Source organism: Paralimibaculum aggregatum (assembly GCF_030270585.1).
Taxonomy (GTDB): domain Bacteria; phylum Pseudomonadota; class Alphaproteobacteria; order Rhodobacterales; family Rhodobacteraceae; genus Thermohalobaculum; species Thermohalobaculum aggregatum.
In genome coordinates, this window is sequence record NZ_BSYI01000036.1 from 1 (window position 1) to 55,162 (window position 55,162).

A 55,162-nucleotide genomic window follows, 5' to 3' on the forward strand; every position below is an offset into this window, starting at 1 on the left:
AGCACGAATAGCATGAATAGCATGATTGGCACCCTGATCGGAGCCGGTTGGAGGCATTGCACAGGCTCTGCGTGAACGGGTGCAATCGGGGGGGACCGGAACTGGGCTTCTACCGCCGATCCTCGAAGGAACGGTTTCGAACGAGGCAAAGCGCCCTATCCGCGCCGCGAAGCCGAGTGAATCTTTTGCCCTGCCTTGAGGCATGAGCAGCGGCGCATGTTGAAGAATGCTGAGGCCCCGCGCGAACGCCGCTTCACCTGACCGGATCGCCCGGGAGCCCCGCGCGCCGTTCACACTACCGCCGATCCAATACAGTCCGAAAGGATCCATCACGAGCGATGTTTGAATTGTGGAATGAGACGTGGAACAGAATCAATTATTCAATTTTTTTTCAATTTTTTTCAACATGATCGCCAAAATTGATGGCGGAGTGGATGGGATTCGAACCCACGAGACCCTTTTGGGGCCTACTCCCTTAGCAGGGGAGCGCCTTCGACCACTCGGCCACCACTCCGCCGCCGGGGATAGCAATCCCGGGGGCGGGGAACAAGGGCCGCGGCGCAAAAAAGGCCGCCCCGCATGCACTGGCGCGAGGCGGCCCCGGTCGAGCGGCCCGCGGGCCGGCGCCGGTTCACTCGCCGGCGGTGACCGCGCCGCCGGAATTCACCCAGCCGACCATGCTCTCGGGATAGAGCTTGACGCCCTCGACCCCGGCCAGCTCGCTCATCGCGAACCAGCCGGTGGCGGCCCAGTGGCCGGTGTTGCAGAAGCTGACCACCTCGCCCCCGGCCTCGCCGATGCCGGCCGCCCCGGCCAGCGCCGCGACACGCTCGGCGGCGGCGATCTCATGCGCCCCGCCGTCGAACCAGCCGGACTGCGGCAGGTTGCGCGCGCCTTCCAGCGTGCCGGCCTTGGCCGCGGCGGGGTGCTTGCGCTTGGCCTCGAAGAAGGCCGGCGGGCGGGCATCCACCAACACCGCCTGGCGCTCGCCCTTCACCGCCGCCGCCACGTCGGCGCGGTCGGCCATCCAGGCATCCGAGAGCGCGAAGCTGGCGGTGGAGGGCTCGCGCACCACCGGCTCGACGCCGAGGCCGAGGCCCGCGGCGACCCAGCCGCGCACGCCGCCGTTCAGGATCGCGATGCGGGTGAGACCGGCGGATTTCAGCGTCCAGTAGACCCGCGCCGCGGCGCCGAAATCGCTCTGGTCGGTGCCGGCATAGGCCACCGCCACCGGGGTCTCGGCGGTGAGGCCGAGGCCGCGCAGCAGCTCGGTCAGCGCCGCGTCGGTCAGCGGCTTGCCGGGATTGTCCTCCGGCCCGCGCCAGAGCGGATAGGGCGCGTTCACCGCGCCGGGGATATGCGCGGTGAGATATTCCTTGTCGCTGCGGATGTCGATCACCACCAGCTCGTCGATGCGCTCGGCGAGCTCGGCCGGGGCGAGCAGCTTCTTCCAGCCGTCCTCGGCCGCCGCCAGGGCGGGTGCGGCGACGGCCAGCAGCGCGGCGCAGAGTGCCGCGGTTGCGGTGCGCAGGGGCATTGTCGTCCTCCATTCGGCATGTCCGCACGGACCGGAGACCGCCCCCGGGCCGGGGATCGCATTATTCCACGGAAAAGATACGTGCAGCGCGTATAATTGCAACCGGACAATGGAAAACCATGCGGGCGCCCTGCCCCCGCCGCGCCTTCCGGCCCGGCATGGCGCTCGTGCGGCCCGAACTGCCGCATCCGTTTTGCCAGCCCGCCCCGCAAGCGCCTACATCTGGCGGGTGCCGAACCAGGGGAGCCAGCCGAACCATGTCCGACGAGCAGACCGACACCCATCTCGTGATCTTCACGCCCTCCGGCAAACGCGGGCGGGTGGCCAGCGGCACGCCGGTGCTGCAGGCGGCGCGCCAGCTCGGCGTCGATCTCGACAGCGTCTGCGGCGGCCGCGGGATCTGCTCGAAATGCCAGGTGAGCCCGGGCGTCGGGTCGTTCCCCAAGCACGGGGTCACGGTGGCGGCGGATGCGCTCTCGCCCTTCAACAAGGTCGAGGCGCGCTATGACGAGAAGCGCGGGCTCGCCCCCGGCCGGCGCCTCGGCTGCCAGGCGCAGATCCAGGGCGACGTGGTGATCGACGTGCCGCCGGAGAGCCAGGTGCACCGCCAGGTGGTGCGCAAGCGCGCCGAGGCCCGCGACATCGTGCTCGACCCGGCGACGCGGATGCTCTTCGTCGAGGTCGCCGAGCCCGACATGCACAGGCCCGAGGGCGATTTCGAGCGGCTTGCCGCGGCGCTCGCGGCGCAGTGGCAGATCGAGCAGGTCAGCGTCGGCCTGCCGGTGCTGGCCCGGCTGCAGGCCACGCTGCGCGCCGGCAAGTGGCAGGTGACGGTGGCGCTGCAGCGGCGCACCGATGGCTGGAAGGTCGTGGAGATCTGGCCGGGCTATCACGAGACCCGGATCTGCGGGCTGGCGGTGGATATCGGCTCCACCACCATCGCGGCGCATCTCTGCGATCTCTCCACCGGCGAGGTGCTGGCCTCGCAGGGGCTGATGAACCCGCAGATCCGCTTCGGCGAGGACCTGATGAGCCGCGTCTCCTATGCCCAGCTCAACCCGGGCGGGGCCGGCGAGATGACCCATGCGGTGCGCGAGGCGCTCGACAAGCTGATCGGCGCGCTGGCCGAGGAGGCCGGGGTCGCGCGCGAGGACATCTTCGAGGGGGTCTTCGTCGGCAACCCGGTGATGCATCACCTGTTCCTCGGGATCGACCCGGTGGAGCTCGGCTGGGCGCCCTTCGCGCTCGCCACCTCGGGGCCGCAGCGGGTGCCGGCGAGCGAGCTCGGGCTGCACATGCACCCCGAGGCGCGGGCCGCCATCCTGCCCTGCATCGCCGGCCATGTCGGCGCCGATGCCGCGGCGGTGGCGCTCTCCGAGGCGCCCGAGGCGCAGGAAGAGCTGACGCTTATCATCGATGTCGGCACCAATGCGGAGATCTTCCTCGGCAACCGGGACAAGGTGCTGGCCTGCTCCTCGCCCACCGGGCCGGCCTTCGAGGGGGCGCAGGTCTCCAGCGGCCAGCGCGCCGCGCCCGGGGCCATCGAGCGGGTGCGGATCGACCCGGAGACGAGGCGCGCGAAGGTCCGGGTGATCGGCTGCGAGCTCTGGTCCGACGAGCCGGGCTTCGCGGAGGCGGTCGGCGCCGGCGGGGTCACCGGCATCTGCGGCTCCGGCATCATCGAGGCGCTGGCGGAGATGCGCCTCGCCGGGGTGATGGACAAGCGCGGCATCATCGGCTCGGCCGAGGTGCTCGGCGACGTGGTCTTCGCGGAGGGTCGGACCTGGTCCTATCGCCTGCACGTCTCCGGCGAGCGGGTCATCGCGGTGACGCAGAACGACGTGCAGCAGATCCTCTTCGCCAAGGCCGCGCTCTATGCCGGGGCGCGGCTGCTGATGGACCAGCTCGGCGTCGATCACGTCGAGCGGGTGGTGCTGGCCGGGGCCTTCGGCGCCCATATCTCGCCGCTGCACGCCATGGTGCTCGGCATGATCCCGGACTGCCCGCTGGAGAAGGTGAGCTCGGCCGGCAATGCCGCCGGCACCGGCGCGCGGATCGCGCTGCTGAACCTCTCCGAGCGGCGGCGCATCGCCGAGGTGGTGCGCAAGGTCGAGAAGGTGGAGACGGCGGTGGAGCCGCGCTTCCAGGAGCATTTCGTCGACGCCATGCGGGTGCCGCACGAGAACGCGCCCTATCCCAACCTCGCGGCCCATGCGGTGCTGCCGGACATCCGTTTCGAGACGGCAGGCGGCGGCGAGGATGGCGGGCGGCGGCGGCGGCGGCGCGGCTGAGGCCCGCCCCGGCGGCGGCGCACCGCGGCCCGAGGCCCCACCCGCCCGGAGAGGACGGCGCCGGCGGTACCGGCGGGGAAGCCCCCCAGCCTCGGGCCGCGGTGCGCCGCCGCCGGGTGGCCGGGTTATGCGGCTCCGGTAGGTGGGCGGGGGGACAACCGTCGGCAGCATCCGGCTGCGGGCGATCCGGGACCGGAGGGATGCCTGCGCAGGGCATTGCCCGCACAGGCATCGGGAGGCAGTCCGGCGGCCTTGCCTTGCCCTCCTTGCGTCCCGTTTCGGGACACAAGGAGGGGGGCGATACGGCGCCGGCGGTGTCAGGCTGCGGCAGTGCCGGCGGTGGCCTTGGCGAGCGCCTGGTCGAGATCGGCGATCAGGTCCGCCGGGTCCTCGAGCCCGATCGAGAGGCGCACCACCTCCGGCCCGGCGCCGGCGGCCACGCGCTGCTCGTCGGTGAGCTGGCGATGGGTCGTCGAGGCCGAGTGGATGATCAGCGACCGGGCATCGCCGAGATTGGCGAGGTGGCTGAACAGCGTGACGCTGTCCACCATCCGGACGCAGGCGTCATAGCCGCCCTTGACGCCGAAGGTGAAGATCGAGGAGGCGCCTTTCGGGCAGTATTTCGCCTTGCGTGCCGCCCAGGGGCTGCTGGCGAGCCCGGCATAGGTGACATACTCCACCGCCGGATGCGATTCGAGGAACTCTGCTACCTTCAGCGCGTTGGAGCAGTGCCGCTCCATCCGCAGCGACAGCGTCTCGATGCCGAGCAGGGTCTGGAAGGCGTTGACCGGCGCCTGGCACATGCCGAGATCGCGCAGCGTGATGGCGATGGAGTAGAAGGTGTAGGCCATCCCCCCCAGCGCCTCGTGGAAGTTCAGCCCGTGATAGCTCTCGCAGGGCGTGGTGAGCGCCGGGTAGTTGCCGCTGGCCGACCAGTCGAAGCGGCCGGAATCCACCACCATGCCGCCCATCGAGGTGGCGTTGCCGCAGAGATACTTGGTGGTCGAGTGGAGCACGATGTCGGCGCCGTGCTCGAAGGGCCGGCAGAGATAGGGGGTGGCGGTGGTGTTGTCGACGATCAGCGGCACGCCCGCGTCATGGGCGATCGCGGCCAGCGCCTCGATATCGGTGATGTAGCCGCCCGGATTGGCGATCGACTCGCAGAACACGGCGCGGGTGTTGCCGTCGATCGCGGCTTTCACCGCGGCCTCGTCCTCGGTGTCGACGAAGCGGACCTCCCAGCCGAAATGCTTGAAGGCATGGTTGAACTGGTTGACCGAGCCGCCATAGAGCCTGGTCGAGGCGACGAAGTTGTCCCCCGGTTTCATCAGCGGGAACAGCGCCATCACCTGCGCCGCGTGGCCCGAGGCGCAGGCCACCGCGCCGGCGCCGCCCTCGAGCGCGCAGACCCGGTCCTGCAGTACCTGCACGGTGGGGTTGCCGATGCGGGTGTAGATGTAGCCGAGCTCCTGCAGGTTGAAGAGCTTGGCGGCATGGTCGGCATCGCGGAAGACATAGGAGGTGGTCTGGTAGATCGGCGTCTGCCGGGCGCCGGTGGCCGGGTCGGGCTGGCTGCCGGCATGGATCTGCAGGGTGTCGAAGCCGTGCTTGGGCTCGCTGGTCTCGCTCATGGCGTTCCTCATTCCTTGTCGGGGCCGCGTGTGGCGGCGGCTCTCGGGCGTGCGGCCGCCGGTGTCGCGGCTCGCGCCGAGACTATCGCGGTTTTCGGGAATTGACAGGGGGGATGCGCACCCGGATCAGATCAACACGAAATCCACGTAGTCCGTGCTGGTTTCGAAGAACAGCGCCAGTGCCGCCTCGGGGTCTGCCACGCGCCAGCCCTCGGCCGCCGTGCCGACCGGCTCGCCGGCGACCGGGGTGCCGCTGTCCTGCAGCAGCTCCACCGCGGCCCAGACCGGGAGCTGGCCGCCGAGCTCCGCCTCCGCCGCCTCCTGCAGCCGGGCGATGGCGGCGGAGACATAGGGCGCCGAGAAGCTCGTGCCGGAGACATCCGCCACCAGCCCGTTGACGGTGTAGATCGGGATGTCGACGCCCGGGGCCGCGATGTCGGTGAGCGCCGGGTCGCGCTGCGAGAAATCCGCGAAAGCGCCGTCGTCATCGGTGGCCGAGACACCGATCACGTTGGGATCGGCAGCGATCACGCTCACGCCCTCCGGATAGCTGGCGCCATCATTGCCGGCGGCGGCGACCACCGAGACGCCCATCTCCGTGAGCGCCGCGATCTCGTCGGAGATCTGCGTCATCTCGATCACGGTGGTGTTGCCGTAGCCGAGGCTGAGATTGACCGCGGCGACGGCGATCTCCGCCGCGAGGTCGATGGCGGCGGCGAGCGCCTGCTCGATATCGGAGAGATAGGCCGAGCCGCCCTCGTCCGGGAAGACCTTGAAATGCACGATGTCAAGCTCCGGCGCGACGCGCAGCGCGGTCTGCGCCACCCAGGAGCCGTGGCTCTGCAATGTCTCCACCGAGGCATCCGGGTCGTCGGCAAAGCCGTAATAGTCGTATTCGTAGACGGTGGCGTCCTGGTCGAAGAAGGGCGAATAGCCGTCGTCGATCACGATCAGGGTCTGCCCGGCACCGAGATAGTCGTCCGGGTCGCCGGAGGGGGTGGTGGCCGGCTGCGGCTCCATCTGCGGCAGGCGGCCCGTGTCGCCGGGCAGGATCGCGGCGCCCTCCCCGGCACCGGCCTCGAGCCCCGCGACGAGATCGTCGAGCAGCAGGGCAGCGGCGGCGGAAAGGCTCTCGCCGGGGCCGATCTCGGCAGCCGCCTCGGCAGGGGCACCGGCCGCGGAACCGGCCGTGTAACCGGCGGTGCGCTCCAGAAGGGCGTCCAGCGCGTCTGTCATGATCTGGTCTCCCGGCGAGGCTGCCGCGAAGCGTGCACCCTTCGGAGTATAGCCTGCTTCGCTCGGGGTTTCATCCCTGCATGAACGAATGCACGCATCCCCGTGCGGCCCCTTGGTCGCGGGGCGCGCTGACATGGCAATGGCGGGGAGAGGTCAGAAAAAGGGCCGCCGGATCGGGGTGGATCCGGCGGCCGAAGTGGCGCGCATCGCGGGGCGTCGGCAGGGGGCAATCAGGGGTGACCCGCCCGGAGGGGGGAACCGCCCCGCAATGCAGCGCTGGGCAACTGGGACAAGCTGTCGTCGGTGTGGCGGGCGCAGAGGTCCGGCGCGCGCCGAATGGGTCAGGGGCTCAGAGCAGGCCCGGCAGCAGGAAACCGGCGAAGATCAGCAGCGCCGCGGCGCCGAGGCCGAGGGTATCGAGCAGCGCCTCGCGGGGGGCGTGGCTCAGAAAGCTGCGGGCAGTGCGCAATGCGGCCATTGGTGTCTCCTCTGCGGCGGGTCTGATCCGGGTTTGTTCTCTTCTGGGTCTGCGTCTTCCGGTCGTCGTCTGGATCTGCGTTGACGGAAGGGGCGATCTCCGTTCCGGCCCTCCCGATGCCTCATGTACACCATATGTTCTCATAAAAATCAAGAACATTTTGAGGACAAATGAGAACATTCAGCGCGCAGGTCGGGAACGAAGTGGTGACAGACCCGCGGCGAAAGCCGCCTCAGCCGCTCTTCAGCAGCCGCACCGACTGGTCGCGCCCCATGAGATAGAGCAGGATCTTCAAGGCCTTGCCGCGCTCGCCGGCAAGCTCCGGATCGGTGTGGAGCGCCAGCCGCGCCTCGTCGCGCGCCCGCGCCATCAACCCGGCATCGGCCTCGAGATCGGCCACCCGGAACTTCGGCAGGCCGGACTGGGCCAGACCGAGAACATCCCCCGCACCGCGCAGCCGCAGGTCCTCCTCGGCGATTCGGAAGCCGTCCTCGGTCTCGCGCATCACCTGGAGCCGCGCCGTCGCGGTCTCGCCGATACCCGGTGCATAGAGCAGCAGGCAGGAGGATTTCGCCGCGCCGCGCCCGACCCGCCCGCGCAGCTGGTGGAGCTGGGCAAGGCCGAACTGGTCCGCCTGCTCGACCACCATGATGCTCGCCGCCGGCACGTCGACGCCGACCTCGATCACCGTCGTCGCCACCAGCACGCGGGCACGGCCCTCCTGGAAGGCGGCCATGGCGGCGTCCTTTTCTTCCGGGGCCATCTGCCCGTGCACCAGCGCGACGCGCTCGGCCCCGAGCTCGCGGGCCAGCGCCTCGTGCCGGGCCTCGGCGGAGATCAGCGGCACCTCGTCGGAGTCCTCCACCGCCGGGCAGACCCAGAAGGCCTGGGCGCCGCGCTCCAGCGCCGCCGCGAGCCGCGCCACCACCTCGCCATAGCGCTCCTGGGAGACCAGCCGCGTCTCCACCGGCTGGCGCCCCGGGGGCTTCTCGTCGAGCAGCGAGATGTCGAGATCGCCATAGCCGGCGAGCGCCAGGGTGCGCGGGATCGGGGTGGCCGACATGAAGAGCACGTCGCAGCCCGCCGGCGCCTTGTCGGTGAGCTCCATGCGCTGGCGCACGCCGAAACGGTGCTGCTCGTCGATCACCACGAGGCGCAGATCGGCGAAGGCGACATCCGGCTGCAGCAGCGCATGGGTGCCGACGACGATCTGCGCCCGGCCCTGCGCCACCGCCTCGCGCACCTCGCGCCGCTCCGCCGCACGGTCGCGCCCGGTCATCAGGCTGAGATGCACGCCCGCCGCCTCGGCAAGCGGCGCCAGGCCATGGGCATGCTGGCGGGCAAGGATCTCGGTCGGCGCCATCAGCGCGCCCTGCCCGCCGGCCTCCACCGCGCGCAGCAGCGCCATCGCCGCCACCCAGGTCTTGCCGGAGCCGACATCGCCCTGCAGCAGCCGCAGCATGCGCTCGGGCGCGGCCATGTCGGCCAGGATCTCGTCGCGCGCCCGGGCCTGCGCCCCGGTGGGCGGATGGCCGAAGGCGGCCGCGGCACGGGCCAGCAGATGCCCCTCCCCGGTGCTCGCCCGGCCCCGGCCCCGGCGCATGCTGGCGCGGGCAAGCTGCAGCGCGAGCTGGTGCGAGAGCAGCTCGTCATAGGCGAGCCGGGCGCGCGGCGCCTCCGCCGCGCGGGGGCCGCCGGGGGCATGGATGCCGGCCAGCGCGGCGGCGAAATCGGGCCAGCCGCGCTCGGCCAGGAAGGCGGGGTCGAGCCATTCCGGCAGCGCCGGCAGGGCGGCGCGCGCGCCCTCCACCGCCTTCGCCACCATGCGCTGGGTCAGCCCCTGGGTGAGCGGATAGACCGGTTCGAAGGGCGGCAGCCCGGCCGCCTCCTCGGGGCTCAGCACATGCTCGGGATGCGGCATCTGCCAGCGCCCGTCGAAGAGCTCGACCCGGCCGGAGAGCACGAGCTCGGCGCCCTCCGGATAGAGCCGGCGCATCCATTCCGAATTGGTCTTGAAATGGACGATCTCGAGGCCGCCGCCGGGGCACGCCGCCACCACGCGGTAGGGCCGGTTGCGGGCGCGCGCCGGGCGGTGCTCGCCGATCGTCACGGCAATGGTCACCACCTCCTTCGGCTCGGCATCGGCGAGGCTCTCGCGCAGCCGCCGGTCTGTATAGCGCTCCGGCGCCAGCAGCAGCAGGTCGCGCAGCTGGGCCACGCCGATCTTCTCGAGGAGGCGCGCGGTCTTCGGCCCGACGCCGGACAGCGTCTCGACCGAGGCGAACAGCGGGAAGAGGATCTCGGGCCGGCTCATGCCCCCTGATGGCGGCGCGGCGCGGTGCGGTCAACACCGCGCGGCGGCGCAAGGGGGCGAGGATGGCGGCGCGGCCCGAGGCCCCACCCACCCGGCGAGGACGGCACCGGTGTCACCCGAGCGGATGCCCCCCAGCCTCGGGCCGCGCCGCCGGCCCCGATGGCGCGCCGGTGGCCCTGGCGGGGCGCGGCCCGGCGCCGGTGGGGGAGCGTGACCGACCGGCCAGACACTGCGGTTGCCGGGGTGGGTGGGGCGCCGGGCCGCGCCCCGCGTCAGAGCAGCCGTTCCAGATACCGCACAGTCTTGGCGCCGCCGGCGAGCTCGGCCCGGCCGACCTCCGCGAAGCCGAGCGCGGCGTGGAAGGCATCCGAGCCGGGATTGGGCGGCACCCGGTTGACCTCGCAGACCACCCGCTCGAGCCCGGCGTCGCGCGCCGCCTCGAAGACCGCGTCATAGAGCCGCCGCGCGATGCCCTGCCCGCGCGCCGCCGCGCTTACCACGATCCGGTCGACATAGAGGAAGCGCGGGTAGCGCGCGCGGAACCAGAGGAAATTCGGGCTGTCGTAATCCGCCGCCGCATCGACGGCGATCACGAAGCCCGCCTCGCCCAGCGCCAGCGCGACCCGCGCCTCGCGCACCAGATGCGCCCAGTCCGCCGGCGCGAGATGCGAGGTCTCCCTGGCATGGGCGTTGTTGAGCGCGCGCAGCGCCGCCTGCGCCGCCGTGCCGAGCCCCGCGATCGCCGCCGGCTCCGTGGTCTCCGTCATGCCGTGCCTCCCTCGCCGACCAGCGCCAGCCAGTCCTCCTCGGTCAGCGTCTCGACGCCGAGCGCCTCCGCCTTCTTCAGCTTGGAGCCGGCGCCCGGCCCGGCCACCAGGATATCGGTCTTCGCCGAGACGCTGCCGGAGACCTTGGCCCCCAGCGCCTCGGCACGGGCCTTGGCCTCGTCGCGGCTCATGCGTTCGAGCTTGCCGGTGAACACCACCGTCTTGCCCGCCACCGGGCTGGCATCGGCGGCGACCGCCTCGGCCGGCGCCGGCGTCACCTCGGCCAGCAGGTGCTTCAGCGCGCCCCGGTTGTGCCCGTCGGCGAAGAAGTCGATCACCGCCTGTGCCAGCACCTCGCCGACCCCGTCGATGCCGAGCAGTTCGGCCCGCGCCGCCTCGTCCTCGCCGGCGCGCTGCATCGCCGCGGCGAGGCTCTCCCAGTCGCCATAGTGCCGCGCCAGCAGCTTCGCGGTGGTTTCGCCGACATGACGGATGCCGAGCGCGAAGACGAAACGGGCGAGCGGCGGGGTGCGGCTCGCCTCGATGGCGGCGAGCAGGTTCTCGGCCGATTTCGCGCCCCAGCCCGGCAGTGCCGAAAGCCGCTCGATGTTGCGCCCCTGCGGCCCGTAGCGGGGGCCGAGGGTGAAGATCTCCGCCGGTTCGGTGACCCAGCCGAGCTCGTGCAGCAGCTCGACCTGCTTCGCCCCGAGCCCGTCGATGTCCATCGCGTTGCGCGAGACGAAATGTTTCAGCCGCTCGACCACCTGGGCCTCGCAGATCAGCCCGCCGGTGCAGCGGCGCACCGCCTCGCCGGGCGCGCGCGGCGCCGGCGAGCCGCAGACCGGGCAGGTCTCGGGAAAGACGTAGGGCTCCGCCCCGGCCGGGCGCTTGGCGAGATCGACATCGAGCACCTTGGGGATCACGTCGCCGGCGCGGTAGACCGTGACGGTATCGCCGATGCGCAGGTCCCGCCCCTCGCGAATCGGCTCGCCCGAGGCGCCGCGCCCGGCGATGTAGTCCTCGTTGTGCAGCGTCGCGTTGGAGACCACGACGCCGCCCACGGTCACCGGCCGGAGCCGCGCCACCGGCGACAGCGCCCCGGTGCGGCCGACCTGGATGTCGATCCCCTCGAGCACGGTGGTCGCGGTCTGTGCCGGGAACTTGTGCGCGATCGCCCAGCGCGGCGTGGTCGAGCGGAAGCCGAGCCGGCCCTGCCAGTCGAGCCGATCCACCTTGTAGACCACGCCGTCGATGTCGTAGCCGAGGCTCGCCCGGTCGGCCTCGATCCCGCGATAGGCATCGAGCAGCGCCTCGACGCTCTCGCAGTGGACCGCGCGCGGGTTCACCGGCAGCCCCCAGCCCACGAAGGCCGCCATCACGCCGGACTGGGTCTCTGCCGGCAGGCCGGGCGCCTCGCCCCAGCCATAGGCGAAGAAGCGGAGCGGCCGCGCCTTCGTGATCTCGACGTCGAGCTGGCGCATCGAGCCGGCGGCGGCGTTGCGCGGGTTGGCGAAGGTCTTGGCGCCCGCGGCGGCCTGGCGCTCGTTGAGCGCGGCGAAATCGTCATGGTGCATGTAGACCTCGCCGCGGATCTCGATGACCTCGGGCGCCTCGGCCGGCAGGGCCCCGGGGATGTCGGCGATGGTGCGGGCATTGGCGGTGACGTCCTCGCCCTCGGTGCCGTCGCCACGGGTCGCGGCCTCCACCAGCCGGCGGTTCTCGTAGCGCAGGTTGAGCGAGAGCCCGTCGATCTTCGGCTCGGCGAGGAAGGTGAGCGGCTCTTCCGGCCCGAGGCTGAGGAAGCGCCGGATGCGGGCGGCGAACTCGGCCACGTCCTCGTCGTCGAAGGCGTTCTCCAGCGACAGCATGGCCACCCGGTGGCGGATCTTGGCAAAGCCCGCGGCCGGCGCCGCGCCGACCCGCGCCGTGGGGCTGTCGGCCCGCGCGAGATCGGGATGCGCCGCCTCGACCGCCTTCAGCCGCCGCTTCAGCCGATCATACTCGGCATCCGCGATCTCCGGCGCGTCCTGCTGGTGATAGGCGAGATCGGCGCGGGCCACGGCCTCGGAGAGGCGGGCGATCTCGGCCTCGGCCTCGGCGGGCGCGAGCGCTTCCGGAGCCTTCTCGGCGGCCTTCTCGGCGTCCGTTTCGGCGGCCTTCTCGGGGGTGTCGGTCATGCGCTCCTCGGACGGTGGCTGAGCGGGGTTTCGCACGCGGCTCCCACGCCCTAGCCTGTCGCAGGTTCCCCTGCAACGGAGAAGCCGCCATGCAGCCGCCGGCCCCCCTGGTGCTCCGTTTCTCCCGCGACGGCTGGGTGCCGAACAATCCGCGGCTGCCGGCGGTGGTGTTTCCGGGCGCGCTCGCGGGGGCCGGGGCGGCGGATGTCGCGCGGCTCTATCGCGAGAACCGCTGGGGCGGGACATGGCGGTTCACCGTCTTCGACCGCCACCACTACCACTCCAACGCGCATGAGGCGCTGGCCTGCGTGGCGGGCGCGGCGGTGATCCGGCTCGGCGGGCCGGGCGGCGCGGATCTGCGGCTGGCGGCGGGGGATCTCGCGGTGCTGCCGGCGGGCACCGGGCATTGCCGGATGCAGGCGGAGGACGGCTTCTCGGTGGTCGGCGCCTATCCGGCGGGGCAGGAGGACTGCGACCTGCTCTGGGCGACCGAGGCGAACTGGCCGGGCGCGGAGGCCCGCATCGCCGCGGTGGCACTGCCGGAGGCCGATCCGCTGCGCGGGCGATCCGGTCCGCTGATGGCGCTCTGGGGCGATGCCGCGGGCGCCGGCTGAGCTGCGCCTGGCCGGCGATCCGCCGGCGCAGCGGCGGCGCGCGGCGGCATGGTCGCGCGCCGCATCCCGTCACGCTCCCACCGGCCCCACCGCGGGCCCGGCCGCCGCGCGGCGATGATCGCGCAGGCCTGGAGAGTACTTGTTGAAAAACTTATACGGTTTCCACGCTGAACCGATGAGGCCCTGCGGCCGCTCCGGCACGCATAGGCCGGGCGCAGCCGGCCCGGCCCGATGCCTGACAGTCCGGGTCGCCGCGTCCGGGCGCCGCGTCACTCGCAGGTGAAGTCGACCTTGGTGCCGCCCTTGTAGCGGATCTTGTTGGCCTTGCGCATGTCGAACCAGGTGCCGTTGAACTGCACCGAGCTGTCTTCGCCCGCCCAGGTGAACTGCCCGTCGGTGCTCTCGGCATAGATGTAGAGCGAGTGATCGAGCAGATGGCACATCGGATCTTCGCCAACCAGCAGCCGCGAACGCTCGTTGGGCTCGAAGTCATACCACCCGACCGGCTCCCAGTTGCGGTAGCTCGGCGCGTGTTCGATCAAGATTCGCAAGGACTTGTGGCATTTGTTCTCGACGTAGACATGCCGGCAGCTCTGAGCCTGCGCCGATCCCGCGGCAAGAACCGCGAACATCGCTGCAGCTGCAAGAAATCGAGACATGGATACCCCTCCTGTACTTCGGGATTACTTCCTGCTTGGTACAATACTAGCCGCAGGGCAAAAATCGGTCAACCAGATCGGTGCTTTTTGCGATTTTTGTAAGCGACCGATGCCGGGCCGCGGGCGGGCGGCACGGAGGGGTGCTTCGCCGGCCCGTCGGGGCTTCCGGGCCGCGGCTCAGAGCGCGGCGGCGTCGTCCTCGGCGGCGCTCTCGGCGCGGCTCTTGCCGGCGACGTCGAGCGCCAGCGCCGCGGCCATGAACTTGTCGAGCTTGCCGTCGAGCACGCCCTGCGTGTCGGAGGTCTCCTCCTGGGTGCGCAGGTCCTTCACCATCTGATAGGGCTGCAGCACATAGGAGCGGATCTGGTTGCCCCAGCCGATCTCGCCCTTGGCCTCGTGCGCGTCCTGGATCGCCTGGGTGCGCTTCTTCATCTCCAGCTCGTAGAGCTTGGAGCGCAGGGCCTGCATGGCGATGGCACGGTTCTGGTGCTGCGACTTTTCCGAGGAGGTGACGACGATGTTGGTCGGCAGGTGGGTGATGCGCACCGCCGAGTCGGTGGTGTTCACGTGCTGCCCGCCGGCGCCGGAGGAACGGTAGGTGTCGATCCGGATGTCCTTGTCGGGGATGTCGATCTCGATGGTGTCGTCGATCACCGGATAGACCCAGGCGGCAGCGAAGGAGGTCTGCCGCCGGGCCTGGCTGTCGAAGGGCGAGATGCGCACGAGCCGGTGCACGCCGGTCTCGGTCTTGAGCCAGCCATAGGCGTTGGCGCCCCTGATCTGGTAGGTGACCGAGCGGATGCCGGCCTCCTCGCCCGGGCTCTCGTCCTGCAGCTCGACCTTGTAGCCGCGGCTCTCGGCCCAGCGGGTGTACATGCGCGCCAGCATCGCCGCCCAGTCGCAGGCCTCGACGCCGCCGGCGCCGGCATTGATCTCGAGGAAGGCGTCGTTGCCATCGACCTCGCCGGAGAGCAGCGCCTCGATCTCCTTCTCCGCGGCGGTCTCGCGGAGCCGGGCGAGGGCCGCCTCGGCCTCGGCCACCACCTCCTCGTCGCCCTCCTCCTCGCCGAGCTCGATCAGCTCGCGGTTGTCGGAGAGCGCGGTCTCGAGCGCGCGGTAGCCCTCGACGCTGTCGGCAAGACGCTGGCGCTCGCGCATCACCGCCTGGGCCTTGGCCGGGTCGGACCAGAGATCCGGGTCCTCGGCGCGGGCATTCATCTCCTCGAGCCGGTGCTCCGCAGTCTCCCAGCCGATGCGCTGGCGCAGGAGCGCGAGCGACTTCTCGATCTCGGCGACAATGGCGGCGGTCTCGGCCTTCATGGGGTCCTCTCCTTCGGGTATCAGCGCTAGATAGCGACGGCGGCGGGCGAGGTAAAGCCGCCCCCGCGGCGCGGCAGGCCCGGGCCGGGGCCCGCCGCCTCCCCCACCCCTGAGATGTCGCGGCGGCTTCGGCGGCAGCGCGGCCCACCCACGGGAGGCGGCGGGACGGCGCGCGCGGCCGATGTCGGCTAGTAGAGCCCGCCGGTGCCGAGGCCGACATCCGAGGGCGGCTGCGGCCGGGGCGGGCGCGGCGCTCCGCCGGCCTGGCCCTGCGTGCCGGCCCCCTGCCCGACGCCGCCGCCGCCGCCGCGGGCGGCACGGGCGCTCGGCGAGGTCTCGTAGGGCAGCTCGGGATCGGCGCCGATCTCGTAGGGCAGCGGCTCGGCCAGCCCGCCGAACAGCGACTCGTCGTCGACCAGCGCCTGCACCGTGTCGAAGAGCTCGGGCTCGGCGCCGGTGCGGAAGGTCTGGGTGATCACGTTCGGCCCCTCGGCATCGTCGGGCAGCCGCGCGCCGGTCTCGGCATCCAGTTTGACGGTGACGGTTTCGCCGAAATCCGGGCCCTCGAAGCGGCCCGGCGCACGCACCTCCGCCGCCTTGCGCATGAAGGCCTTGAAGACCGGCCCGCAGAGCGTGCCGCCATAGGCCCCGCGCCCCATCGGCCGGGGCTGGTCGTAGCCGATGTAGCAGCCGGCCACGAGATTGGGCGCGAAGCCGATGAACCAGGCATCCTTGGACTCGTTGGTGGTGCCGGTCTTGCCGGCAACAGGGAACCCGAGCCCGCCCACCGTGCGCGAGGCGGTGCCGCGCTCGACCACGCCGCGCATCATCTTGACTAGCTCGCTGGCGGTGTAGGGGTTCATGATCTGGTCGCGGGTGTCGAACAGTATCGGCTCCGCCTCCGGGCGGTAGCGCTCGACGCCGCAGCCCTGGCAGCTGCGCGGGTCGTGGCGGAACAGCGTGCTGCCGTTGCGGTTCTGGATGCGGTCGATCACCGTCGGGCGCACCCGCCGCCCGCCATTGGCGAACATGCCATAGGCCGCCACCATGTCGTAGAGCGTGGTCTCGCCGGCGCCGAGGGCATAGCTGAGATGGTGCGGCATGTCGTTGTAGACGCCGAAGCGCTCGGCATATTCCGCCACCCGGTCCATCCCCACCGACTGCGCGATGCGCACGGTCATCAGGTTGCGCGAATAGACGATGCCGTTGGCCAGCGGCGTCGGGCCGTAGAACCCGCCGGAGGAGTTCTTCGGCCGCCAGGTCCGCCCGCCGAGGCGCACCACCACCGGCGCGTCGAGCACGATGGTGGAGGGCGCGTAGCCGGCATCCAGCGCCGCGGCATAGACGAAGGGCTTGAAGGAGGAGCCCGGCTGCCGCTTGGCCTGGGTGGCCCGGTTGAACCGGCTGTACTCGTAGGAGAAGCCGCCCTGGATCGCCAGCACGCGGCCGGTATGCGGGTCCATCGCCATGAAGGCGCCCTGGATCTCGGGGATCTGGCGCAGCGCCCAGCCGTTCTCCTCGCGCGAGACATAGAGGATGTCGCCCGGTTTCCAGAGCGCATCCGCGCGGTCCGGCCGCGGCGCGCTGCTCTCTGCCCCGCGCGGGCCGACGCGGCGGATCCAGCGGTTGCCGGCCAGGGTGATCCGGCCCTCCACCGCGGTCTCGCCGGCGGCGATGCCGAGCCGGGCGCCCTCCGCATCCGAGGCCAGCACCACCGCGGGATACCAGCCGGGGATGTCGCGTGCCACCTTCGCCCCGGCCAGCGCCGCCGCCCAGCCGTCGGTGGTGCCTTCGGCGACCGCCTCGACGCGGCCATTGGCGCCGCGCCAGACGCCGCGGTCGCGGTCGAACGCCTCCAGCGCCGCGCGCAGTGCCTCGGCGGCAAACTCCTGCAGCGCCGGGTCGATGGTGGCGCGGATCGTCAGCCCGCCCTCGTAGAGCGCGTCGCGGTCCATCTCGCGGATCACCTGCCGGCGCACCTCATGGGTGAAGTAGCTCGGCGCCTCGGGGGCCAGCGGATCGGGCACGTCCTCCTCGAGGATGGTCTCGAGCGGTGCGGCCTTGGCGGCCTCGGCCTCGGCGCGGCTCAGATGCCCGTTCTGCGCCATCTCCTCGAGCACGTAGTCGCGCCGCTCGATGGCGCGCTCGCGATCGCGCACCGGATGCAGCCGCGAGGGCGCCTTGGGCAGCGCCGCGAGATAGGCGACCTCCTCCGGCCGCAGCTCCTCCAGCGTCTTGCCGAAATAGATCCGCGCCGCCGAGGCGACGCCGTAGGCCCGCGCGCCGAAGAAGATCTCGTTGAGATAGAGTTCGAGGATGTGATCCTTGGAGAGCGCCCCGTCGAGCCGCACCGCGAGGATCATCTCCTTGATCTTGCGCTCGATCTCGCGGTCGCTGTCGAGCAGGAAGTTCTTCATCACCTGCTGCGTGATGGTCGAGGCGCCGGCGAGCCGCGCCGGCCGGCCGGCTGCCTTGGCAACGCCATAGCGCACCAGCGCCTTGGCGATGCCGACGGCATCGACGCCGGGATGCTCGTAGTAGTTCTTGTCCTCGGCCGAGATGAAGGCGTTGCGCACCAGCGGCGGGATCTCCTCGATCGGCGCGAAGACCCGGCGCTCGGTGGCATATTCCGCGATCACCGCGCCCTCGCCGTTGTAGACGCGGCTCAGCATCGGCGGCTGGTAGTTCACCAGCTCGTCGTGGCGCGGCAGATCGGCGCCATACATCCGCACCACCGCCGCGGCGGCGACGAGCGCGAAGACCGCGGCAATGGCGGCATTGGAAAACAGGTTGGCGACGAGGCGGATCATGTATGCCTTTCTCCCGGGCGGGGCCTGACAGGGTGGATATAGCGGAGCCCCCGGCGCGAGACCAGCGGCGACGCCCCGTCACCCCCGCCCCCGCCGCAGCAACGTCACCGCGCGGACACGGCGCCCCTGCCCCGCCCGCCGCAGCGCGCCCCGCCCGCCATGCCGGGTGCGCGCAGGGCCCGGGGAGCGCCGGGTGGGCGGGCGGGGGCGCTCCCCGGGCCCTGCGCCCCGCCGCGAGCGCGGGCCAGGCGCGCGCCGCTCAGCCGCGCGGCACCAGAAAGCCCGGCGAGGCGACATCGACCCAGTCCGCGATGCCCTCGGCGATGCCCTCGGCGAGCTGCGCCCGCCAGGCCGGATCGACCAGCCGCGCCCGGTCCACCGGGCTCGAGAGGAAGCCGAGCTCGACCAGCACCGAGGGCAGGTCCGGCGCCTTCAGCACGAAGAAGTTGCCGCGCCGGTGCGGCCGCGTCGGCAGCAGCGCCACCCTGCCCGAGAGCGCGCCGACGATGCTCTCGGCGAGCTTGATCGCCTCGGATTTCGACCCGCGCCGGGCGAGCTCGATCAGCAGCCGGGTGACGTCGTCCTCGCTGCCGGCGAGATTGACCCCGGCGAGCACGTCGGAGCGGTTCTCGCGTTCGGCGAAGGCCGCGGCCGCGCTGTCGGTGCCCTGCGCCGAGAGCGTGTAGATGCTGACCCCGTCGGCCTCGCCCGCCGCGAGGCTGTCGGCATGCAGCGAGACGAAGACATGCGCGCCGGCCTGCCGCGCCAGCTTCACCCGCTGGCGCAGCGGGATGTAGCGGTCGTCGACCCGGGTGAGGAAGGCGCTGAGCCCCGGCCGCCGCGCCACCGCCTGCGCCAGGCTCCGGCCGAAGGCCAGCGCCAGGTCCTTCTCCACCAGATCGCCGTGGGCGGTGCCGGGGTCGATCCCGCCATGGCCCGGATCGATCGCCACCAGCACCTCGCCGCTGCCCTCGATCGGCGTCGGCGCGCCGGCCTGCCAGCGCGCGTTCTCCGGCCATCCGGCGCTCGCCGCGAAGGCCTGCCGCGAGACCGGCGCGAGACCGAGCCGCAGCGCGAAGCCGCCGCGCACCGGCACGAGGCCGGCGCGCCGCACCGCCAGCGGCCGGTCGAGCTCGATCACCACGCGCCCGCTGTCATGCCGGAACAGACCGTGCCGGATCGCCACGATGCCGGGCATAGCGCCGGGCGCCACCGGCGCCGCACGCCAGGCGAAGGGCGGCAGGTCGATCACCACCCGGTAGGGCTCGGTCAGGGTGAAGAGGCTGAACACCGCATCCCCCGAGAGCCCGAGCGTCAGCTCGGTGACGCCGCCGGCGCTTGTCTGCGAAACCGCTGTCACGGCCAGCGCCGGCTCCGCGGTTTCCGCCGCCGCGGCGCTGCCGCCGGCCGCGCCGAGCCACGGCGCCATGCCGAGGAATGCGCCCAGAAATGCTGCCGGAATTGCCCTTGCCCGCATGCTCTCGCCCCGTGATGTCTCGTGCCTGCCTCGGTCTGTCCGGTTGCCGCCTGGGCGGTCCGGAGCTTGTGGCGCGAGCCTATCACGCAGCGCACACGCGAAAAATCGAATTGTGTTCGGCGCGCGTTCTTGCTAGGGCCTGACGGTCGGCCGACGATGGGAGAGGTGCGGATATCTGCGCCGTTGCGCAGCACGCCCGCCATCACCCACCGGATACGGCCGTTCTCGCCCCGGGACAGATCGCGAAGCGGGTCCTCCGGGCGCGGTCTGCCTGCGCGCCCCTGCGGCGCGCCGGGGGCCGGACGACAACCAGCCTGCTGTTCGCCAGCGGCACCGACAGGAACCGACCGATGACCGCCCGCCCCGCGATCACGCGCCTCCCTGCGACAGCGGCCCCTACCCGGCCCTGCGCGATCATGGCCCGTGCGCGCGGACGGACATCCACCGACAGATCGCGGATCCAGGCCACCGGCCCCCTCGCGGGCCGCGCCGATCCGCCACAGGACATCCATGACCAAGAAAATGCTCATCGACGCCACCCATCCCGAGGAGACCCGGGTTGTGGTGGTGGACGGAACCAAGGTCGAAGACTTTGACTTCGAATCGATCAACAAGCGCCAGCTGGCGGGGAACATCTACCTCGCCAAGGTAACCCGGGTCGAGCCGTCGCTGCAGGCGGCCTTCGTCGAATACGGCGGCAACCGGCACGGCTTCCTGGCCTTCGCCGAGATCCATCCGGACTATTACCAGATCCCGGTGGCCGACCGCGAGGCACTGCTCGCCGAGGAGGAGCGCGACGCCCAGGCCGAGGCGGCATCCGAGGATGCCGAGGCCGACAAGGCGCAGAAGCGCGGCCGCAGCCGCCGCCGCACCAAGGACAGCAAGGCGAAGGACGAGGCTGCCGGCGACGAGACCGCCGAGGCCAAGCCGGCACGCCGCAGCCGCCGCAAGGCCGCCGAGCCCGCCGCCGCCGAGGGCGAGGCCGGGGCCGAGGGCGAGACCGGCGAGGCCACGCCCGCCGAGAAGAAGCCGCGCAGCCGCCGGCGCCCGAGCCGCGCGGCGAGCACCGCGGCGAGCGCTGCCGCCACCCCGGCCGCCGGGCTCGAGGTGATCGACCTCGAGGCGGCCGCGACCGAGGCCCCCGCCGAGAGCCCCGCCGCGACCGATGTGCCCAAGGGCCTCGAGATCGCCGATCCCGAGGCGGAGGCCGATCCCGAGAGCGCCTCGGTGATCGCGCACAGCTCCGGCGCCCGGCCGCGCGCCGAGGACCGGAGCGCTTCGGAGGATGCGCAGACGGAAGAAGGGGCCGTGTCGCCGGTCGAGACCGCCGCCGCCCCCGAGGCGGAAGCCGCGGGCGCCGAGACCGCCGGTGCGCCGGACGAGGGCGACCCCGCCCCGCTCGACGCGGTGGTCGGCGGCGATGCCGGGGAGACCGCGGCGCCGGTGCTCGCCGAGGCGCTCGCCGCCGTGCCGGAGGATGCCTCCGACGCCGCCGGCCTGCCCGAGGCCCCGGCCGAGGTTCCCGCCGCCGCCATCGCCGAGCCGGCCGAGCCCGAGGCCATGACCGAAGTCGAGCCGACGCCGCTGCCCGAAGCGGCGGAGCCTGCCGCCCCCGCAGCCGAAGCGGGCGCGGATACGGCCGGCGACGCCCCCGCCGAGGCTGCCGCCGATGGCGAGGATAACGCCGGGAGCGACGAGGGCGACGACACCCCCGCCGGCCCGCGCAGCATCGCCGAGGACAGCGGCCTCGAGGACGAGACCCTGACCGAGGAGATCGCCCCCGCCGAGGCCGAGGGCGAGGGCGCCGCCGAGGCGCCCGCCAAGCCGAAGACCCGCACGCGCAGCACCCGCGGCACCCGCACCCGCAAGTCGAAGACCGCCGACAAGACCGCGGAGAAGACCTCCGAGAAACCCGCCGACAAGGCCGAGCGTGCCGACCGCGCCGAGCGGGACGATGACGGCGACTCCGGCAGCGACCTCGAGATCGAGCAGGCCGGCGCCGAGGACCCGCGCGAGGAGATGATCCGCGAGCGCACCATCAAGCGCCGTCGCTACCGCATCCAGGACGTGATCAAGATGCGCCAGATCATGCTGGTGCAGGTCGTCAAGGAGGAGCGCGGCAACAAGGGCGCGGCGCTGACCACCTATCTCTCGCTCGCGGGCCGCTACTGCGTGCTGATGCCCAACACCGCGCGCGGCGGCGGCATCTCGCGCAAGATCACCAATGCGCCCGACCGCAAGCGCCTGCGCGAGGTGGTCGGCAGTTTCGAGGTGCCGAAGGGCATGGGGCTGATCGTGCGCACCGCCGGCGCCGAGCGCACCAAGCCCGAGATCAAGCGCGACTACGAGTTCCTGCTGCGCCAGTGGGAGCAGATCCGCGAGCTCACGCTGAAGTCGATCGCGCCCTGCCTGATCTACGAGGAGGGCAGCCTGATCAAGCGCTCGATCCGCGACATCTACTCGAAGGAGATCGAGGAGGTGCTCGTCGAGGGCGAGGCCGGCTATCGCGAAGCCAAGGACTACATGAAGATGCTGACGCCTTCGCATGCGAAGAACGTCAAGCAGTATACCGACACGGTGCCGCTGTTCATCCGCTACCAGGTGGAGAGCTATCTCAACGGCATGTTCTCTCCGGTGGTGCAGCTGAAATCCGGCGGTTACATCGTGATCGGCATCACCGAGGCGCTGGTGGCGATCGACGTGAACTCCGGGCGCTCCACCAAGGAGGGCTCGGTGGAAGACACCGCGCTCAAGACCAATCTCGAGGCGGCGGAGGAGGTGGCGCGCCAGCTCCGGCTGCGCGATCTCGCCGGCCTGATCGTGATCGACTTCATCGACATGGACGAGCGGCGCAACAATGCCGCCGTCGAGAAGCGCATGAAGGACCGGCTGAAATCCGACCGCGCGCGCATCCAGATCGGGCGGATCTCGGGCTTCGGCCTGATGGAGATGTCGCGCCAGCGGCTGCGCCCGGGCATGCTCGAGGCCTCGACCCGGCCCTGCCCGGCCTGCCATGGCCAGGGGCTGATCCGCTCCGACGAGAGCCTCAGCCTCGCGATCCTGCGCGAGGTCGAGGAGCAGGGCGTGCGCGACCGCTTCCGCGAGGTGATCGTGACCTGCCCGGTCGACATCGCCAACTTCCTGATCAACACCAAGCGCCAGCACATCGCCCGGATCGAGGAGCGCCACGGGCTCAAGGTCACGGTGCTCGGCGATCCGACGCTGGTGAGCCCCGAATACAAGCTCGACCGGATCAAGGGTGCGGCCCGCGAGCAGGGCGCGCCGAGCGGCGAGGTGATCACCGCCGCCTCGGTGCTCGCGCCCTCCGAGCCGGCCGCGGCCGCGCCGCAGCGGTCGGAGCCTGCACGGGCCCGCGATGGCGGCGAGCGCCGCGACCGCGGCGAACGGGACGATCGGGGCGACCGTGGTGATCGGAGCGACCGCGGCGACCGTGGTGAACGGGCCGACCGTGGTGATCGCGGCGAGCGCAGCGAGGAGCGTGGCGGCGAGGCGGCCGAGCGCGGCCGCGAGACCGATGCCGACGGCAAGCGCCGGCGGCGCGGCAAGCGCGGCGGCCGGCGGCGGCGCGGCCGCGGCGAGGACGGCGCCGAGATGCAGCACGAGGACGTGCAGCGCGGCGAAGCGGAGACCGACAGCGAGTCGCAGGCCGCCGCGGACAGCGGTGCGGGGGACAGCGGTGCGGGGGACAGCATCGCCGGGCAGAGCGATGCCGCGGATGCGCCGGAAGCGGTGACTGCGGCCGAGGCCACGGCTGCGGAGGCCATCTCCGAGGCTGTCGCCGCCGAGGCCCCGGCTGAGGCTGAGGCTGCGGAAGCGACGGAGACCAAGCCGAAATCCCGCTCCACCCGCGGCCAGCGCGGCCGCGGCCGCAAGAAGGCCGCCGAAACCGTCGCGGAGACCGCCGACGAGGCCCCGGCCGAGGCAACCGCTTCCGAGGCGCCGGTGGCGGAGGCAGAGGCTCCCGCGGATGCGGCCGTGGCCGAAGGCGCAGACGAGGCGGAGGACAGCGCGCGGGCAGAGCCGGCGGAGGCTGAAGCCGTTGCCGCGCCAGAGACCCCTGCAGGAGCGGAAGCCGGGGCGACCGAGGTCGCGGCGGAAGCGGCCGAGGCCGGCACCGAGCCGCAGCCCGCGCCGGCCAGCGGCGAGGGCGCTGCCGCGGAGGACGACCGTCCGAAGAAACGCGGCTGGTGGAGCTTCGGCTTCTGATCCGGCAGGCACCCGCCACGCGGCATGAACGAGACAGGGGGCGCGCCTTGCCGGGCGCGCCCCCTGCCCTTTTCGCACCGGCATCGACCGCGGGCCGCTCGGGCCCGGCGGCCGGCGCGGCGAAGCGGGCTCAGACCGGGCAGCCGGCCTCGACATAGGCGCGGATGCGCCGGATCCCCTCGGCGATGCGCTCGGGGCTCTGGGCGAAGGAGAGGCGCAGCGTGCCGGTTCCGCGCACCGGGTCGAAATCGAGCCCCGGCGTCGTCGCCACCCCTTCGTGGCGCAGCAGCCCGGCGCAGAAGACCCGGCTGTCGGCCGAGAGCCCGCCGAGCCCGGCATAGACGTAGAAGCCTCCGTCGCAGGGCGCGATGTCGGAGAAGCCGAGCGCCGGCAGCGCCGCCATCAGCGCCTGGCGGTTGGTCGCGTATTCCTGCATGTGGCTCGCCGCCTCGGCCTCGCCCTCGGGCTCCAGCGCGCCGATGCCGCCGATCTGGCTGGCATGGTTGGCAGAGATGTAGAGGTTCTGCGCAAGACGCTCCATCGGGCGGACCATGCGCTCGGGCACCACCATCCAGCCGATCCGCCAGCCGGTCATGGTAAAGTATTTCGAGAAGCTGTTGATCACCACCGCCTCGTCGGTGAACTCCAGCACCGAGGGCGCCGCCGGGCCATAGGTGAGCCCGTGATAGATCTCGTCGGCGATGATCGTGACGCCGGCGCCGGCGCAATGCTCCACCAGCGCGCCAAGCGCCGCGCGGTCGAGCACCGTTCCGGCCGGGTTGGCCGGGCTCGCGATCAGCAGCCCCTCGAGCGGGCCCGCCTCGGCCAGCAGCGCCGGGGTCGGCTGGTAGCGGCTCTCGAGCTCGGCCTCGATGCGCACGAGCCTGAGCCCGAGCACGCTCAGGATGTTGCGATAGGCCGGATAGCTCGGATCGGCGATGGCGACCCGCTGGCCGGCATCGAAGAGGCTGAGGAAGGCGAGCTGGAACCCGGCCGAGGAGCCGGTGGTGACGATGATCCGCCCCGGATCGATCACGAGCCCGTGGCGGCGCTGGTAGAGCCCCGCGATGGCCTCGCGCAGCGCCGGCAGGCCGAGCCCGGAGGTGTAGCCCAGGGTGCTGTCGCCGGCCAGCGCCTCGGCGATGCGGCGCCGGGCCGAGGCCGGGGCCCCGAAGGCCGGCTCGCCGACCTCCATGTGGATCACGTCGCGCCCCGCCGCCTCGGCCGCGAGCGCCTCCTTGAAGACGTCGAGGGCGTAGAAGGGCGGGATGTCGCTGCGTTTGGAGGGGGTCATCGCGGCCTCGATGCAATTTCCGGACTGTCTGCGCCGGCATAGCAGACCGACCGGGCGGCGGGCCAGAGCCGGCCGCAGCGCAGGGCCGGATCAGTAAGATTTGACCCCGCATCGGGCTCCTCGCTTGGCGAATGGGTTGAAAGCGCGGCAGAATGTTCCCTAATGCGTGGCATGAAACCGAAACGGAGGGGCGCGTGCGCAAGCTGAGCGCAAGACTGGCTGCGATGCTGATCGCGGGTCTCGTCGCCGCCCTGCCAGCCGCGGCCCCCGCGCTGTCGCTGATCCGCGATGCCGAGACCGAGCGAACGCTGCGCCAGATGGCGGCGCCGCTGGTCAAGGCCGCGGGGATGCGCGCCGGCAGCGTCGATCTCTACATCGTGCGCAGCAGCCAGCTGAACGCCTTCGTCGCCGGCGGCGCCAACATGTTCCTCCATACCGGGCTGATCGACGAGCTCGAGGAGCCCGGGCAGCTGATGGGCGTGATGGCGCACGAGATCGGCCATATCGCCGGCGGGCACCAGGTGCGCCGGGCGATCAACATCCGCAACGCGCAGGGCCCGGCGCTGATCGCGATGCTGGCCGGCATCGCCGCCGCCGCCGCCGGCGGCCCGCAGGCCGGGGCGGCTATCTCCGCCGGCGCGACCCAGGCGCTCGAACGCAGCTTCCTGAGCTACAACCGCGGCGAGGAGGCCTCGGCGGACCAGGCCGCGCTGGCCTATCTCGAGCGTGCCGGCATCGACCCGGCGGGCTTTCTCGAGGTGCTCGAGCGGTTCCGCGGCCAGGAGGTCTTCACCGTCGGCAACATCGACCCCTATGCCCTGACCCACCCGCTCTCGACCCAGCGCATGCAGCTGATCGAGCAGAAGGCGGCGGAGGCCAGGGGCCGCAGCTTCAGGGAAGACCCGGAGATCGCCTACTGGTACGGCCGCGCGCGGGCCAAGCTTGAGGGCTTCCTCGACAGCCCGCGCCGGGTGCTCAACCGCTACGAGGAGCGGGACGACGAGCTTGCGCTCTATGCCAAGACGGTGGCGCTGCACCGCCTGCCGGCGCCGCGCGAGGCGGTCGAATCGGCCGACCGGCTGATCGCCATGCGCCCGGGAGACCCGTTCTATCTCGAGCTCAAGGGGCAGATCCTCCACGAATCGGGCCGCGCGCGGGAGGCCGTGCCGCTCTACCGCGCCGCCGTCGCCGCCGCCCCGGAGGAGCCGCTGCTGAAGGCCGGGCTCGGCCGCGCGCTGCTGGCGCTCGAGGAGCCGGCCGCCGATGCCGAGGCGCTGCGCGTGCTCAAGGAGGCGCGCGACCGCGACCGCGGCGACCCGGCGGCGCTGCGCGACCTCGCCGTCGCCTATTCCCGCGCCGGCGACACCGGCATGGCGACGCTGGCCACCGCCGAGCGCTTCGCCCTGTCGGGCCGCAGCAAGGACGCGGTGCTGCATGCCAGGCGCGCCAGCGCGCTCCTGCCCAACGGCTCGCCCGGCTGGCTGCGCGCACAGGACATTCTCGTGCTCGACAAGCGCGACGACTGACGCCATCAGGAGGCGGACGGCCTGCCGCCGCCCAAATGAGAGGGAGACCCCGATGTTCCGTTCGCCCATGGTCCGCATCGCCACGCTGGCAGCCCTGCTGCCGCTGGCGGCCCCCGCGCAGGAGGCCGGCTTCGCGGGCATGTCCGACGACGCCCGCGCCGCCTTCCGCGCCGAGGTCCGCGCCTATCTCATGGACAACCCGGAGGTGATCCTCGAGGCGATCCAGGTGCTCGAGGCGCGCCGCGCCGAGGCCACCGCCGCGGCCGACGACCAGCTCGTCGAGCAGCATGCCGAGGCGCTCTTCAACGACGGCTACTCCTATGTCGGCGGCAACCCCGAGGGCAGCATCACGCTGGTGGAGTTCACCGACTACCGCTGCCCCTACTGCAAGCGCGCGCATCCGATCGTGGCCGAGCTGATGGAGCGCACGCCGGAGCTGCGGCACGTCATCAAGGAATTCCCGATCCTCGGCGCCGATTCGGTGGTGGCGGGCCGCATGGCGATGGCCGCCAACGAGATCGACCCGGAGAGATACGCCGATCTCAACGATGCGCTGATGGGCTTCAAGGGCAATCTCTCGGAGGCCGCCGCCTACCGCATCGCCAACGAGGTCGGCTATGACATCGCCGCGCTGAAGACCCGCGCCGCCAGCCCCGAGATCGAGGCGCGCATCCAGAAGAACTACGAGCTGGCCCGCGCGCTCAACCTCGAGGGCACCCCGAGCTTCGTGATCGGCGGCACCATCGTGCGCGGCTTCAAGCCGCTCGAGGAGATGCTCGCGCTCGTCGAGCAGGAGCAGCAGCGGCCCGCCAACTGACCCGCGCGGCGCGCATGGCGGTTTTTCCCGCCGCGGCGCGCCGCAAGCCGCCCGCCCGCCTTTGACGCAGGCGGCGCATCGCGTATAACCCCGCCACGTCCAACTTCCGGATGTGCCACCGCGCCGGAGCCTCGCGCTCCGCCCCCGAAACGGATCCAGCGCGGTTGAGAGGTGCCATGAGCAAAGACAAAGAGAACGAGAACGCCAAGCTCGTCGAGCGCGACATTGCCTTCGTCCGGGCGCTGGCGGAGGTGCTGAGCGAGCACGATCTCACCGAGATCGAGATCTGCCGCGAATATGGCGATGACGACGAGATCGACATCCGCCTGGTGCGCGCGGCGCCGGAGGCGCCCGTGGTCTATGCGGCGCCGCCGGCTGCCGAGGCGCCGCGCCCCGCGCACGCTCCGGCAGCCCCGGGCCGCGGCGCCCACCGCGCCGAGGCCGAGGCCGACGACGCGCCCGACCTGACCAACGCGCTGACCTCGCCGATGGTCGGCACGGTCTATCTCGCCGGCGAGCCCGATGCGCCGCCCTTCGTCAGCGTCGGCGACAAGGTGGCCGAGGGCCAGACGGTGCTGATCATCGAGGCGATGAAGACCATGAACCAGATCCCGAGCCCCCGCGCCGGCACGGTGCAGAAGGTGCTGGTGGAGAATGCCGAGCCGGTCGAGTACGGCGCCCCCCTCATGATCATCGCCTGAGGGCCGGGGATGTTCTCCAAGATCCTGATCGCCAACCGCGGCGAAATCGCCCTGAGGATTCACCGCGCGGCCAAGGAGATGGGCATCCAGACGGTGGCCGTCCATTCCACCGCCGATGCCTCCGCGATGCATGTGCGCCTGGCCGACGAGAGCGTCTGCGTCGGCCCGCCGCCGGCTTCCCAGAGCTATCTCAACCAGCCGGCCATCGTCTCGGCCTGCGAGATCACCGGCGCCGAGGCGATCCATCCGGGCTATGGCTTCCTGTCGGAGAATGCCGGCTTCGCGCAGATCGTCGAGGAGCACGGCATCACCTTCATCGGGCCGAGCGCCGAGCACATCTCGCTGATGGGCGACAAGATCCGCGCCAAGGAGACCATGCGCGCCCTCGGCGTGCCCTGCGTGCCGGGCTCGGAAGGCGGCGTCGAGACCGACGAGGAGGCGGTGAAGATCGCCGACGAGATCGGCTATCCGGTGCTGGTCAAGGCGGCCTCCGGCGGCGGCGGCCGCGGCATGAAGGTGGCGCCCACGGCCGAGGCCCTGCCGCATGCGCTGCGCGAGGCCCGGGCCGAAGCGCTCGCGGCCTTCGGCGATGCCACGGTCTATCTCGAGAAATATCTCTCCCGCCCGCGCCATATCGAGGTGCAGGTGTTCGGCGACGGCCGCGGCCAGGCGGTGCATCTGGGCGAGCGCGACTGCTCGCTGCAGCGGCGCCACCAGAAGGTGCTGGAGGAGGCCCCCTCCCCGGTGATCGACACCGAGACCCGCGCCCGCATCGGCGGGGTCTGTGCGAAGGCGGTGGCCGAGATGGGCTATCGCGGCGCCGGCACCATCGAGTTCCTCTTCGAGGACGGCGAGTTCTACTTCATCGAGATGAACACCCGCCTGCAGGTCGAGCATCCGGTGACCGAGACGATCTTCTCGATCGATCTCGTGCGCGAGCAGATCCGGGTGGCGGCGGGGCTGCCGATGTCCTTCGCCCAGGCCGAGCTGAGCCCGCGCGGCCATGCCATCGAATGCCGCATCAATGCCGAGCGGCTGCCGGATTTCGCGCCCTCGCCGGGGCGGGTCGCGGCCTATCACCCGCCGGGCGGGCTCGGCGTGCGGATGGACAGCGCGCTCTATGACGGCTACGTGATCCCGCCCTATTACGACAGCCTGATCGGCAAGCTGATCGTCCACGGCGCCGACCGGGAGGACTGCATGATGCGCCTCCACCGGGCGCTGCACGAGCTGATCATCGACGGCGTCGACACCACCCAGGAGCTGTTCTTCCAGCTGCTCGAGAACCCCGAGATCCGCGCCGGGACCTATGACATCCACTGGCTCGAGCGCTGGATCGGAGAGCATTACGGCCAGCTCTGAGCCCTCCGGCCCCGCCGGCGGCGGCGCGGCGCCCGGCCTTCCGGGCGCCCGGCCCCCGGGGCGCGCCCTGGTGCCGCAGGCCGCGACGGTCGAGTCAGTTGTCCGGCGCGCCGGCTTCCACAAAACTGCTATTGTTCCGCCATGAAGGATGCAGAATCAGATCTCGCCCTGACCCCGGGCCTCGTGCTCCGCGCCTATGCGGCGGGGGTCTTTCCGATGGCCGACAGCGCCGATGCGGAAGAGGTCTTCTGGGTCGATCCGCGCCGCCGCGGCATCCTGCCGCTCGACGGCTTCCATCTGTCGCGCTCGCTGCGCAAGCGGCTGCTGCAGGGCGGCTACGAGGTGCGCGTCGACCAGGCCTTCGACGCGGTGATCGACGCCTGCGCCGACCGCGCCGAGACCTGGATCAACGACACCATCCGGGCGCTCTACACCGATCTCTTCCGCCTCGGCCATGCCCATTCCGTCGAGGTCTGGGAGGGCGACCTGCTGATCGGCGGGCTCTATGGCGTGCGGCTGGAGAGCGCCTTCTTCGGCGAGAGCATGTTCTCCCGCGCGCGCGACGGCTCGAAGATCGCCCTCGCGCATCTGGTGGCGCGGCTGCGCCATGGCGGCTTCACCCTGCTCGACACCCAGTTCACCACCGAGCATCTCGAGCGCATGGGCGCGCGCAACATCCCGCGCAGCCGCTACCATGCGCTGCTCGAGCGGGCGCTGCAGCGCTCCGCCGATTTCCACGCGATGCCGGAGGACCTGCCCGCTCAGGACGTGGTGCAGCTGATTACCCAGACATCGAAACGCGGGTGATCGAGGGCCGAGAGCGCCGGGCTGTCGGCGAACATCCAGCCGGAGAAGACCGGCGCGCCGCTCTCCGGGCCGCCGGCGGTCTTGGCGTCGAACACCCGCAGGAAGGCGCGCGTGCCCTCGAGGCTGCCATCCGGCGGCGCCATGCAGGCCTCGACCTGCACGGTGAGCCGGCCGAAGCCGGCCTGCCCGCCGGAGGCGATCTCCACGGTCTCGGTGGAGCCGGTCATCTTGTCGAGCTTGCGCACCACCGCGCCCGGGCGCCATTCGGTCTCGATCCGGCCGACCATCTCGGGGCGGCTGGGGCTCACGGTCTTGAACGGCGCCTTCTTGAAGGTGACGATCGGGTTCTCGACCTGGCGCCGGCCGGTATCGGTCAGCGGCTCGGCGCTCTGTGCGGCCGCGTCGCCCGCCGCGAGGCCCAGCGCCAGGGCAAGCAGGAGCGCCCTCATGCCGCGAGCCGCGCGCTGAGCCGCAGGCGCACGTAATCGGCCCACCAGACTCCCTCGGCGTCGCGGAGCGCCGGTGCCAGCAGCGCCGCCACCTCCTCCGCCGCCGGGCGGCGCTGCTGCGGGTCCAGCCGCGCCAGCACCGGCGCCGCGAGCGTCTCCAGCCAGGCCACGGCACCGGCATCGACCCGCGTCGGCCGCGGGATCAGCGCGATCTCGCCGACCGCGAAGCCCGCCGCCTTGAGCCGCCGGGAATGCTCCGCCACGCTCGGAAAATACCAGATCTCGGACAGGTCGGTCGCCGCGCCCCGCCCGGCCAGAACCGCGATCAGCGCGGTGCGGATTGCCGCCACGTTGCCATGGCCGCCGAACTCCGCCACCAGCCGGCCGCCGGGCCTGAGCGCCCGCGCGCAGCCGGCGAGCACCGCGTCCGGGTCGGTCATCCAGTGCATCGCGGCATTGGAGAAGACGGCGTCGAACTCGCCCTCGAAGCCCGGCGCCGCGGCATCGCCGAGCCGCGCGTCGATGCCACGCGCCCGGGCCGCCTCGACCATGCTGGCGGAGCTGTCGAGGCCCACCACTTCCGCCCCTGCCGCCGCGATCTCCGCGCTCAGCGCGCCGTCGCCGCAGCCGATATCGAGCACCCGCTCGCCCGGCTTCGGGGCCAGCAGCGCCAGCACCGGCGCGCCGAGATCGCTGACGAAACGCGCGCTCGCGGCATAGGCGTCGGCCGACCAGGCATCCCCCGCACCCGCGGGCGCCGCCTCACTCCCCGCTGCCATCGGCCCCGCCGGTGTCGCCTGCCGTCCCGCCCGCGACCGCGCGCGCCGCGAGGTCGAGGATGTTGATCGAATCCTGCGTGTAGAGGATCTGATCGCCAGCCGCGAGCATGTACTCAGAGGCGCCGGGCACCAGCGCCACGAAATTGTCGCCGAGCAGCGAGGTGGCGGCGATCTTCGCCGCGGTGTCCTCGGGCACCTCGATGCCGGTGCGCAGGGTCAGCGTGATCACCGCGCGATAGGTCGCCGGATCGAGCCGCATGTCGGAGACGGTGCCGACCTTGACGCCGGCGATGCGCACATCGCCGCCGGTGCTCAGCCCCTCGGCGCGGCGGAACTCGGCCTTGAGCTCGTAGCCGCCGGTCTCCGCGCCGATCTCGGCGGTGTTGGCGGCATAGACGAGGAAGCCCCCCGCCGCGGCCAGCACCACCGCGCCGATCACCGTTTCAGCTGCGCTTCCGGCCATCTCGGCCTCCTCTCACTCTGAAGGTCTGGCGATGCGCTCGGGCCGGGCCGGATCACTCCGGGCTCCAGGCCTCGTAGTCGCTCGCGTTGCGCGGTCGGCTCGCCGGGGTGTGCACGCTGCCGGGCGGGCGATAGGCGAGATCGGTGCCGGTGAGGTTGGGCAGGTGGTCCTTCTCCCAGGCCTTGCGCGGCAGCGGCGCCTCGGTGGGCGGCGTGTCGAAGGTGCGGTGCAGCCAGCCGTGCCAGTCGGGCGAGACATGGCTCGCCTCGGACTCGCCGGCATAGATCACCCAGCGCCGGCGGTCGTCGGCGGTGCGGTAGAAGCGGTTGCCAGCCGCGTCCTCACCGACCAGCTCGCCATTGCGCGCGGTAAAGAGCCGGGTGCCGATGGTCTGCCCGTTCCACCAGGTGAAGATCTCCGCCAACAAACCCATGCGATTCGCGCTCCTGTGCTGATCGGGGCGAATATGGCCGGTTGCTCGGGGGGCGTCCAGCCTGCGGATCGGTTCAATCCGCCGCGGGAACGGTTTCTGCCGCCGGGAAATTCCCGCCCTGCCGATCAGAGCGGGGCGATGTCGCCCGCGGCCCAGCGCGCCTGCGTCGCCTCGGCGAAGCCGGCAAGCCCGCCCGCGCCGATCGCCCGGCGGATGCCCGCCATCAGCTCCTGGTAGTAGTGCAGGTTGTGCCAGCTCAGCAGCATCGAGGAGACGATCTCCCCGGCCTTGAACACGTGATGCAGATAGGCGCGGGAATAGCCGGCGCAGGCCGGGCAGGTGCAGTCCGCGTCGAGCGGGCGCGGGTCGGCGGCATGGCGGGCGTTCTTGATGTTGACGACGCCGCGGCGGGTGAAGGCCTGCCCGGTGCGCCCGGAGCGGGTCGGCAGCACGCAGTCGAACATGTCGACCCCGCGCGCCACGGCGCCGAGCAGGTCGGCGGGCTTGCCCACCCCCATGAGGTAGCGCGGCCGGTCCTCCGGCAGCATATCGGGGGCGAAATCGAGCACCTCGAACATCACCGCCTGGCCCTCGCCCACCGCGAGCCCGCCGATGGCATAGCCGTCGAAGCCGATCTCGCGGAGCCGGTCGGCGCTCTCCTGGCGCAGCGCGGGATGGGTGCTGCCCTGCTGGATGCCGAACAGCGCCTGGCGCTCCGGCGCGCCGAAGGCTGCCTTCGAGCGCTCGGCCCAGCGCATCGAGAGCCGCATCGAGGCCGCCGCCTGCTCCCGGGTGCAGGGGAAGGGCGTGCATTCGTCGAAGGCCATCACGATGTCGGAGCCGAGCAGGCGCTGGATCTCCATCGAGCGCTCCGGCGTCAGCCAGTGCTCCGAGCCGTCGATATGCGAGCGGAAGCGCACGCCGTCCTCGGTCATCTTGCGCAGGTCGGTCAGCGACATCACCTGGTAGCCGCCGCTGTCGGTGAGGATCGGCCCGCCCCAGTTCATGAACCTGTGCAGCCCGCCGAGCGCGGCGATCTGCTCGGCGCCGGGCCGCAGCATCAGGTGATAGGTGTTGCCGAGGAGGATGTCGGCCCCCGTCGCCGCGACGCTTTCGGGCAGCATCGCCTTCACCGTCGCCGCGGTGCCCACCGGCATGAAGGCCGGCGTGCGGATCTCGCCGCGGGTGGTGGCGAGGCGGCCGCTGCGGGCGCGCCCGTCGCGCGCCTCGAGCGTGAAGCGGAAGGCCGGGTTCATGCCGCGCCCCCGGCCCGGCCGGCGGCGCCGGGCGTTCCGGCGCGACGATGAAGCATGGTTCCCCGCACGGGCATCCTCCCTGGAACACGGGCCCTGAACCCGGCCACGGGTATCCCCGCATCGCGGCGCCGATGCAAGCCGGCCGGCGCCCCTCCGCCCGCACGCATACCCGCCCGCCACTGGACGGAACACCTGAGCTTTTCTATATGGAATGATACCGATGAGGAGTGCAGACATGGATGCCCAGACCGACCCGCGCAGCGAAGGCGAGACCCTGATCGCGCCCTCGAGCACCGACCATCCGCTCTACGAGAGCGTGGTCGAGGCGATCCGCACGGTCTACGACCCCGAGATCCCGGTCAACATCTACGATCTCGGGCTGGTCTACCGCATCGACATCGACGACGAGAGCAACGTCGCCGTGGACATGACGCTGACCGCGCCGGGCTGCCCGGTGGCCGGCGAGATGCCGGGCTGGGTGGCCGATGCCATCGAGCCGCTGGCCGGGGTCAAGACCGTCGATGTCCAGCTCGTCTGGGAGCCGCCCTGGGGGCTCGACAAGCTTTCCGAGGAAGCGCGGCTCGAACTGGGGCTGATGTGACCCGCCGAGACAACCGGAGCTGATGTGATGTTCGCAATTCCCGGCAAGGACCCGGTGACCCTCACCCCCGCCGCCATCGCGCGGATCCGGGCGCTGATGGGCTCGGGCGAGGTGAAGGGGCTGAAGATCGGCGTCAAGAAGGGCGGCTGCGCCGGCATGGAATACACCATGGAGCACGCCACCGAGATCGGCGCCCATGACGCGGTGGTCGAGAAGGACGGCGCGCGGGTGCTGATCGCGCCGATGGCACAGATGTTCCTCTTCGGCACCGAGATCGACTACCGGACCTCGCTGCTCGAGAGCGGCTTCGTGTTCAACAATCCCAACGTGGTGGAAAGCTGCGGCTGCGGCGAGTCGATCAAGTTCGCCGAGCAGGACTAGCGGCGCATGGCCGCGAGCCCGGAGTTCGCCGCCTTCGTGCGGGACCTGCTCTCCGGCCTCGGCGATGTGCGCACGCGGCGGATGTTCGGCGGCGCCGGGGTGTATCTCGGCGATGCCATGCTCGGGCTGATCGCCGACGACACGCTCTATCTGCGCACCGATCCCGACCTGGCCGAGGCGATGGCCGCCGAGGGCGCGCATCCCTTCGTCTATGACGGGCGGGGCAAGGCGGTGGCGATGCCCTATTCCTCCCTGCCCGAGGCGGCGCTCGACGATCCGGAGGAGGCGCTTGCCTGGGCGCGGCGGGCGCTGGTCCCGGCCGAGGCGGCGGCGGCCGACAAGCGCGCCGCCAAGGCCCGCAAGGCAGCCCGGGCCGGCAAGGGCCGGGCCGGTGCGTGAGCTTCTGGTGCCGGCGGGCGAGCGCCGCGAGGTGCTGCGGATCCTCTCCTCCTCGCTCGTGGAGACCGTGCGCTTCTCCGCCGGGGCGCTCGACGGCGCGCCGCCCGAGGGCATCGTCGAGATCCGCCAGACCGGCCTCGCCCTGCCCCGCTCGCAGATCCGCCCGCTCGCCACGGACAACGCCTTCACCAAGCCCGCCGGCGCCATCGACTACCGCATCGCCGTGACCCCCGCCCGCGACACCCGGATCGCCTTCGAGAGCCGCCATTTCCAGGCGCGCCACCTGCTCATGGTGCTCGGCGCGGTGGCGGCGATCGGCCTCGCGAGCGGCCTTGCCGCCTTTCTCGGGGGCGCGTAACCCTGTGCCTCCCGGGCGCGCGCCGGCGCCCTGTCCGAGAGGGAGGATCTCCGATGACCGCCAGCCTGATCGCCGGCAACTGGAAGATGAACGGCCACAAGGCCGATCTCGCCGAGCTCGACGCCCTGATCGAGGGGCTCGGCGGCGCCACGGCGCCGGAGGTGCTGCTCTGCCCGCCGGCCACGCTGGTTGCCGGTTTCGCCGGGCGCGCCGCCGGCAGCCCGGTGGCCATCGGCGGGCAGGACTGTCACTCCGAACCCGCGGGCGCGCACACCGGCGACATCTCCGCCGCTATGCTCGCCGATGCGGGGGCGACGGCGGTGATCCTCGGCCATTCCGAGCGCCGGGCCGATCATGGCGAGACGGATGTGCTGGTGGCCTGGAAGCTGGTCGCCGCCTGGGCGGCCGGGCTGCGCCCGATCCTCTGCGTCGGCGAGACGCTGGAGGATCGCGATGCCGGCCGCGCCGAGGCGGTGGTGGCAAGGCAGCTCGCCGCCTCGATCCCGGATACCGAGGAGACCCCGGCAGCAGACCTCGGCGCCCGTCTCGTGGTCGCCTATGAGCCGGTCTGGGCGATCGGCACCGGCCGCACCGCCGGCACGGCGGACATCGCCGCGATGCACGGCATGATCCGCGCACGGCTCGCGGAGCGGTTCGGCGAGGCCGGCGGCGCGGTGCCGCTGCTCTATGGTGGCTCGGTCAAGCCCGGCAATGCGGCGGAGATCTTCGCGCTCGCGGATGTCGACGGCGCGCTGGTCGGCGGCGCCAGCCTGAAGGCGGCGGATTTTCTCAAGATAATCGCCGCGGCCCGGTGAGCCGCGGCGCATGGTGGTCATGAAGGTCTCGCTGGCCGCCCGGCAGGGCGGCCCGGAGTTCAGCCGATCAGCGACCTGGCCTGGCCGACCCAGTCGTCGCGGAAGCAGCGGCCCTTGAACGAGGTCAGCTGGTCGTCGACCCAGATCAGGTTCTCCTCGGAGAAGCCGGCGATCTGCTCGAAGCGGTAGATGCCCATGGCGTTGAGCTTGCTCTCGAGGCTCGGGCCGACGCCCTTCAGCTGCTTGAGATCGTCCACCACGGCGGGCGCGGCGTCATACAGCGTCTCGGGGCGGATCGCGGCGGAGGGGATCTCCGCGGGCTCCTCGACGGCTTCCGCGGTGTCCTCGACGGCTTCCGCAGCCGCCTCGACCACGGTTTCCACCGTCTCCTCGACCGGGGCGGGCTCGGGGGCCGCCTCGGGTGCCGCCTCGATCGGGGCGAACTCGACGATCTCCGCCATCTCGGTGGCCGCCCCGAGGGTGGTCTCGATGGTGGTCTCGGCAACCTCGGCCGCGGTCTCGACCGTCTCGAGCGCCGCATCGGTCACAGCTGCGCCGGCCTCGACGGCGGCCTCGGTGAACGCGGCCGCCTGCTCGACGCTCTCCTCGGCGGCCTTCACCATGGTTGCCGCAGCGGCCTTCGCCGCCTCGGCCGCCTTCGGCGCATCGGCCTGGCCGGGCTTCATGTCGAAGGCCTGGGTGCCAAAGGCAGGGAAGCTGCCGGCGAAACGCCACTCGACGCCGAATAGCGGCGCGGTGGGAAAGAAGCTGATCCAAAGCTTGAACGCCTCGGAGGCCGGCCCGGCCCAAGGCGCCATCGGATCCGTCTTGATCATGCTCACGGGGTTATCCTCCTGACGCGGTTTCCGCCTATGTAGCCGCTCTTATTGTGCATTGCAACATGAATCCCGCTGCGGCAAGATGAATGGCCCGGAAACCGCGCGCTGGGAGGCGCCGCTGCACACCGAACGTTTCGCACCGAGCCCGACCGGGCGCCTGCATCTCGGCCATGCCTTCTCGGCGCTGACCGCCTTCGCGGCGGCGCGGGCGGCGGGCGGGCGCTTCCTGCTGCGCATCGAGGATCTCGACCGCGGCCGCGCGCGCGAGGCGTTCGTCGCGGGCATCTTCGAGGATCTCGCCTGGCTCGGGATCGACTGGGACGGCCCGGCGCTCCTCCAGTCCGACCGGCTGGAGGCCCATGCGGCGGCGCTGGCGGCGCTGGAGCGGCAGGGGCTCACCTATCGCTGCCGCTGCACCCGCCGCGACATCGCCGAGGCCGCCGCGGCGCCGCAGGAGGGGGCGGCGCCTGCCGCGGGGCCGGACGGGCCGGTCTATCCCGGCACCTGCCGGGGGCTCGGGCTGGCGCCCGGCGAGGGGCTCGCGGTCCGGCTCGACATGGCCCGGGCGCTGGCGGCGCTGGAGGGCAGGCCGCTCGGCTTCGAGGAGACCGGCGCCGGCCCGGCGGGCGAGACCGGGCATATCCCGCTCGATCCGGCGGCTCTGCTCGCCGGCGTCGGCGATGTGGTGCTGGCCCGGCGCGACGGCGCGCCGGCCTATCACCTGGCGGTGGTGGTGGACGACGCCTTCCAGCAGGTCACCCATGTCACCCGCGGCGCCGATCTCTTCCCGGCGACGCCGATCCACCGGCTGCTGCAGGCGCTGCTCGGGCTGCCGGTGCCGGTCTGGCACCATCACCGGCTGATCCGCGACGAGGCCGGCCGGCGCCTCGCCAAGCGCGACGATGCGCGCGCGCTCGCCAGCCTGCGTGCCGAGGGCGCGACCCCGGCCGATATCCGCGCCCGGCTGGGCCTCGCCTGAGAGCGCCGGGGCGCTACTCGGTCGGCCCGAGCTGGTCGAGGAAATCCTGCCGCGGCTTCGCTGCCTTGCGGCTGAACACCCCGCGCAGGATCCCCGGCATCAGCACCGAGAGCGGGTTGACCTCCACCGAGGGATCGTCGAGCGAGCCGAAGACCTGGAAGGTCATCGCCAGGATCCCCTCCCCCTCGCCGCCGCTCAGCAGCGTGCCGAGCACCGGGATCTCGTCGAGCACGCCGGTGAGCGCATAGGCCGGCGAGATCACCCCGTGCAGGTCGAGCCGGCCCTCGGCCTCCTGCACCTCGCCCTCCACCTTGAGCGCCAGCGCCGGCGAGCGCGCGATCGAGGGCTCGAGCGCGATCACCCCGTCGGTATAGCTGAAGGGGATGTTGATGGTGTCGAAGACGAGGCCGCTCTCCACCGCCTCGGCCGCTTCCGCGGCACCGCCCTCCACCAGGATCTCGCCGAAGGTCGCCGCCCGCTGCACGCGCATGTTGCGGATCTCGGCCTCGCCGCGCAGGTCCATGTCCTCGGCCGGCTTGAACACCGCATCGAGGATCAGGCTGCCGCCGCTGCCGCCCTGGAAGAGCCCGAGCGCCGAGAGCAGCCCGCCGGTGTCGTCGCTGGTCATGCGCACGGTGCCGGGCTCGCCGGCGCGGCGGGCATAGCGGGCGTGGAAGCGGCTGCGCCCGGCCGCCTCGCCGGAGAGCTCGAGCACGATGCGCCCCGCCTCGGTCTGGCTCAGCACCACGGCTGCCGGCGCGACATAGAGCGTGGGCGTGAGGTCGAGCCGGCCGATCCGCGCATCGAGGCGCAGCGCCACCTGGCCCGAGCTGTCGGTATCGGCAGGGTCGTCGATGAAGTCGGAGAGATCGAGCCGCGGCCCCTCCACCGTGATGTCGTAGACCCCCTCCGGCGTGCGCGTGACCCGGCCCGCGATGTCGAAGCGCTCGCCCATCGCCAGCCGGTCGATCCGCGCCTCGGCGAGCCGGCCCGCGGGGCCGAGCCGCGCGCTCCCGGCGAGATCGAGCCCCGGCGCGCTCAGCACCACCCGCTCGATATCGGTGGCCGCGCCGAGGCGCCCGGCGATCTCCAGCCGCCCGGGCCGTCCGGCCGGCTTGCTCCAGCGCAGCGGCGCGATGTCGAGCGCCGCCGGGCCGAGATCCAGCGTCGCGGTCAGCCGCATCGCATCGCCGACGCCGCTCAGCACCACCTCGGCCGGCGCGTTGCCGCCGGTGAATCCCGGCACCGAGAGCCCGCGGGCGCGCAGCAGCTTCGGCGTGAGCGCGCCGGCGAGCTGCAGATCGCGGCCCGGTTCGGCACCGTAGCGCTCCGCCCAGGCGATGCGCAGCGGCACGCCGTCGGCGGTCACCTGCCCGGAGAGGTCGAGCCGGCTGTCGGAGGCGGTCAGCTCCAGCGCCTGTGCCGTCACGTCGAGCCCGCCGCCGCCGAGATCGAGCGCCAGCGCGAGGTCGGAGAGCCGCGCCTCGGAGGCCACCTTCACGTCCTCGACCTTCAGCGAGGAGAGCAGCGGCAGGCCGAGCCGCGCGGTCACCTCGGCCCGGCCGTCCGGATCGCCGAGATCGAGCCCTAGCTTGGCGATGAGGCCGAGCGGCGGCTCGTCGATCAGGTCGAGCACCGCCCCCACCGGCCCGTCCGCCACCACCCGGATATCCGCCGGCGGCGCATCTCCGAGGATGTCGGAGAAGGTCAGCTGCGAGCCGGCGATGTCGAGCGCCGCATGGCCCGGCATCCGCACCTCGCCCCGCTCCAGCGCGAGATCGAAGCGCGAGAGGCCGAGATGCCCGGTGCCCCAGGCGTCCTCGATCGGCTGCATCTCGCCGAGATAGCGGCTCGTCACCTCCTCGAAGCGGAAATCGAGCGCGAACTGCGGCGTCTCGCCCAGCATGTCGAACTGCGCCACCAGCTCCGGAACGCGGCCCGAGATGATGTTCTCCATCACCCAGATCCGGGCATTGCCGCCGGTGCCGATGGGCCAGAGGCGCTTGAGATCCGGCACGCTGACATTCTGCCCGGTGGCGCGCATCCGCAGATGCCAGTCCTCGCCCTCGAGCGCGGCGCGCCCGGCGGCCGCGAGGGTCAGGTCGCCATCGGTCAGGTGCAGGTTGGCGAGCTCGATCTGCAGCGGCTCGAGCTGCACCCGCGCCAGCGCCTGCCCGCCGTCGAAGGCGACCGGCTCGGGAAACAGCCCCGGCAGGTCCGCCGCCAGCCGCTCGACATAGATCTGCGCCGCCACCGCCTCGGCCGAGAGCGGGTCCGGCCCCTGCACCAGCACCTCGCCGGTGAGCTTCGCCTGCAGCGCGTCGCCGTCGATCTCGATGCCGGTGAAGGCGAGGGTGCGGAAGCCCTTCTCGGCGCGGAAGCCGATCCGCGCGAGGCGGAAGGGCTGGGCGTGGCGCGGCACGCCGAGCAGCCGGCCGTTGCGCGCCGAGATGCTGCCCTCGGCCGGGCCGAGCGTGCCGTCCGGCTGGATCGAGAGCCGCATGCGCCCGTCGAGCGGCGCCTCGATCAGCCCGGCCCAGCTCAGCGAGCTCGCCTGCACCGCCAAGTGATTGGGCTGGAGCCCGTCGAAGCCGATGGCGAACTCGGTGAGCCCGGTGCCGGCCTTGCGCGTTGCGGTGACCCGCAGGCGGGTCGGCGCGTCGGTGCGTTCGGTGACCGCGGCGCGCATCTTGGCGCGCGCGCCATAGGCGGTCTGGAAGATCTCGAGATCCGAGCCGCTGGTGCGCCAGACCTTGCCGCTGAGCGCATCCTGATAGATCAGGTCCGCCTGCAGCACCGCCACGTAGTTGAGCCGCGACAGGATCGGCACCGGCTCGATATCGCCGACGAAGCCGCGGATGATCCGCGCCACGGCATCGGCGCCCGCGGGCTCGGCGGCCAGCAGCTCCTCGATCGCCGCCTCGGGGCCGGTCTCGGCGGCCGCGCCGGCCACCGCGTCGTCGATCAGCACGCCGGGGCCGCTGCCGAGGCCGAAGCGGATGCGCCCGTCGCGGTCGCGCAGCACCCGGGCCCGGGCGCCCGAGAGCACCATGCGCGTCGGCTGCAGCTTGCCCTGCACCAGATCGGCCAGGTGGAACCCGGCCGCGAGCCGCGGCGCCGAGAGCAGCACCGTGCCGTCCGGCGCATGCACCCGGACGCCGCCGAACTCGATGCCGGAGGGCGCGCCGCGGCTGCCGAGCCGCAGCGAGGCGCCGCCGATCTCGATCCGCGCGGTGTCGATGCTGGCGTTCACATAGGCCGCGGTCAGATGCGCCACCGGGTCGATCGCCAGCGGCCCCTGCATAAGCCGCAGATAGAGCGTGACGGTGGCGATCACCACCAGCGCCGCCAGCCCCGCCACCACCTTGAGGCAGAGCCGCACGCCCCTGCGACAGGCGCCATAGACGCCGCCCGTCCGGGATACAGTCTCTCCGCCAAAGCCCATGCCGTCGTCCCCGCGTACCGGGCGCCGCGACACCGCGCGCCGGCCGGCCCATCTTGCCGCCGCAGAACCCAGCCATAGCTTCTGTTGGCGAAACACCGTAAGCCACCATACGGCAGAGACGGCGTTTCCGTCGACCGCAACGCAAACTGACGAGACCGAACTTCATGGATGCACATTCCCTCCCCCAGGCGGGCCAGCCCGCCCCGGCATTCTCGCTGCCCGGCAATGGCGGCACGACGCACGCCCTCGCCGAGCTCGAGGGCAAGCTGGTGGTGCTGTACTTCTACCCCAAGGCCGACACCTCCGGCTGCACCAAGCAGGCGCTCGGCTTCACCGAGAAGCTCGATGAATTCGCCGCCGTGGGCGCCGTCGTGCTCGGCGTCTCGAAGGACCCGGTGAAGAAGCTCGACAAGTTCGTCGAGAAGCACGAACTCGGCGTGACGCTGCTGTCCGACGATGCCGGCGACCTCTGCGAGCGCTATGGCGTCTGGGTCGAGAAGAGCATGTATGGCCGGAAATACATGGGCATCGAGCGCTCGACCTTCCTGATCGGGCGCGACGGCACGCTGCTGCAGGAATGGCGCAAGGTGAAGGTGCCGGGCCATGTTGAGAAGGTGCTCGAGGCGGTGAAGGCGGCCGGGTGAGCACCGCTCCCGATCCGCTCGCGGGAGGGCTGGCGGCGGCGGCCGCGCGGGTGCTCGGCACCGCCGATCCCTGGGAGAAGACGGCGACGAGCCGGGCGGCCGCGGCCGCCTGGTTCGCCGCCCGCGAGGCCGGGGAGACGCCGGAGATCGGCCGTGCCGCGCCGCCCGATTTCCCCGCCCGCCCGGAGCGCCCCGCGCTGCTCGACCCGCGCGCGGTGCCGCGCCGGCGCACCGGCACCCGCGCCGGCCGCGCCGCGCTGCTGCATGCCATCGCTCATATCGAGCTGAACGCGGTGGACCTGCACTGGGACATCGTCGCGCGGTTCTCCGACACCCGCCTGCCGACCGGCTTCTTCGACGACTGGGTGCGCGCGGCGGACGAGGAGTCCAAGCATTTCGGCCTGCTCTCGGACCGGCTGGAGGCGCATGAGACGCCCTATGGCGCCCTGCCCGCCCATGCCGGCATGTGGCGCTCTGCCGCGGCCACGGCGGCGGACCTGATGGGGCGCCTCGCGGTGGTGCCGATGGTGCTCGAGGCACGCGGCCTCGACGTCACGCCCGACATGATCGCGATGTTCGAGCGGGCCGGCGATGCCGAGAGCGTGGCGGCGCTGAAGGTGATTTATGCCGAGGAGGTCGGCCATGTCGCCTATGGCTCGAAATGGTTCCATTTCCTCTGCGGGCGGCACGATCTCGACCCCAAGGAAACCTTCCACGGGCTGGTGCGGCGCTATTTCGACGGCGCCCTCAGGCCCCCCTTCAACGACGAGAAGCGCGCCGAGGCCGGCCTGCCGCTCGATTTCTACTGGCCCCTCGCCGATGCGCGCTGACCGCGCCAGCCGGGCGCGACGGCCCGCCGCCGCCGGACCATCTCCGGAGAAAATCATTGCCAACCTCGGCAGCCATGTCCTACAACGTTGCGCGAAACACGCACGCCATAAAAAACTAAACTGTTGCGTGGGCGTCACTGTACGAGGGGCTGCTGGGGGTTTTCCGGGATGTCGACTGCGATAGCGCGTGCGCTGAACGCTGCGATCGGACGGGTCCTGCCCGAACGTCAGATCTTTATCCGGACCGAGGCGAACTCGCGGTATCTGCTGCTGACGCCGATGGCGCAGGCCAGCTCGATCCTCGCGATTGCCGTCGGTCTGGCCTGGGGCGGGTTCGCCACCGTCAAGACCTTCGAGACCACCATGGAGGCGGAGCGCACAGCGCTCACCCGCGCCGCGGTGGAGCGGGCATGGGCCGCCCGGCTCGACGCCATCGACGCCGAGCGCGCCGGTCTCGAGCGTGAGATCGCCGCCCTGCGCGCGGACCGCCAGGCCGCCGCCCGGGCGCTCGGCGAGGCCCAGGGCCGGCTCGTCGAGGCAACCGCGGCGCTGCGCGCCGCCGATGTCGAGCGCCGCGCGCTGAAACGCGCCGTCGAGCGCATCCAGCTCGAGCGCAGCGATGCCGCCGAGCGCGTCGCCCAGCTCGAGGCCACGCTGCGCGAGACCCGGCTCTCGATGCTGAAGCAGGCCACCGATCCGCAGCCCGAGGCCGTGCCGGAGGACCTGCTCTCCGGCAGCATGATCACCAGCGCCATGGGCACCGTGATCGCCGAGCGCGACGAGGCGCTGGCCGAGATCGCCTCGCTGGACACCCAGATCGCCGATCTCACCGGCCAGATCGAGCACTGGCGCGACCACCAGGACAGCGTGCTCACCAAGCTCGAGACCGCCGCCCGCACCAGCCTCGAGGGGCTGACCACGGTGCTCGAGCGCGCCGATCTCGACATCGAGCGCATCCTCGCCACCACCCGCAGCGAGTACAGCGGCTCGGGCGGGCCGTTCGAGCCGCTCACCGAGGACGAGGCCGCCCGCCTCGACGGCGGCGAGGAGGACACCCGCATCGCCGCCCTGATGGGCGATCTGGAGCGCGCCAACCTGCTGCGCATCGCGGTCGACCGGCTGCCCTTCGGCCTGCCGGTGCACGGCGCGCGCTTCACCAGCGGCTTCGGCAAGCGGCGCGACCCGTTCCGGCGGCGCTGGTCGATGCACAAGGGGGTCGACTATGCCGCACCGGTCGGCACCCCGATCAACACCACCGCGGCGGGTCTGGTAAGCTTTGCGGGCCGCATGCGCGGCTATGGCAATATCGTGATCATTAAGCATGCCTTCGGCTATGAAACCCGGTATGCTCACCTGAAGCGCGCGCTGGTGAAAGCCGGCGACCGTGTGACACGTGGCGACCGGATCGCGCTCATGGGGAGCACGGGCCGCTCGAGCGGCAGTCATCTCCACTACGAGATCCGGATCGACGAGGATCCGATCAACCCGAAGAAATTTATCGAGGCAACGCGAGATGTTCTCTAAGAACAAGATCAGCGACACCGACACGCCATCCTCCACCACCAAGAGCGCAGCCTCCGGCCCGAAACCGTCCGGCGGGCCGGGCGCCACCGGCTCCATGGTGCCGGGCAGCACGCCGCCGCCGGCCACCACCGGCAGCCCGAGCAGCGCCCCGGCCCCCTCGCTGCCGGCGAAATCGAAGCCCTCGCCCTCGCTGCTGTCGAGCGACCTCACCGTGAAGGGCAATGTCAGCACCTCTGGCGACATCCAGATCGAGGGGACCATCGAGGGCGATGTCCGCGCGCATCTGCTCACCGTCGGGGAGAGCGCGACGATTCGCGGCGAGGTGGTGGCCGACGACGTGGTGGTGAACGGCCGCGTCGTGGGGCGCCTGCGCGGGCTGAAGGTGCGGCTGACCTCGACCTCCAAGGTCGAGGGCGACATCGTGCACAAGTCGATCGCGATCGAGTCCGGCGCGCATTTCGAGGGCTCGGTGCAGCGTTCGGAGGACCCGCTCGGCGACGGCGCCGCGGGCGGCCGTCCGGTGCCGACCACTGCGGCGGAGAGCATCTCGGCCGTGGCCGCCGCCGGCGCCGGCCCGCTGGCCAAGACCGACAACTGAACCGCCATGCCACCGCCGATCCTCGTCGCGCCGGGAGCCTCGCCTCCCGGCGCGCTGCGTTCGGGGGCGGCGCCTCTCCGGGGCAGCCGGGCGCCAGGGGCGCGGCCGGGTTGGCTGTCGTCGCGGTGTTCCTCGGGAGAGCGGGTCCGGATCGCTCGGGGAGCAACCGTGATCCGCGGCTCGGCATCGGCCGGCACGTTTTCAGGAGAGCGGCTTCACCAGCGATGAGCGGGATGACGGGCGGCCCAGGGCGCCGGGAGGCATCTGCGCTGCGTGATGTGCCGCCGGGATGCGCGGACAGGCGCAATGCGGGTCAGGGACGTTCTGTCCTCCGAACGGCGATGTCGGACCTGGCGGCTCGCTGCCGGCTCAGCCGGCCCGGCCGGTCTCCGCCGCCATCGGTGCGGCCACCGGATCGCGCAGCACGTAGCCGCGGCCCCAGACGGTCTCGATGTAGTTCTGCCCGCCGGTGGCGGAGGTGAGCTTCTTGCGCAGCTTGCAGATGAAGACGTCGATGATCTTCACCTCCGGCTCGTCCATGCCGCCATAGAGGTGGTTGAGGAACATCTCCTTGGTCAGCGTCGAGCCCTTGCGCAGCGAGAGCAGCTCGAGCATCTGGTATTCCTTGCCGGTCAGATGCACCGGATGGCCGTCCACCTCCACGGTCTTGGCATCGAGGTTCACCGCCAGCTTGCCGGTATGGATGACCGACTGCGCATGGCCCTTGGAGCGGCGGACGATGGCATGGATCCGCGCGATCAGCTCGTCGCGGTCGAACGGCTTGGTGAGGTAGTCGTCGGCGCCGCAGCCGAATCCCTTGATCTTGTCCTCCGCCGCGTCGTGGCCGGAGAGAATCAGCGTCGGCGTCTCGACCTTGCCCATGCGCAGCCGGCGCAGCACGTCGTATCCGTCGATGTCGGGGAGGCTTAGATCGAGGATGATCAGGTCGTAGTCGTACAGCTTGGCCAGCTCCACCCCCTCCTCGCCGCTATCGGTGACGTAAGGGTTCAGCTCAGCCTTGCGCAGCATCAGCTCGATGCTGTCCGCCATAGACTGATCATCCTCGATCAGCAAAATTCGCATTGTTCGCTCCGCAGCCCCATGAACTCTAACAGACGCACTGAAAGGTTAACACCGAGAAAGTAAACGGGGGGTTACCGCGGGCGGGCAATCGGGGTCATTCTGATCTGGTGCGGCTCCGTCGGAGCTGGGTCACCCGCAGCCCGCGCATCCCGTAGGACGACAGCGCGGACCGCCAGCAGTCGAATTCTTCGTCGCTGATGGAATAGAGCCGGGCAGCTTCTTCCTGCGTGATCAGTCCGCCTTCTACGGCTGCCACCACCTTCGCCTTCCGGCGGGGGACCCATCTTCGGGTCGTCGTTGGCGGCAGATCGGCCCTGGTCATCCGCTCCCCGTCGGGGCCGATGACGAATTGGACATCACACCTGTCTTCCATCACGCTCCTTCTCTGACTATGTCGTGGGCCTGAAGCTAGGCGCGCGACCTTAAGAGCCGATGAAAGCCGCCGCCCGATCGTGGAAAAACAGGACCATGACGCAGACGGAAACCATCGCGAGACCGCAGGCGGCGAACAGCCTCGGCCTGCCGAAACCGCCCGCGCAGACCCGCGTGGTGGTCGCGATGTCCGGCGGCGTGGACAGCTCGGTGGTGGCCGCCGAGCTCGCGGCCGAGGGCTATGACGTCGTCGGCATCACCCTGCAGCTCTACGACCACGGCGCCGCGCTCGCGAAGAAGGGCGCCTGCTGCGCCGGCCGCGACATCCACGATGCGCGCCGGGTCGCCGAGACCATGGGCTTCCCGCACTACGTGCTGGACTATGAAAGCCGGTTCCGCGAATCGGTGATCGAGGATTTCGCCGAGAGCTATCTCGCCGGCGCCACCCCGATCCCCTGCGTGCGCTGCAACCAGCGGGTCAAGTTCCGCGACCTTCTGGAGACCGCGCGCGAGCTCGAGGCGGACTGCCTCGCCACCGGCCATTACGTGCGCCGGCAGGACGGCCCGCAGGGGCCGGAGCTGCACCGGGCCGCCGATCCGGCGCGCGACCAGAGCTATTTCCTCTTCGCCACCACGCCGGAGCAGCTCGGCTATCTGCGCTTCCCGCTCGGCGGGCTGGCCTCCAAGGCCGAGACCCGCGCGCTGGCGCAGAAGCACGGGCTGCCGGTGGCCGACAAGCCGGACAGCCAGGACATCTGCTTCGTGCCCGAGGGCGGCTATGCGGCGGTGATCGAGAAGCTGCGCCCGGGCGCCGCCGAGCCCGGCGAGATCGTCGATCGCGAGGGCCGCGCGCTCGGCCGCCACGAGGGCGTGATCCACTATACCATCGGCCAGCGCCGCGGGCTCGGGCTTGGCGGCGGCGAGCCGCTCTACGTGCTCAGGCTCGACCCGGAGCGGCGCCATGTGGTGGTCGGCCCGCGGTCGGCGCTGGCCACCCGCCGGGTGCCGGTGGCCGAGGTCAACTGGCTCGGCGACGGCGCCTTCGACGATGCCCCGGCGGGCGGCCACGAGGCGCTGGTCAGGATCCGCTCCACCCGGCCGCCGGCGCCGGCACGGATCCATCCCGCCGGGGACCGCGCCGAGGTCGAGCTGCTATCGCCGGAGGAAGGCGTCGCGCCCGGCCAGGCCTGCGTGTTCTACGCGCCGGAGGGCACCCGCGTGCTCGGCGGCGGCTGGATCACGCGGTGACCGGCGATCAGGGCCACGACGAGCCGCTGGAGCAGGCGATCGACGACATCGACGAGGCGGTCGGCGAGGACAGGCTGCGCGTCGGCACCCTGCTCGACGCCTTCGAGGACCGCTCGCTCGGCTTCATCCTCACGGTCTTCGGCCTCGTGGTCTCGCTGCCGGTGATCGGCGCGCTGCCGGGGCTGCCGAACGTGGCGGCCATCGTGATCCTGCTCACCGTGTTCAACACCTTCATCGGCGGGCAGAACCGGCTCTGGGCGCCGGAGATCCTGCGCCGGCAGGAGGTCTCGGCCGGCCCGGTGCACAGGGTGCTCGGCTGGGTGCGGCCGATCGGCGCGCGGGTCGACGCGCTGCTCGGCGAGCGCATGGCGGTGCTGGTGGCCGGCCGGCCGGCGCGGATCGCCATCGCGGCGGTCGCGGCGCTGCTGGCGATGGCGATGGTGGTGCTCTCGATCGTGCCCTTCCTCGCCCTGCCCGCCTCGCTCGGGATCATGGCCTTCGGGCTGGCGCTGATGGGCCGCGACGGGCTGGTGGCGCTGCTCGGCTATCTCTTCACCGGGGGCACGCTGGTGGCACTCGGCTACGCGCTCGACACCGCCTTCTGAGCCGCCGGCTTGCCAAGCCCCGCGCCGCGGGACTAGCCTCCGCGCAAACCGCGAGGAGGCCCCATGCCCGACACACCCCTGCCCGATATCGCCGCCGTTCTCGACCGTCTCGACGCCGACCGCGAGGGCGCGCTCGAGCGGCTCTTCGCGCTGCTGCGCCTGAAATCGGTCTCCACCGATCCGGCCTATGCCGAGGAGTGCCGCCGCGCCGCCGACTGGCTGCTCGACGATCTCCGCGCCATCGGCTTCGACGCCCGGCTGGTGGAGACCGAGGGCCACCCGCTGGTGATCGGCCATGGCGGCCCCGAGGGCGGCCCGCATGTGCTGTTCTACGGCCATTACGACGTGCAGCCGGTGGACCCGCTCGAGCTCTGGGAGACCGATCCCTTCGAGCCCCGCATCGCCGGGCTGCCGGACGGGCGCCAGGCGATCACCGCCCGCGGCGCCTCCGACGACAAGGGCCAGGTGATGACCTTCCTCGAGGCCTGCCGCGCCTGGAAGGCCGCCACCGGCAGCCTGCCCTGCCGCGTCACCGTGCTGCTCGAGGGCGAGGAGGAAAGCGGCGGCGAGTCGCTCACCGCCTATCTCGCCGGCCAGCCCGAGGAGCTGAAGGCCGCCGATGTCGCGCTGGTCTGCGACACCGGCATGTGGGACCCCGAGACCCCGGCGATCACCACCCAGCTCCGCGGCAACGTCACCCAGCAGGTCACCGTCACCGGCCCGTCGCGGGACCTGCATTCCGGGCTCTACGGGGGCGCCGCGGCGAACCCGATCCACGAGCTGACCAGGGCGCTGGCGGCGCTGCGCGACGCCGCGGGGCGGATCACCCTGCCCGGCTTCTACGACGGCGTGCCGGAGCTGCCGGAGGAGCTGCGCGCGCAATGGGAGGGGCTCGGCTTCGAGCCCGGCGATTTCCTCGGGGCGGTGGGCCTCTCCAGCCCCGCCGGCGAACAGGGCCGCAGCGCGCTCGAGCAGCTCTGGTCGCGCCCGACGGCGGAGATCAACGGCATCTGGGGCGGCTATACCGGCGCCGGTTTCAAGACCGTGATCCCGGCCGAGGCCCATGCCAAGGTCAGCTTCCGCCTCGTCGGCGAGCAGGACCCGCAGGCCGTCCGCGCCGCCTTCCAGGCCCATATGCGCGCCGCGATCGACCCGCAATGCGGCGTCGCCTTCACCGATTTCGGGGCCGGCAAGCCGATCTCCATGCCGATCGAGGCGCCGGAATTCGCCAAGGCCCGCCAGGCGCTGACCGATGAATGGGGCCGCGAGGCGGCCTTCATCGGCTCCGGCGGCTCGATCCCGGTGGTCGGCCAGTTCAAGCGCCAGCTCGGGCTCGACAGCCTGCTGATCGGCTTCGGCCAGGATGACGACCGCATCCACTCGCCCAACGAGAAATACGACCTCACCAGCTTCCACGGCGGCGCGCGCTCCTGGGCGCGGGTGCTCGCGGCGCTCGCGGGGTGAGACGCGATGGGCCCGGTGGCACCGCCGCCGGGTCGGTCATCGCTGACATGCCGGGCGGTCGGCCGGGCGGCTCAGGTCGCCGGATCGACCGCCTCCTCCTTCGGCTTCTCGGTCGTCTCCTGCGACGACCAGGGACAGGCCGCGGCCGGCATGGCGAAAGCGGCGAGGGCCAGCACGAGCACCGGCAGGGCGAGCGTCTTCATGATGCTGTCTCCGTCCAGGGATGTTCCGGACCTCGAGATTAGGGCAGAGCCGCCCCGCCGCACAGGATTTTTGCACCCGACTGCCCCGGACGTCCGGGCCCGGCACCGCCCGATGGGCGCCCGGCGCGGGCCGGCGCGGCCTCCCGCAGGCGAAGGGGGGCGTGACACCCGCCGCCGGGTGCAGCACCGGCAGGGTGGGCGGGGCCTGCGGGAGGCCGCGCCGGCCCGCGCCGGGCGCTCCGCCTCAGTCGCCGCGGCGCCGGCGCCCGGTGCGCCCGCGCCGCACCGCGCCGCCGGCAGCCATGGCCTCGCGCAGCAGCTCGGTCATCGGATGATCGCCGGGCGGCGCGTGATGCGCCAGCAGCCGGCCCGCCGCCGCCCCGGCATCCGTCCCCGCCGGCAGGCCGAGCGCCCAGTCGAAGAAGATCGAGCGGGCATCCTCCGCCGTCAGCCCCTCGATGCGGTAGGATTCGGCGATCAACGCCCGCGGGTCGTCGGGGTGTCCGTCCGGTCGGCTCACGGCCTGCCTCCCTGTGCAACGCCTCGTCAAGCGCCCCGGCTCTCCCCGAGCGCCGCCGCGAATCCCTGCCGCAGCGTGGCGATGTCCGAGGCCGCGGCAATCATATCCGCGCCGCTCGCCGCGAGGGTAGAGGTCGTCTGCCCGGGCCAGGGAAATACCCCCGCGAGCTTGCCTGCGGCCTTCGCCGCCGCCACGATCTCGGCGAACACCGCCTGCAGCGCCGCGCCGTCGGCATGCGGGTCGAGCCCGGCATCGGCGGCATAGTCGAAGGGCCCGAAGAACAGCATGTCCACGCCCTCGACCGCCGCGATCTCGGCCGCCGCGGCGAGCCCCGCCCGGCTCTCGATCTGCATGGCGAGGATGACGCGGGCGTTCCACTCCGCCTGGTAGTTCCGGTCGGTGCCGTAGCCGGTGGCGCCGATCACCGGGAGGGCGACGCCGCGCGTCCCCGCCGGGGGGTAGAGCGCCGTGCGCACCACCGCCGCCGCCTCCGCCGCGCTCTCCACCTGCGGCACGATCAGCCCGTCGGCCCCGGCATCGAGCGCCTGGGCCACGGCATGGCGGCCATGGTCGGGGACCCGCACGAAGGCGCCGACCGCCTCGGCGCCCAGCGCGAAGACCATGGCGGCCGCGGTCTCGATCCCGATGGCACCGTGCTCGCGGTCGACCACCGCCGCCTCGAATCCCGCCTCGGCCGCCAGCCGCGCCGCCACGGCATGCGGCAGGCCGAGCCAGGCCACATGCACCGGGCAGCGCCCGCAGAGCTCCTCGAGCTTGTTCCTTGCCGTTGCCATCGCGTCACCTCCTCCGCGTCCCGAACATCCGGTTCCACCGACGGCGACAGGCTCGCCGATTGCATGGCATGCGCCGAGTCGGCAGACTGTCGCGCCGGGCCGGTCGCCCGACACCCGAGGACAGCCCGCCGGCCGGCCGCAGGAGATGCAGGACCCCCGATGACGAGCGATCTCGTGAGCCTCTGGCCCGCCCTCGTGACCCTGGCAACGCTGGTCGCCATGTTCGCGCTGTTCCTGCGCGAGAGCCATCCGCCCGAGGTGGTGGCGCTCTCCGGCGCCGCGCTGATGCTGGGCATCGGCGTGCTCGACGTCGATACCGTGCTCGGCACGCTGGCCAACCCGGCGCCGCTGACGATCGCGGGGATGTTCATCCTTTCCGGCGCGCTGGTGCGCACCGGCGGGCTCGAGGCGCTCTCGCGCACCATCGCGCGCAACGCCGCGGATCGCCCGCGCACCGTGCTCGGCGCACTGGCCGGCTTCACGATGACCGCCTCGGCCTTCATGAACAACACCCCCGTGGTGGTGATGCTGATCCCGATGGTCGGCCGGCTCTCCAAGGCGCTCTCGGTGCCGATCTCGAAGCTGCTGATCCCGCTCTCCTACACCGCGGTGCTGGGCGGCACCTGCACGCTGATCGGCACCTCCACCAACCTGCTGGTGGACGGCGTGGCACAGGGCGCGGGGCTCGCGCCCTTCGGGCTCTTCGAGATCACCCCCGTGGCGCTGGTGATCGCGCTTGCCGGGCTCGGCTTCATCGCCGTGACCGCGCCCTGGGCGCTGCCGACGCGGGACGCGCTGGCCGGCATGCTGCCCGAGCGCAAGCGGCTGAAGTTCTTCACCGAGGTGGTGATCCCGGCCGGCTCCTCGCTGATCGGCGAGAAGGTGCTGGAGGTGCCGCATTTCTCCCGCGCCGGCATGATGGTGATCGACGTGGTGCGCGGCGATCTCTCGCTGCGCCGGCGGCTGCGCGAGGTGGAACTGGCGCAGGGCGACATCGTGGTGATCCGCACCGGGGTCAACGAGCTGCTGTCGCTGCGCGAGAACAAGCGCCTCGCCATGGCCGGCCAGATCGACCCGCTCGGCGAGAAGTCCACGATCACGGTCGAGGCGCTGATCACGCCCGGTGCGCGGCTGGTCGGGCGGCTGCTCGGCGACCTGCGCCTGCGCCGGCGCTATGGCGTCTATCCGCTGGCGGTGCACCGGCGCGCGGCGCGGATCGGCACGCTGCTCGACGAGGTCCGGGTGCGGGTCGGCGACACGCTGCTGCTCGAGGGCGCGCCGGACGACATCGCGCGGCTCGCCGCCGAGCAGGGGCTGGTCGATCTCACCCGCCCCTCCGAGCGGCCCTATCGCCGCGAGAAGGCGCCGATCGTGCTCGGCGCGCTGGGGCTCGTGGTGCTGGGCGCGGCCGCCGGGATCATGCCGATCGCCGGGCTCGCGCTGATCGCCGTGGCGGTGGTGCTGCTGACCCATTGCATCGACGCCGAGGAGGCCTTCGAGGCGGTCGAGCTGCGCCTGCTGGCGCTGATCGTCGGCATGCTCGCCATGGGCCAGGCGCTGGAGCGCTCCGGCGCGGTGGCGCTGCTGGTCGAGAGCGCCGCGCCCTGGCTCATCGGGCTGCCGCCGCAGATGGTGCTGTGGCTGGTGTTCCTGATGGCCTCGGTGCTGACCGAGCTGGTCTCCAACAACGCGGTGGCGGTGGTGGTGACCCCGGTCGCGATCTCGGTGGCCGAGGCGATGGGGCTCGACGCCCGGCCCTTCGTGGTGGCGGTGATGCTGGCGGCCTCGGCGAGCTTCGCCACCCCGATCGGCTACCAGACCAACACCATGGTCTACGCCCCCGGCGGCTACCGCTTCACCGACTACATGCGCCTCGGCATCCCGCTCAATCTCGGCGTCGGCGTTCTGGCGGCGCTGCTGATCCCGCTCTGGTGGCCTCTGGTGCCCTGATCGGGACGGCGCGCGCCTTCAGGCCCGGCGCGCCGGCCCGCGCTACTTGCCGCCGCCGCCGCCCTCGCCACGGCCATCGACACTGCGGCCACCACGGAGCCGCTGATCGATCGCCGCGGCATCGTCCCGGCGCGGGGTCGGCGCGCTGCGCTGCACAGGCACCTGTACGGCCGGGCGCGGCGCCGCCGCGGCCGCAGCGGCGGGGCGGGGCCCGGGTGCCGCCACGATCGCCTGCGTTCGCGAGGCGGGCGGCGCGGCGGTGGGCGCCGGCTCCGCCCGCTCCGGCCGCGGTGCCGAGGTCACCCGCCTCGGGGACAGGTAGCTACCATGGACAAAGGCCTCCCGCCCCTGCACGCGGACCGCGCGCCACACACCGTCCGCCGAGCGTCCGACCACGGTCACCCGCTGGTTGCGCTGCAGCGCGCCGATCACCGGATGCCCGGTGCCCGGCCCGGCGCGAAGATTGACGCCAGTGGTGGCAAAGAGCTCGGACGGGCCTGCCGGCGTGACCGGCGGCCCGGCTCCCGCTTCGGGCGGCGGGACGGGACCGGCGCCGCCCGGCGCCTCGGGGGCCGCCGGCTCTGCCTCCTGCGCTGTCTCGAGGCCCGCGAGATAGGCGGCGAGCTTGCGCGTCGCCAGCCGGTCGGCCTGCAGCGCGGCGAAGGTGACGCTGTCGAACTCCCCGCTCACCGCAAGCCGTTTCCGCTGCTGGAAGGCGGCGATGGCCGCGCGCATCCGCGGGCCGATCACCCCGTCGGGCGGGCCGGCATCCAGGCCGAGGATGTTGAGCCGCGCCTGCGCCTCGCGGATCTGCGCGCGGTCCGGGCGAAAGGCCGTGTCCGGGCCGGATGCCGGCGTATCGGCAGCATCCTCCTCGGTCCCGCCGGGCATGGCGGCGGGCGCATCTGGCTGCACGGCCGCGACGCGCTGCCCTCCGCCGCCGGGCACCGGCGCCGCGGGTTCGGGGTCGGAACCGGGCATGTCGGCGGCGAACCCTTCCAGCCGCCGCCGCGCCACCCCCGCGAAGAAGCCCTCCGGCCAGCGCGCGAGATATTCCTCATAGTCCCGCGGGTCCTCGCTCCCCGCGATCGCCGTGACATAGGCCGCCTCGAGCTGCGGACCCGCCGGCGGCGCGGCCGCAGGATCGGGCTCGGGCTCGGGCACCGGTGCAGCGGGCACGAAGTAGAACGCCGCCGCCGAAAGCGAGCCATAGACTGCTGGCTCCTGCCGTCCGCCGGTGGCGAGAACCACCTCGTCATAGACCTCGCGGAACAGCTGGTTGATCTCCAGCCCGGGCTCGCGAAGCTTTAGAGCCAGCGCCGCGGCATAGGGCGAGTTGCCGCCGGCCACACCGTCCTGCGCGATCGTGCCCTCCTTCGCGGCATAGGCGACCAGCTCGTTCTCGCCGGCCTCGTCGGCCCTGCCGAGGCCCCGCCCGATGCCGAGGCTGCGCGAGCCGGCAAGCTCTGCCATGCGCGCCACGAAGGGATTGTCGCGGCAGGCATCGAGGATCACCAGGCTGAGCCGCCGGGCCGGGCGCACCGCGCGGCGCAGCGTGTCGAGCCGCAGCCCGTGGAACACCAGATCCCCCGGCTCGCGCGGATCGGCATCCACCGGCAGCAGATAGTTCGTGCGGTTCACCTCGAGCCCGTGGCCGGCGAAATAGATCACCGCCACCTCGGCCTCGGTGGCGGCGCGGCGGAACCCGGCCAGCGCCTGGCGCATGGTGTCGAAATCCGCATCGCCGGCCCGGGTCACCGCGAAGCCGGCCGCCTCCAGCGCGGCGGCGATGGCGGCGGAATCGCGGGCCGGGTTGGAGAGCCGCGGCGTATGGGCATAGGCGGCGTTGCCGATCACCAGCGCGATGCGCTCGGCCGCGGCGAGCGGCGTGGCAAGGAGCGCACCGAGCAACGGCAGAAGCAAAATGGAAAAACGCATGACCTTTGCCTTTGATGATCGGCGCCGCCACGCGCCGGAGGATCCCGCCCGCTATCTGCCGCCGCCGCCGCCGCCATCGACCTCGCCGCCGCCGCGGAGCCGGTCCTCGATCGCCGCGGCATCGTCGCTGCGCCCGGAGGCGGGCGC

At 72.0% G+C, this 55,162-nt stretch carries 47 protein-coding genes and 1 tRNA gene; 22 read left to right on the top strand and 26 right to left on the bottom strand.

Annotated features, from left to right (window positions below; translation table 11 throughout):
• Positions 1-423: 423 nt before the first annotated feature.
• Both QSJ97_RS18180 and QSJ97_RS18185 read right to left on the bottom strand, forming a co-directional pair.
• Positions 424-514: transfer RNA gene (locus QSJ97_RS18180), tRNA-Ser, on the bottom strand.
• 117 nt (positions 515-631) lie between these two features.
• Positions 632-1,537: a sulfurtransferase gene (locus QSJ97_RS18185; protein ID WP_285673478.1), complete on the bottom strand. Its 906-nt coding sequence runs from the start codon at positions 1,535-1,537 to the stop codon at positions 632-634.
• 257 nt (positions 1,538-1,794) lie between these two features.
• Here QSJ97_RS18185 and QSJ97_RS18190 point away from each other — a divergent pair, with 257 nt between their 5' ends.
• The gene (locus tag QSJ97_RS18190) at positions 1,795-3,828 is read left to right on the top strand and encodes an ASKHA domain-containing protein (RefSeq protein WP_285673479.1); all 2,034 of its coding nucleotides are present in this window, start codon (positions 1,795-1,797) and stop codon (positions 3,826-3,828) included.
• Between the two features lie 317 nt (positions 3,829-4,145).
• On the opposite strand, the gene QSJ97_RS18195 is transcribed toward QSJ97_RS18190, so the two are convergent.
• The 6 genes from QSJ97_RS18195 to ligA form a co-directional block, all read right to left on the bottom strand.
• The gene (locus QSJ97_RS18195) at positions 4,146-5,459 is read right to left on the bottom strand and encodes an O-acetylhomoserine aminocarboxypropyltransferase (protein WP_285673480.1); all 1,314 of its coding nucleotides are present in this window, start codon (positions 5,457-5,459) and stop codon (positions 4,146-4,148) included.
• Between the two features lie 126 nt (positions 5,460-5,585).
• Complete coding sequence (locus QSJ97_RS18200) at positions 5,586-6,695, bottom strand: S8 family peptidase (protein ID WP_285673481.1); 1,110 nt, start codon at positions 6,693-6,695, stop codon at positions 5,586-5,588.
• A gap of 349 nt (positions 6,696-7,044) precedes the next feature.
• Complete coding sequence (locus QSJ97_RS18205; RefSeq protein WP_285673482.1) at positions 7,045-7,173, bottom strand: hypothetical protein; 129 nt, start codon at positions 7,171-7,173, stop codon at positions 7,045-7,047.
• 232 nt (positions 7,174-7,405) lie between these two features.
• Positions 7,406-9,487 (bottom strand): ATP-dependent DNA helicase RecG, encoded by a 2,082-nt coding sequence (recG, locus tag QSJ97_RS18210; protein WP_285673483.1) that lies wholly within the window; start codon positions 9,485-9,487, stop codon positions 7,406-7,408.
• Between the two features lie 272 nt (positions 9,488-9,759).
• The gene (locus QSJ97_RS18215; protein WP_285673484.1) at positions 9,760-10,254 is read right to left on the bottom strand and encodes a GNAT family N-acetyltransferase; all 495 of its coding nucleotides are present in this window, start codon (positions 10,252-10,254) and stop codon (positions 9,760-9,762) included.
• On the bottom strand, positions 10,251-12,431 hold the full coding sequence (gene ligA / locus QSJ97_RS18220) for an NAD-dependent DNA ligase LigA (RefSeq protein ID WP_285673485.1): 2,181 nt from the start codon (positions 12,429-12,431) through the stop codon (positions 10,251-10,253). The genes QSJ97_RS18215 and ligA overlap by 4 nt, the downstream gene beginning before the upstream one ends.
• Before the next feature lie 89 nt (positions 12,432-12,520).
• On the opposite strand from ligA, the gene QSJ97_RS18225 reads away from it, so the two are divergent.
• Positions 12,521-13,045, top strand: coding sequence for a cupin (locus tag QSJ97_RS18225; RefSeq protein ID WP_285673486.1), 525 nt, complete (start codon positions 12,521-12,523; stop codon positions 13,043-13,045).
• A gap of 269 nt (positions 13,046-13,314) precedes the next feature.
• Here the strand turns inward: QSJ97_RS18225 and QSJ97_RS18230 are convergent, their stop codons facing one another.
• The 4 genes from QSJ97_RS18230 to QSJ97_RS18245 form a co-directional block, all read right to left on the bottom strand.
• Complete coding sequence (locus QSJ97_RS18230; protein ID WP_285673487.1) at positions 13,315-13,704, bottom strand: hypothetical protein; 390 nt, start codon at positions 13,702-13,704, stop codon at positions 13,315-13,317.
• A 177-nt stretch (positions 13,705-13,881) separates the two neighbouring features.
• Positions 13,882-15,024 (bottom strand): peptide chain release factor 2, encoded by a 1,143-nt coding sequence (gene prfB / locus QSJ97_RS18235; RefSeq protein WP_285673488.1) that lies wholly within the window; start codon positions 15,022-15,024, stop codon positions 13,882-13,884.
• A gap of 188 nt (positions 15,025-15,212) precedes the next feature.
• Positions 15,213-17,834 (bottom strand): penicillin-binding protein 1A, encoded by a 2,622-nt coding sequence (locus QSJ97_RS18240; RefSeq protein WP_285673489.1) that lies wholly within the window; start codon positions 17,832-17,834, stop codon positions 15,213-15,215.
• Positions 17,835-18,093: 259 nt separating this feature from the next.
• Entirely contained in the window at positions 18,094-19,194 is a 1,101-nt protein-coding gene (locus QSJ97_RS18245) for an N-acetylmuramoyl-L-alanine amidase (protein ID WP_285673490.1), read from the bottom strand.
• A gap of 627 nt (positions 19,195-19,821) precedes the next feature.
• Between QSJ97_RS18245 and QSJ97_RS18250 the strand changes: the two genes are divergently transcribed.
• Positions 19,822-23,538 carry an Rne/Rng family ribonuclease gene (locus tag QSJ97_RS18250; protein ID WP_285673491.1) on the top strand — a complete coding sequence of 1,239 codons (3,717 nt, stop codon included), beginning with the start codon at positions 19,822-19,824 and terminating at the stop codon, positions 23,536-23,538.
• A 130-nt stretch (positions 23,539-23,668) separates the two neighbouring features.
• Here QSJ97_RS18250 and QSJ97_RS18255 read toward each other — a convergent pair whose 3' ends face one another.
• Complete coding sequence (locus QSJ97_RS18255) at positions 23,669-24,832, bottom strand: pyridoxal phosphate-dependent aminotransferase (protein WP_285673492.1); 1,164 nt, start codon at positions 24,830-24,832, stop codon at positions 23,669-23,671.
• A 194-nt stretch (positions 24,833-25,026) separates the two neighbouring features.
• Here QSJ97_RS18255 and QSJ97_RS18260 point away from each other — a divergent pair, with 194 nt between their 5' ends.
• From QSJ97_RS18260 to aat, 5 genes are all read left to right on the top strand, one after another.
• Positions 25,027-26,358, top strand: a complete 1,332-nt coding sequence (locus QSJ97_RS18260; RefSeq protein WP_285673493.1) for a M48 family metalloprotease — start codon at positions 25,027-25,029, stop codon at positions 26,356-26,358.
• Positions 26,359-26,410: 52 nt separating this feature from the next.
• Positions 26,411-27,175 carry a DsbA family protein gene (locus QSJ97_RS18265; protein ID WP_285673494.1) on the top strand — a complete coding sequence of 255 codons (765 nt, stop codon included), beginning with the start codon at positions 26,411-26,413 and terminating at the stop codon, positions 27,173-27,175.
• A gap of 176 nt (positions 27,176-27,351) precedes the next feature.
• Positions 27,352-27,876, top strand: a complete 525-nt coding sequence (gene accB, locus QSJ97_RS18270; RefSeq protein ID WP_285673495.1) for an acetyl-CoA carboxylase biotin carboxyl carrier protein — start codon at positions 27,352-27,354, stop codon at positions 27,874-27,876.
• 9 nt (positions 27,877-27,885) lie between these two features.
• Entirely contained in the window at positions 27,886-29,238 is a 1,353-nt protein-coding gene (gene accC, locus QSJ97_RS18275) for an acetyl-CoA carboxylase biotin carboxylase subunit (RefSeq protein WP_285673496.1), read from the top strand.
• Positions 29,239-29,379: 141 nt separating this feature from the next.
• Positions 29,380-30,045 carry a leucyl/phenylalanyl-tRNA--protein transferase gene (gene aat / locus QSJ97_RS18280; protein ID WP_285673497.1) on the top strand — a complete coding sequence of 222 codons (666 nt, stop codon included), beginning with the start codon at positions 29,380-29,382 and terminating at the stop codon, positions 30,043-30,045.
• Here the strand turns inward: aat and QSJ97_RS18285 are convergent.
• From QSJ97_RS18285 to tgt, 5 genes are all read right to left on the bottom strand, one after another.
• Positions 30,000-30,494, bottom strand: coding sequence for a DUF2155 domain-containing protein (locus tag QSJ97_RS18285; protein ID WP_285673498.1), 495 nt, complete (start codon positions 30,492-30,494; stop codon positions 30,000-30,002). The two genes, aat and QSJ97_RS18285, sit on opposite strands and share 46 nt — an antisense overlap.
• On the bottom strand, positions 30,491-31,273 hold the full coding sequence (locus tag QSJ97_RS18290) for a class I SAM-dependent methyltransferase (RefSeq protein WP_285673499.1): 783 nt from the start codon (positions 31,271-31,273) through the stop codon (positions 30,491-30,493). The genes QSJ97_RS18285 and QSJ97_RS18290 overlap by 4 nt, the downstream gene beginning before the upstream one ends.
• Complete coding sequence (mlaD, locus tag QSJ97_RS18295) at positions 31,257-31,736, bottom strand: outer membrane lipid asymmetry maintenance protein MlaD (RefSeq protein ID WP_285673500.1); 480 nt, start codon at positions 31,734-31,736, stop codon at positions 31,257-31,259. Before mlaD ends, QSJ97_RS18290 begins: the two co-directional genes overlap by 17 nt.
• Before the next feature lie 52 nt (positions 31,737-31,788).
• Positions 31,789-32,169, bottom strand: coding sequence for an NADH:ubiquinone oxidoreductase subunit NDUFA12 (locus QSJ97_RS18300; protein ID WP_285673501.1), 381 nt, complete (start codon positions 32,167-32,169; stop codon positions 31,789-31,791).
• 125 nt (positions 32,170-32,294) lie between these two features.
• Entirely contained in the window at positions 32,295-33,425 is a 1,131-nt protein-coding gene (gene tgt / locus QSJ97_RS18305; RefSeq protein WP_285673502.1) for a tRNA guanosine(34) transglycosylase Tgt, read from the bottom strand.
• 235 nt (positions 33,426-33,660) lie between these two features.
• Here tgt and QSJ97_RS18310 point away from each other — a divergent pair, with 235 nt between their 5' ends.
• The 5 genes from QSJ97_RS18310 to tpiA are packed head-to-tail and all read left to right on the top strand — an operon-like array spanning position 33,661 to position 35,979.
• The gene (locus tag QSJ97_RS18310; RefSeq protein WP_285673503.1) at positions 33,661-34,026 is read left to right on the top strand and encodes an SUF system Fe-S cluster assembly protein; all 366 of its coding nucleotides are present in this window, start codon (positions 33,661-33,663) and stop codon (positions 34,024-34,026) included.
• Between the two features lie 27 nt (positions 34,027-34,053).
• The gene (locus QSJ97_RS18315; RefSeq protein WP_285673504.1) at positions 34,054-34,407 is read left to right on the top strand and encodes a HesB/IscA family protein; all 354 of its coding nucleotides are present in this window, start codon (positions 34,054-34,056) and stop codon (positions 34,405-34,407) included.
• A gap of 6 nt (positions 34,408-34,413) precedes the next feature.
• Positions 34,414-34,806: a TfoX/Sxy family protein gene (locus QSJ97_RS18320; protein WP_285673505.1), complete on the top strand. Its 393-nt coding sequence runs from the start codon at positions 34,414-34,416 to the stop codon at positions 34,804-34,806.
• Positions 34,799-35,164, top strand: coding sequence for a hypothetical protein (locus QSJ97_RS18325; protein ID WP_285673506.1), 366 nt, complete (start codon positions 34,799-34,801; stop codon positions 35,162-35,164). Before QSJ97_RS18320 ends, QSJ97_RS18325 begins: the two co-directional genes overlap by 8 nt.
• 53 nt (positions 35,165-35,217) lie before the next feature.
• Positions 35,218-35,979: a triose-phosphate isomerase gene (gene tpiA, locus QSJ97_RS18330; protein WP_285673507.1), complete on the top strand. Its 762-nt coding sequence runs from the start codon at positions 35,218-35,220 to the stop codon at positions 35,977-35,979.
• Between the two features lie 59 nt (positions 35,980-36,038).
• Here tpiA and QSJ97_RS18335 read toward each other — a convergent pair whose 3' ends face one another.
• Entirely contained in the window at positions 36,039-36,815 is a 777-nt protein-coding gene (locus QSJ97_RS18335; RefSeq protein WP_285673508.1) for a helix-hairpin-helix domain-containing protein, read from the bottom strand.
• A gap of 85 nt (positions 36,816-36,900) precedes the next feature.
• On the opposite strand from QSJ97_RS18335, the gene gluQRS reads away from it, so the two are divergent.
• Complete coding sequence (gluQRS, locus tag QSJ97_RS18340; RefSeq protein ID WP_285673509.1) at positions 36,901-37,797, top strand: tRNA glutamyl-Q(34) synthetase GluQRS; 897 nt, start codon at positions 36,901-36,903, stop codon at positions 37,795-37,797.
• 13 nt (positions 37,798-37,810) lie between these two features.
• Here gluQRS and QSJ97_RS18345 read toward each other — a convergent pair whose 3' ends face one another.
• Complete coding sequence (locus QSJ97_RS18345; protein WP_285673510.1) at positions 37,811-41,242, bottom strand: YhdP family protein; 3,432 nt, start codon at positions 41,240-41,242, stop codon at positions 37,811-37,813.
• A gap of 164 nt (positions 41,243-41,406) precedes the next feature.
• On the opposite strand from QSJ97_RS18345, the gene bcp reads away from it, so the two are divergent.
• The 4 genes from bcp (at position 41,407) to QSJ97_RS18365 (ending at position 44,838) form a co-directional block, all read left to right on the top strand.
• The gene (bcp, locus tag QSJ97_RS18350) at positions 41,407-41,886 is read left to right on the top strand and encodes a thioredoxin-dependent thiol peroxidase (RefSeq protein ID WP_285673511.1); all 480 of its coding nucleotides are present in this window, start codon (positions 41,407-41,409) and stop codon (positions 41,884-41,886) included.
• On the top strand, positions 41,883-42,716 hold the full coding sequence (locus tag QSJ97_RS18355; RefSeq protein WP_434220933.1) for a ferritin-like domain-containing protein: 834 nt from the start codon (positions 41,883-41,885) through the stop codon (positions 42,714-42,716). The genes bcp and QSJ97_RS18355 overlap by 4 nt, the downstream gene beginning before the upstream one ends.
• Before the next feature lie 168 nt (positions 42,717-42,884).
• Entirely contained in the window at positions 42,885-44,240 is a 1,356-nt protein-coding gene (locus QSJ97_RS18360) for a DUF5930 domain-containing protein (RefSeq protein ID WP_285673512.1), read from the top strand.
• Entirely contained in the window at positions 44,230-44,838 is a 609-nt protein-coding gene (locus tag QSJ97_RS18365; RefSeq protein ID WP_285673513.1) for a bactofilin family protein, read from the top strand. Before QSJ97_RS18360 ends, QSJ97_RS18365 begins: the two co-directional genes overlap by 11 nt.
• Before the next feature lie 369 nt (positions 44,839-45,207).
• Here QSJ97_RS18365 and ctrA read toward each other — a convergent pair whose 3' ends face one another.
• The gene (ctrA, locus tag QSJ97_RS18370) at positions 45,208-45,921 is read right to left on the bottom strand and encodes a response regulator transcription factor CtrA (RefSeq protein ID WP_285673514.1); all 714 of its coding nucleotides are present in this window, start codon (positions 45,919-45,921) and stop codon (positions 45,208-45,210) included.
• A gap of 94 nt (positions 45,922-46,015) precedes the next feature.
• On the bottom strand, positions 46,016-46,294 hold the full coding sequence (sciP, locus tag QSJ97_RS18375) for a CtrA inhibitor SciP (protein ID WP_285673525.1): 279 nt from the start codon (positions 46,292-46,294) through the stop codon (positions 46,016-46,018).
• 95 nt (positions 46,295-46,389) lie between these two features.
• Here sciP and mnmA point away from each other — a divergent pair, with 95 nt between their 5' ends.
• The 3 genes from mnmA (at position 46,390) to QSJ97_RS18390 (ending at position 49,610) form a co-directional block, all read left to right on the top strand.
• Entirely contained in the window at positions 46,390-47,541 is a 1,152-nt protein-coding gene (gene mnmA / locus QSJ97_RS18380) for a tRNA 2-thiouridine(34) synthase MnmA (RefSeq protein ID WP_285673516.1), read from the top strand.
• Positions 47,538-48,146 (top strand): exopolysaccharide biosynthesis protein, encoded by a 609-nt coding sequence (locus tag QSJ97_RS18385; RefSeq protein ID WP_285673517.1) that lies wholly within the window; start codon positions 47,538-47,540, stop codon positions 48,144-48,146. The genes mnmA and QSJ97_RS18385 overlap by 4 nt, the downstream gene beginning before the upstream one ends.
• A 63-nt stretch (positions 48,147-48,209) precedes the next feature.
• On the top strand, positions 48,210-49,610 hold the full coding sequence (locus QSJ97_RS18390) for a M20/M25/M40 family metallo-hydrolase (RefSeq protein ID WP_285673518.1): 1,401 nt from the start codon (positions 48,210-48,212) through the stop codon (positions 49,608-49,610).
• A 71-nt stretch (positions 49,611-49,681) separates the two neighbouring features.
• Here the strand turns inward: QSJ97_RS18390 and QSJ97_RS18395 are convergent, their stop codons facing one another.
• From QSJ97_RS18395 to QSJ97_RS18405, 3 genes are all read right to left on the bottom strand, one after another.
• The gene (locus tag QSJ97_RS18395) at positions 49,682-49,813 is read right to left on the bottom strand and encodes a hypothetical protein (protein ID WP_285673519.1); all 132 of its coding nucleotides are present in this window, start codon (positions 49,811-49,813) and stop codon (positions 49,682-49,684) included.
• A 244-nt stretch (positions 49,814-50,057) separates the two neighbouring features.
• Positions 50,058-50,333: a hypothetical protein gene (locus QSJ97_RS18400; protein WP_285673520.1), complete on the bottom strand. Its 276-nt coding sequence runs from the start codon at positions 50,331-50,333 to the stop codon at positions 50,058-50,060.
• 26 nt (positions 50,334-50,359) lie between these two features.
• A complete protein-coding gene (locus tag QSJ97_RS18405) occupies positions 50,360-51,127 on the bottom strand; it encodes an aldolase/citrate lyase family protein (protein WP_285673521.1) in 768 nt (255 codons plus the stop codon).
• A 159-nt stretch (positions 51,128-51,286) separates the two neighbouring features.
• On the opposite strand from QSJ97_RS18405, the gene QSJ97_RS18410 reads away from it, so the two are divergent.
• Positions 51,287-53,077: an SLC13 family permease gene (locus QSJ97_RS18410; protein WP_285673522.1), complete on the top strand. Its 1,791-nt coding sequence runs from the start codon at positions 51,287-51,289 to the stop codon at positions 53,075-53,077.
• A 42-nt stretch (positions 53,078-53,119) separates the two neighbouring features.
• Here the strand turns inward: QSJ97_RS18410 and QSJ97_RS18415 are convergent, their stop codons facing one another.
• Entirely contained in the window at positions 53,120-55,015 is a 1,896-nt protein-coding gene (locus QSJ97_RS18415; protein ID WP_285673523.1) for a caspase family protein, read from the bottom strand.
• Positions 55,016-55,162 lie beyond the last annotated feature (147 nt).

Excerpts from the sequence above, each read along its gene's own strand:
- QSJ97_RS18395 (WP_285673519.1), bottom strand. The coding sequence starts at position 49,813 with ATGAAGACGCTCGCCCTGCCGGTGCTCGTGCTGGCCCTCGCCGCTTTC.
- QSJ97_RS18415 (WP_285673523.1), bottom strand. The coding sequence starts at position 55,015 with ATGCGTTTTTCCATTTTGCTTCTGCCGTTGCTCGGTGCGCTCCTTGCC.
- QSJ97_RS18315 (WP_285673504.1), top strand. The coding sequence starts at position 34,054 with ATGTTCGCAATTCCCGGCAAGGACCCGGTGACCCTCACCCCCGCCGCC.
- QSJ97_RS18195 (WP_285673480.1), bottom strand. The coding sequence starts at position 5,459 with ATGAGCGAGACCAGCGAGCCCAAGCACGGCTTCGACACCCTGCAGATC.
- QSJ97_RS18285 (WP_285673498.1), bottom strand. The coding sequence starts at position 30,494 with ATGAGGGCGCTCCTGCTTGCCCTGGCGCTGGGCCTCGCGGCGGGCGAC.
- QSJ97_RS18335 (WP_285673508.1), bottom strand. The coding sequence starts at position 36,815 with ATGATCAAGACGGATCCGATGGCGCCTTGGGCCGGGCCGGCCTCCGAG.
- tpiA (WP_285673507.1), top strand. The coding sequence starts at position 35,218 with ATGACCGCCAGCCTGATCGCCGGCAACTGGAAGATGAACGGCCACAAG.
- QSJ97_RS18215 (WP_285673484.1), bottom strand. The coding sequence starts at position 10,254 with ATGACGGAGACCACGGAGCCGGCGGCGATCGCGGGGCTCGGCACGGCG.
- recG (WP_285673483.1), bottom strand. The coding sequence starts at position 9,487 with ATGAGCCGGCCCGAGATCCTCTTCCCGCTGTTCGCCTCGGTCGAGACG.
- tgt (WP_285673502.1), bottom strand. The coding sequence starts at position 33,425 with ATGAACCCGGCCTTCCGCTTCACGCTCGAGGCGCGCGACGGGCGCGCC.
- QSJ97_RS18265 (WP_285673494.1), top strand. The coding sequence starts at position 26,411 with ATGTTCCGTTCGCCCATGGTCCGCATCGCCACGCTGGCAGCCCTGCTG.
- QSJ97_RS18410 (WP_285673522.1), top strand. The coding sequence starts at position 51,287 with ATGACGAGCGATCTCGTGAGCCTCTGGCCCGCCCTCGTGACCCTGGCA.
- QSJ97_RS18250 (WP_285673491.1), top strand. The coding sequence starts at position 19,822 with ATGACCAAGAAAATGCTCATCGACGCCACCCATCCCGAGGAGACCCGG.
- bcp (WP_285673511.1), top strand. The coding sequence starts at position 41,407 with ATGGATGCACATTCCCTCCCCCAGGCGGGCCAGCCCGCCCCGGCATTC.
- prfB (WP_285673488.1), bottom strand. The coding sequence starts at position 15,024 with ATGAAGGCCGAGACCGCCGCCATTGTCGCCGAGATCGAGAAGTCGCTC.
- ctrA (WP_285673514.1), bottom strand. The coding sequence starts at position 45,921 with ATGCGAATTTTGCTGATCGAGGATGATCAGTCTATGGCGGACAGCATC.
- QSJ97_RS18365 (WP_285673513.1), top strand. The coding sequence starts at position 44,230 with ATGTTCTCTAAGAACAAGATCAGCGACACCGACACGCCATCCTCCACC.
- QSJ97_RS18310 (WP_285673503.1), top strand. The coding sequence starts at position 33,661 with ATGGATGCCCAGACCGACCCGCGCAGCGAAGGCGAGACCCTGATCGCG.
- aat (WP_285673497.1), top strand. The coding sequence starts at position 29,380 with ATGAAGGATGCAGAATCAGATCTCGCCCTGACCCCGGGCCTCGTGCTC.
- QSJ97_RS18240 (WP_285673489.1), bottom strand. The coding sequence starts at position 17,834 with ATGATCCGCCTCGTCGCCAACCTGTTTTCCAATGCCGCCATTGCCGCG.
- QSJ97_RS18230 (WP_285673487.1), bottom strand. The coding sequence starts at position 13,704 with ATGTCTCGATTTCTTGCAGCTGCAGCGATGTTCGCGGTTCTTGCCGCG.
- QSJ97_RS18200 (WP_285673481.1), bottom strand. The coding sequence starts at position 6,695 with ATGACAGACGCGCTGGACGCCCTTCTGGAGCGCACCGCCGGTTACACG.
- QSJ97_RS18225 (WP_285673486.1), top strand. The coding sequence starts at position 12,521 with ATGCAGCCGCCGGCCCCCCTGGTGCTCCGTTTCTCCCGCGACGGCTGG.
- mlaD (WP_285673500.1), bottom strand. The coding sequence starts at position 31,736 with ATGGCCGGAAGCGCAGCTGAAACGGTGATCGGCGCGGTGGTGCTGGCC.
- QSJ97_RS18185 (WP_285673478.1), bottom strand. The coding sequence starts at position 1,537 with ATGCCCCTGCGCACCGCAACCGCGGCACTCTGCGCCGCGCTGCTGGCC.
- QSJ97_RS18190 (WP_285673479.1), top strand. The coding sequence starts at position 1,795 with ATGTCCGACGAGCAGACCGACACCCATCTCGTGATCTTCACGCCCTCC.
- sciP (WP_285673525.1), bottom strand. The coding sequence starts at position 46,294 with ATGGAAGACAGGTGTGATGTCCAATTCGTCATCGGCCCCGACGGGGAG.
- mnmA (WP_285673516.1), top strand. The coding sequence starts at position 46,390 with ATGACGCAGACGGAAACCATCGCGAGACCGCAGGCGGCGAACAGCCTC.
- QSJ97_RS18390 (WP_285673518.1), top strand. The coding sequence starts at position 48,210 with ATGCCCGACACACCCCTGCCCGATATCGCCGCCGTTCTCGACCGTCTC.
- QSJ97_RS18300 (WP_285673501.1), bottom strand. The coding sequence starts at position 32,169 with ATGGGTTTGTTGGCGGAGATCTTCACCTGGTGGAACGGGCAGACCATC.
- QSJ97_RS18360 (WP_285673512.1), top strand. The coding sequence starts at position 42,885 with ATGTCGACTGCGATAGCGCGTGCGCTGAACGCTGCGATCGGACGGGTC.
- gluQRS (WP_285673509.1), top strand. The coding sequence starts at position 36,901 with ATGAATGGCCCGGAAACCGCGCGCTGGGAGGCGCCGCTGCACACCGAA.
- accC (WP_285673496.1), top strand. The coding sequence starts at position 27,886 with ATGTTCTCCAAGATCCTGATCGCCAACCGCGGCGAAATCGCCCTGAGG.
- QSJ97_RS18205 (WP_285673482.1), bottom strand. The coding sequence starts at position 7,173 with ATGGCCGCATTGCGCACTGCCCGCAGCTTTCTGAGCCACGCCCCCCGC.
- QSJ97_RS18290 (WP_285673499.1), bottom strand. The coding sequence starts at position 31,273 with ATGGCAGCGGGGAGTGAGGCGGCGCCCGCGGGTGCGGGGGATGCCTGG.
- QSJ97_RS18255 (WP_285673492.1), bottom strand. The coding sequence starts at position 24,832 with ATGACCCCCTCCAAACGCAGCGACATCCCGCCCTTCTACGCCCTCGAC.
- QSJ97_RS18405 (WP_285673521.1), bottom strand. The coding sequence starts at position 51,127 with ATGGCAACGGCAAGGAACAAGCTCGAGGAGCTCTGCGGGCGCTGCCCG.
- QSJ97_RS18320 (WP_285673505.1), top strand. The coding sequence starts at position 34,414 with ATGGCCGCGAGCCCGGAGTTCGCCGCCTTCGTGCGGGACCTGCTCTCC.
- accB (WP_285673495.1), top strand. The coding sequence starts at position 27,352 with ATGAGCAAAGACAAAGAGAACGAGAACGCCAAGCTCGTCGAGCGCGAC.
- QSJ97_RS18345 (WP_285673510.1), bottom strand. The coding sequence starts at position 41,242 with ATGGGCTTTGGCGGAGAGACTGTATCCCGGACGGGCGGCGTCTATGGC.
- ligA (WP_285673485.1), bottom strand. The coding sequence starts at position 12,431 with ATGACCGACACCCCCGAGAAGGCCGCCGAAACGGACGCCGAGAAGGCC.